Raw genomic sequence first — 57671 nt, 5'->3', positions numbered from 1 at the left:
CGCCATCCTTTTTTCCAATAAGTGCGCAGATATACAAACTGACTGGATACCCATCTCTTACGCTGATTCTGGAATGCAGCCGGGCTTTCTACCTTTTCATCATATACCCTGGCATCTTCGAGGTAATAAATGCTATGTCCTTTTTCGACTACCAGCAATTGCAAAACCTTATCAAAACCACCAGTTGCTTCTATTTCTTTCAAAATTCCTTTTATCAGTGGAAAATGAAACGCCATGCCTGAACCGATCACAGAGGAAGAAAGACCTACTGCATTTGCTCCCTTCCGGTAAAGATGGTTGGCAATAATTTCATTGGCAGCATCCAGCACAGCAAACGGTGTATCCATGTTTTTGGCTACCCGTCTTGCCTGTATCGCGTATTCCCCATTGCAGAATGCCTGATTAATCTTTCTTAAAAAATCTGCTTCCAGCACATTATCTGCATCACATATCAGGGCCATATCGTAATCATCGCCCAGTTGATTGAAAGCAGCATTCAAGGACCTTGCCTTGGTGCTTTTTTCAAAAGACACAGGGATAACAGTAACACCGCTGTCTCTCAACTGTTGTAGAGTTGCCGTTTGTAAAGAATCTGCTATAACGATCACCTCATAACGGTTAGTAGGATAATGCTGATCCTCATAACTTTTTGCGGTGGAAAGGATAATACTATCTTCTTTATAGGCAGGTACCAATATAGCGATCTTACTGAAATACTCTTCTACTTCTTCTGTAACAGGCTTCCGCTTTGAGAAGAGCCCTGCAACAGACAGGAAAAGGTTGAAGAATATGCATCCGGCTAAATAGGAAAAGAAAATAATCTCAATTATAAATAATACCATTACACGTTGTCTTTTTGTATAAGCGCACGAGGCGTATTCATCATCAGCCACATATCATACCGGAAAGAGTTGCGGTGTGCATAATCTATATCCAGATGAATTCTTTCCGCTGCGGACATTTCTTTCTTTCCACGTTTGCTGATCTGCCAAAGTCCTGTGATGCCCGCCGGTGCCAGGAACCTCTCGGTCCATTCGTCGGTAGTCAGTGCTGCTGCTTCATACAGTGGGAGTGGCCTGTTGCCTACCAGCGACATATCACCCTTCAGTACATTAAACAGCTGGGGAATTTCATCCAGGCTGCTATTTCTCAGGAAACTGCCCAGACGGGTAACCCGGGGATCATTGGATACCTTATAAAACACAGCACCCTTTTCATCTCCATCATACTGATTCAGATGTTTCAACTGATCAAGCTGTTTATCTGCGTTTGCCACCATGGTGCGGAATTTATAGAACTTAAAGACCCGGTAGTTTTTACCGGCTCTTGGCGACGAATAAAAAATATTGCCCTTGGATTCCAGTTTTATCAGTGCTGCAATAATCAGCATAACGGGGCTTAACAGCAGCAGTGCAGTGGAAGCCGCCATAATATCAAAAAGACGTTTAGCTGCTACACTCCACCATTTATGACTATACCAGGGTGTGATTTTAGTTATAACCGGGAGTTTGGCAGCATAAGGATTCATCCTTTTAAACTTACTGACAAACTCGATTTTACTTCCCAGGTTATTGAAATTTTCCTTTGTAACGATATCATCTATATAAGCCTGCTTTTTAGTGAAAGCTCTGAGTGAATCAGAGACCTTATCTGTAAACAGGAAAAACGGAATTGTTTTAAGTGCCTGGTGTGTGGAAAAATATTTTTCCCACTGGGCGAAAGTAGTTTCGTAATTACTGTTAAACTGGAAAACGATCACAGCGGGGATCTTCCTATATACATTCAACATCTCGGTGATCAACTTTTCCGCATCTCCTACACTTTCTACCATAAGGCACTTTAAATGCTCCTGGCATTCGGGTACCCCCTGGTAAAACTGTCCCACAAAAAGCACAAACTTTTCAAGGGGCAATTGACGAACAATGCCTCTAAGATTTTTTCCTGCATTCGTCTCGCTTCCACTAATAACATGTTCAAAAGTAGGTGTAATTGTATTCATATATTCGGGATTATATATCAGGGTCAGGTGTCGGTATTGATCAACGGTTATACAGTTGTGTATTGACGGCTCACTATTCTTCCTACTGTACTCATCAACTCCGTAGGATCAAACGGCTTCTGAGCAAAAGCATGCACATTATTAAATCTGGCGGAAAGCTCTGATAGATTAGCTTCCATATATCCGGAGAGTACTATTACAGGAATGTCCTGATACAAACCGCTTCCGGAAAGGTGTTCCAATAACTCCCATCCATCTATGTTAGGCATTTGCAGATCAGTAACAATACAGTCGGCGGTATTTCCTTTTGATAACCATGCCAACGCGCTGAATCCATCAGCCGCAGATACTACTGCATATTCTTTACCAAGCATCGCTTCCAATAAAAATCTTATTGGTGCACTATCGTCTATTACTAAAACTGTTTTTTTCATGACCTTAAATTTCAAAACTACTTTTTAAAATTTCAATGCCACATATATGCAGCAATGAGTTTACTTCTTTTTTTGGCTTTGGATGGATAAGGTCAGGTTATTACACTTCATGTAGTTTTTCAGGGGACGATAGCGAGAATTCTATTTTACTGCTAATGGTTAAATCGAAGTATATATTTGCTTCGATGGGTGTAAAATTATAGGTTTCCTTTTATCATTGATAGCTTTTTTGGTAAACGACTGCTTTTTTCAGGTAAAAGAGGGAAAATTTACTGTAAACGAATTTTAATGACCCAAAAAAGGGGGAATTATGGTAGAAAATAAGAACCTCTCAATACCGAGCCTTTGTCTATGGTGTTGGTTGTCAATTTGCCAGGGGTAATTCTTATTTCATCCGGCAAATTCAAACGTTCACTAACAAAAAAGCAACTTTCGCCTAAAAAAGTACCATTAACATTCAAAATACAACTAATTTAGCGGCGTAAACCGGATATGCCATATGGCTTAACAAGCACGCAGGGATTGTGTGCCTCATACCCAACATGGACCCGTGTTTTCTTTTTACCGAATCCTTTCTTGACCAGATCCTTCGACAAAACCAGCTGACAAGCCGGTTTAATTAACTTTTACCAGTAAATTTTCACCGTTTCTCTGAAAGCAACACATATCGGAAGATATTAAGGCAGTTGAAACTTGGTACTGTTAATCAATGGTTTCCAAGTGGAGATGAACCCGAAGCTCATTTTAGATATATATAAAGGTCCGGTCTAACCGGATTTTTTAAAACAACATGATTGATAAAAAATAATAATTGGTATGGATGTAATATATTTTATTAAAGCTTTATTGAAGAAGAAATGGTGGATTATGATCAGCACTGCGCTTGCGTTGGTGGCTGCATTCGTATTCACCATGGGCAGACCAAGGCTTTATGTCTCCAATGCACAGATGTCGACAGGCTTTACGATGAAAGACCAGATTACCCTACGTGATGAAAATGTAGGTATATATGAAGCTGATGTAAAGTTTGAGAATGTGATTCAAACCATGGGTTCTCCTTTAGTAGTCGGCTTGTTATCATATAGCCTGTTGATACATGACCTTACCAGCGATAAGCCATTTGCTACACTTTCAGAAAAAGACCTCAAGTCACCGGAATATCTTCAGTTCAACAAAGAAGAGGGGTTGCGGATCTGTCGGGAGAAACTGGACTCAATACATATGCTGACCTCCTATCAACCAGAAGAACGTAAAGTGCTGGAATATATGAAGCTCTGCAAGTATGACTATGAATCTATCCGCAAAACACTCAATATTGGCCGTCTTTCAAGGACCGATTATATTGATGTTTCCTTCAGCTCTCCCAACCCGGAACAATCAGCTTTTGTAGTAAATACGCTCTACAGTGAGTTTATTCGATATTACAGGAGCCTCCGTTCAGAGCGTACCGTGGAAAACGTGGAAACCTTTGAAGAGCTGGTAAACAAGAAGAAAATGGAGTTGGATGCAAAGGTAGAAGCCCTGCGAATGTATAAATCATCAAAAGGGTTGCTGAATGTAGAAGCTGCCAGCGGAAATGAGCTATCTCTTATTAGCCAGCTGGAAAAAGCGTTACTTGATGAACAGGCCAGTAGAAATACACTCAGTTCTTCTTTACAGAATATTAATGCACAGATAGCCATGGCAAGCCAGGGCAAAACTGCCTATAACAATAATAATGATATAGTCGGTTTACGGAAACAGATCAATGAACTAAACGACGAATATCTGCGTACCGGAAGCAACGACAATGTACTGGCAGATAAAATAAAGGGGCTCAGGAAGCAACTACAGACATCCATTTCCAGTTCAGCAGTCACCTCGGGTACAGTCATCAGTAAAGATGAACTGATCCAGAAAAAGGGGGCCATGGAATCCGACCTCTCCGCTTCTGCCCAGAATATCGCTAATCTGGAACAAAAAATCAGGTTACTGAAAGGCTCAGTTGGGTCTTATGCCAACCAGGAAGCTACTGTAAGTACATTGCAACAAGAAATGCAATTAGCACAGGATGAATATAACAAACTAAAGGAGAAGCTTAATTCTGCTATTGATAACCGTACAGCTCCCATGGATAATTTCCGCCAGACATTAAAGGGCCAGCCCGCATTTAAACCGGAAACTTCCAAACGGGTAATTATCATGGGTATGGCTGGCATGACCGTTTTCCTATTATCTACCCTTAGTATTCTATTTATGGAGTTCTTTGACTCTTCCATAAAATCACCCTCCCTCTTTGAAAAAAATGTCAATCTTAAACTGATTAGTACCATTAATCATGCTGACTTGAAAAGATACAGCATTCTGGAGGTACTACAAAGAAGGGTGGAGAAAGCGAATGCTCTCAGAAAACGGCAGAACAGTTTTCGTGAACTATTACGTAAATTACGTTTTGAAATAGAAAACAGTGGAAAATCAATATTTCTTTTCACCAGCACTGAACCCCAGCAAGGAAAAACCACATTGGTACAAGCTGTTGCCTATAGTCTCAGTTTAAGTAATAAGAGAGTATTGGTAATCGATACAAACTTCTGTAATAATGATCTGACAGTGCAGCTGGAAGCCAAACCAACACTCGAAACATTTTCTATGTTGCCAGAAGATTTCAGCATAGATAAAGTAAGGGAGCTGGTGACGACCTATTCTATTGATAACATTGAAGTAATGGGTTGTAAGGGTGGAGATTACACTCCCACAGAAATTTTGCCCAAAAACCATCTACTTAACTATCTCCCTCAACTTAAAGCATATTACGATTTCATTCTGCTGGAAGGTGCACCTTTAAATGATTATACCGATAGTAAAGAACTGGAACATTATGTTGAAAGCGTTATAGCTGTGTTCTCATCCAGATCATCCGTAAAACAAAACGACAAAGAGTCAATACAATTCCTCCAGGATTTAAATGACAAGTTCCTGGGAGCAGTACTTAATAATATCAATGATGATTATTTGGAACTTTAATGTTACCAACCCTAAAAAGGAATACAACGATGGCATTCTCAGCAGCATTAAAATATCTTTTTTCATTCCGTCCTCAAACCTCCAGACGTTATGCCTGGGTGGACTATGCAAAAGGAATCGCTATAATATTTGTTACTTATCGTCATGTTATTTACGGGCTGCTTTATAGTGGAGCGAAGGTAAATACCATGCTAATGGATGCCAATGAAATTATGTACGGTTTCCGCATGCCACTTTTTTTCTTTTTATCCGGACTTTTCTTTGCTTCCAGTCTTCAAAAACGGGGCGGGCGAAACTTCTTAACATCAAAGGTCAATACGCTATTATATCCATATATTTTATGGTGTCTCATACAGCTAACTTTACAAATCATTTTCTCAAAATATACCAATTCCAAACCAAGTATCAATGATTACGTGGATATAATAATACATCCACGCAGCATGTTACAGCTCTGGTATCTTTTTGCATTGTTTAATGTATCCGTATTTTATCTTTTTACCACCCGGATACTGAAGCTCACCCCTCCAGTACAGATATTACTGGGGCTCGTATTACTGGGGTTAAAACCCTATGCAGGCGACATCAGTACCATTTCGGATGTGATGATCTACTACATCTATTTTGCATTAGGCCACTTCGCAACACCTTATTTTTTCAGGGACAGTGTGCAAAAACAGCTTACGTCTCCCATTAAAGTTATTTTGCTGGTGCCTGTCTTTATACTAGTACAATATTATTGTATGGAACATGTAAATATGAGCCTCTATCTGTATTCGCTGCTTAATCTCCTGGGAGGTATCTTGGTTATTATGATTTCTTTCATACTGGCCAAGTATAACAGGCTTAGTTTCCTGCAAACTATTGGCCATTATTCACTATACATATACCTCCTGCATTTAGGAATCATTTTCTCTTTACGGATTATTATAATAAAAACAGGCTTCTTCACGAATATCACAGTGATAGCACTTTCTCTGGTAGCGATAGGTATCTTCCTTTCTATTTTATTATATAGGTTATGCTTATTGCTGAATCTCCGGTTCCTTTTTATAGGTCCGTTCAAAGAAAGGAAAGTATCTGACCTACCAAAAGATAACCGACAAGTTAGTGTACCATGAAAAAAAAAGAAGAAAAAAAAATAATCAACGAACAGTTGCATCAGACGTTAATAATAATGTTTGCCGGATTGGTCATTCTGATGTTATTGGTAAAAACGGTATTCCTTTAATAACAGCTAAAATTACATGCAAATTACCAAAAGAAATATGGTCAGGCTATTAGCCATACTATTGTGGATATTACTTATACCTTGTATTGCCTATATAGCATCAATCGATGTCAAAATAGGTGCGGGTATGGCAGTCGGTATTATTGGGATAGCTGCCTGCATTCTTTGTGTCATTAATTATAAATTAGGTTATTATATTTTCATAAGCATCACACTTATTTTACCGCTGCTAGAGCGGATAGCCGGCACAGAGCTAAGTGTGGGAGTTGCTATGGATGGATTGTTGCTAAGTTCCTTATTAGGCTGCGCCATAAGCAAGGGTGACCCCAGTACCAAAAAAGTAAAATTCATGAAAGACCCACTCCTGGTTTCTTTCTATCTGTATTTTGCTTTACTGCTGATACAAATGGTTAACCCCGAAGGCGCTAATATGGCAGGCTGGTTTATATTCATAAGGGTATTTTTCAGGAACATGTTGTTCGTTTACCTGGGCCTACATGTATTTAACAATCTGCAGGATGTCCGTAACTTCTTCAAGTTCTGGATAGTTATCTGCACGCTGGCTGCTATATACGCCTGCATACAACAATGGCATGGACTATTGCCTTACGAGCTGTCCTTTATGGCTAAGTATCCGAAAAAATTCAATACTACTATCATTCTGTCTGGTATACGTATATTTTCTTTCATGTCTGATGCAGCGTCATTTGGTATCATCATGGCCTGTAACATAGTCATCTGTATGATTCTGCTTACAGCAAAAATTAACGTACTCAGTTTATGGAAGAAGATATCGCTTATTTTCATTATCATCTTCCATACACTGGCACTGGGCTATTCAGGTACGCGCACAGGATATGTGATGCTTCCGGCAGGGTTGCTGATATTCTTTATGGCCAACCTGCAAAAGCGAAACACTATATTAATTGCCATTGCATTTGGATTCTGTTCACTTGTCATTTTATTCGGCCCTTTTCATAGTAACCCAACTATTGTAAGAGTAAGAACGGCCTTTCTGGGCAAGCAGGATGCGTCCATGGATGTGAGGGATAATAACCGGCATCATATACAACCGTATATATATGAGCATCCTATTGGAGGCGGGCTGATGACAACGGGAGGTAATGCACTCATATTTCATCCCGGACATCCGCTTTCTAACTTTCAGACTGATAATGGTTATCTGCGGGCAGTACTGGAAACAGGTTGGTTAGGCATGTTACTGGTGGCAGCCAATTACTTTTATCTTATTCAAATCGCCGTTGTCAATTATTTCAAATTAAAAAATGAAATTGACAAACTGCTTATGATCGGCATAGCCGCTGCTGTATTTGAGATGGCCCTGGCGCAGTATGCACAGGATGCGGCTACTCTTGTTGAATCATCAATTATGTTAAATGCATTTGCTTCTATTGCGATTAAAATAAAATACTTATACGCTTTAAACACTCAATCATGAAAACAATTCTCTCTGTATTATTTGCCTTGTGGATTAGCATGGCGGCACAAGCGCAGGTGCATAAAGCAGATACTGCTGTACTGTTAACCTTACCCGCAGACCAGGCTACAGTAGCCCGGTTTAAACAAAGACTCGTTGAACTGGCTTTGCAGAATCCTGATGTGGAACAATATGCTATCCGCAAACAAATCAACAAGTACGAAACGAATAGCATTACTGCCGGATGGCTGAACCATTTTTCGGCTGCAGGGAATCTGAATGAATTCACCCTTAAAAACAGCAGTGGGAGCGGAAATGGCAACAACCTATATTATCCCCGCTATAATTTTGGGGTGAACCTGCCTCTCGGTAATCTCATTAAAATACCAAATGATATCAAACGCAGTAAAGCAGAGGGGAAGCTACTGGACATACAAAAGAAATCAGAGGCACAGAGCCTTACCGCCAAAGTGCTGGAATTTTATGAGGAATATGCAGCCAATAAAAAACTGTTTGAACTGCATATGCCATTAATGGAAGATGCATTGATCAGCTATAACCAGGCAGAAGAAAAATTCCGTGCAGGCGATCCCGCTGTCTCTCTTGAAATCTACAAAGAGTCTTACCGCCTGTATAATGCAGAAATGGTTAAAAAAGTACAACTGGAAAAAGAACTGCGTCAATCCAAATTACAACTGGAAGGGCTTGTTGGTATGACACTGGAACAAGTAATGCTCCAGTTGTAATTTTCATTCTCAAAGTTTAACCACATTTGTTATGTATTGGAAAGTGCTTACACTGATTAGTTTTTTACTAACAGGTATGGTCGCACAAGGTCAATATGACCCTATGCGCAGAATAGACGTAAAAATTAGTCCGTGGCAAACCAGGCAGGCGCTTATTTTCACACCGGAAGAAAATATTCCAGGTAAAAAATATCCTTTGCTGATCTGCTTTCATGGAAGAAGTATTGCCGGAAAAGACCCTGTTAAAATATTCAGGGAAGGTGTGACCAGGCAGTTAAAAGAAGGACAAAAAATAGAAGCTATCAATAAGAAAGATGGCAAACTATATAAATTCATTGTTTTGGCACCTCTTTCAGAAAGCTGGTCTTTTGTACCGCAGGATATTGGTCCTATGCTGGATGATGTGATCAAAAATTATCCGGTTGATACTTCGCGCATTTACCTTACTGGCTATAGTGCAGGTGGGTGGTCAGTAGAATCGGCGAAAACACATGAGCCAGCATTAGCCTCCCGTATAGCCGGCTGTATTACTATGTCAGCCGCCAGGGTAGACCCTCCTTATCTGAAGCGGTATAAACTGGTGGCAGATGCCAATATCCATACCTGGTACTTTGCAGGTGCCAGTGATGAATACTTCCTGAATAATGCAAAAGAAGCGATTGACAGCACAAACAAATATAAAAGCGGTCTGACAAAATTGACGGTTTATCCCGGTGCACATTGCTGCTGGCATTCATTTTACAACCCACATTACAGGGAAAATGGTATGAATATTTACGAATGGCTATTGCAATTTCAAAGTGCTAATTCCATTAAAAGAAAATTAAAATAACATCAACCACTGCCGATGAACAGGAGAAAAGCAATTATCAATATATTCCTTTATGGCGGGGCGGGTGCTGCCATTGCCGGCGGTGTGGGCTATCACCATTTCTATAAAGCACCCGATCTAAGCAAACTGGAGCAATACCGGGTATTGATCACAGAGCTGGCCGAAATAATAATTCCAGAAACAGATACACCCGGTGCCCGCTCCACAGGAGTGGGTGATTTTATTATCACGATGATCAGGGATTGTACTTCTCGGAAAGCACAGAACAGATTTATGTATGGCCTGCAAGATGTGGAGTCATATACCAGCTCCAGATACGGAAAACCCTTCGCCGCCTGCGATCAAGCAACAAAAATAAATGTAGTGGCACACTTTGAAAAACAGGGAAGATCATATCCGGGGATAATGGGAAAGGTTTCCGGCAGACTTATAGGCGATTCATTTTTTATGACCTTAAAGAAATACACTATTATAGGCTTTTGTACTTCAATGCAAGGAGCTACGAAAGCAATGGCATATGACTATGTACCTGGTAAGTTTCAGGGTTGTATACCCTTACAGCCAGGACAGAAATGCTGGGCCACAGATTAAGATAAAATAAAGGCTATTGCACCTAGAATCATTACCTGTAGTCCCTTAAATAATTATGACAACTATATATATATTATTTTATATCAGTTTTTTCATTTTATTCTACAACTATGCAGGATATGGTTTGCTGCTTTTTGTATTAATAAAAATAAAGCGGCTGTTTGCAGGGAAGAACCCGCAGACCGGAATTTTTGAGCCAGCGGTGACGCTGATAATTGCCGCATATAATGAAGAGGATTTCATAGCTGAGAAAATAGCCAATACACTCGCATTGGATTACCCTGCAGGTAAGCTACAGTTGTTATTTATCACAGATGGCTCTACTGATCGTACTCCGGATATTATTGCACAATATCCCAGTATCCAGCTATTACATCAACCAGGGCGTAATGGTAAAACAGCTGCGCTGAACAGAGCGATGCAACAGGTAACCACCCCCGTAGTGATTTTTTGTGATGCCAATACCCTGTTGAATAAAGAAGCTATAAGAAATATAGTAAAACATTATGCAGATGAAAATACCGGTGGAGTGGCAGGAGAGAAAAAAGTGATCAGTGAAGATATATCAGGAGCAGCAGCAACGGAAGGTATCTATTGGAAATATGAATCTTTCCTTAAAAAACTGGATGCAGAGCTTTATACCGTAGTAGGCGCAGCAGGTGAGCTTTTTTCCATTCGAACCGCATTATTCCAGCCGGTAGAAGAAAAAGTTATTCTAGATGATTTTGTTATTTCACTACGCATTAATATTTCCGGCTTCAGAATTGCCTATGCTCCCGATGCCTATGCGATGGAAGCACCCTCCTACTCTATTGAAGAAGAACATAAACGTAAGGTACGCATCAGCGCAGGGGGCTTTCAGGCGATACTGATGCTCAAATCACTGTTAAATTTTTTTAGATATCCCGTAGTTTCTTTTCAATATATATCACATAGGGTGTTGAGATGGACACTCAGCCCCTTAAGCCTACCAGTATTGCTCATCAGCAACATTATACTTGTACTTGGTGGAGCTGGGATTTTCTTTTACCTGTCCCTGTCAGTGCAGCTGTTTTTCTATCTGGGAGCCCTTATTGGTTATCAGCAGGCTAAACAACATATAAAATCAAAGCTTTTTTATATTCCTTTTTACTTCTTGTTCATGAACTTGGCAGTATACCAGGGTTTTTTCCGGTTCCTGGCAAAAAATCAGTCTCCTGCCTGGGATAAAGCTAAACGTAATATAGCATAGCCATTTATAATAAATTCATGATGACATTACCTCAGCACAAAAGGATTAACGGATTGGATGCCTTACGGGCTATTGCCATGTTACTAGGTATCATACTACATGCTTCCATAGCATACAAAATGTATCCTAATCCTACCTGGCCATCTGACAACCAGTTTCATACGTTGTTTTTTGATGGTACTTATATGTTGCTGCATTCGTTCCGGATGCAATTATTCTATATAGTAGCCGGCTTTTTTGCCCGAATGCTATATTTGAAAATAGGTGAAACGGCTTTCATAAAACATCGCTTCAAAAGGATTGTCCTTCCTTTTACTGGCAGCCTCATTTTTATCTTACCACTATCAATTGCCCCTTTCCTTTATTACAAATATTTCATCGCTGACAAGTTACCACCTGCAGAAGCCTGGGCAGCTTTCCGTGTACAATTTTTCCATTGGAACGGTATGGCGCATTTATGGTTCCTGTATTACCTACTGCTCTTTTACATGGCAATGCTGCTGGTGAAACGCACAAGACTCATACAATATATCCCTTCTTTTATAAAGAGATTCAGCATCAATTTCGGGTCGCTGGGGCAGCTGCTTATTTTCACAGTAATACTCGGCGGCATACAGGTTATTTTCTTCCGGGAAGCAATTGTGGAAGTATCTACCGGTATCTTGCCAAAGATTTCCCATTTTATCTACTATGGTTTTTTCTTTGTTATTGGATACCTGTTACACCGTAATAACGGACAATTGAATGAAATAGCCCGGCATACCTGGTTATATTTACTTACAGGACTATTACTCAGTGTTATATTATTCGTTTTTTTAATCGTTTACAAAGAGCAGGCTTCAGTTTATACCTCCTATGTTTTATGGATTATAAAACTTGGACTGGCCATGCAAACCCTGTTTTTGGCATTTGGTACCATGGGGTTCTTCCTGAAATATTTAAACGGGGAAAATCCCGCTTTAAAATATATTGCTGATGCATCTTACTGGCTTTATCTGGTACACCTGTCACTGGTTGCCAGTTTACAAGTCTTTTTCCTGTATACCAACGTTCCTGGTTGGTCACGCTTCTGGTTAGTGTTGCTGATCACCGGTAGTATTGCCATGGCAACTTACAATTGGTTTATCAGGCATACTTTCATCGGGGACATTTTACACGGGCCCAGAAAACGTTCCAACAAAAATACCCTGGCGAAAGGCTAGTTATATATTTTTTTTACAATATAATATAATATATAATACTATTTTAAGTCTCAGTTTTATTGCATTAAATGGTTTAAATGGTCATTTCATCCGCTATTTCTTACATTTCACCAAATTGTATGAAAAATGATTTGAATTGTTTTTACCTTGCATCCGGGTTCGAGATTCATCTTTAAAAGATGGTGAAACAAGATCTGGCCAACCAAACCTTTTCTTGTAAGTATTTTTTTCCATTCCTATCTAAAGACCGTTTGCGGTTGCTTTTTCCTGAAAAAAGCGTGCCCCAAAGCACAATTTTACTTATTGTTAATGATAAATGTATTGCTTCTGAGCAGGCAATAAGTTTACTATTTATTATTAAATAATAAACCGAATACTTGATTAAATAATTCACCGAATACTTGCATCTATATTAAAATTTCGACTGCGCTAATACTTCACATATGAAAAAACTTTACCACCTACTATTTTTCATTCTCCTATTCGGGATGAAATTTGCTACTGCACAAACCGTATTAGATCCCAACGATCCTATTGTTGTTTACAATCCGGCCTCTCCCCCAACTCAACCAGCCTGGGGCAGCATTGGAAAATGGGTGAAAACAAACCGTGTAGGATGGGTAAGTACTTCCTACAAATGCTATATCTACAAAGGTTTGGCATTCCGGTTAAAGTTTCCCAAAAACTACAACCCTGCTGATACAAAGAAGTATCCGCTGATCATGTTCTTTCATGGTTTGGGAGAACTAGGAACTATTTACGATAATGAGTATCAGCTCCTACATGGTGGGGAAATCCATAAAAACAAAGTGGATGACGGAAGTTTCGATGGCTTCCTCTTTTATCCTCAAAGCCAATCCGGCTATTTTGGCGCTGCCCAATATGATATTATAACTGAACTGATCAATAATTTCTTTGTTCCACAGATCAATGTGGATCCATTCCGCATTATGGTAGAAGGACTTTCTGCAGGTGGTACCTCCACTTGGGAGTTCACCCTGCGGGCGCCTAAACTCATTGCTGGTTTTACCCCCATCAGTGCAGCTAACGGCTCATTAAAAAACAGTCTCGATATCTTTAAATATACACCCCTCTGGCAGTTCCAGGGTGCAATAGATCCAAATCCGACTGCCAACATTGCACAGGATCTGTATGCTAGCGCGCAGGCTGTTGGTGGTAATATGAAACTGACAGTATATGCAGGCCAGGGTCATGGCGTGTGGGATCTCGCCTGGAATGAGGCAGATTACTTCCCTTTCATGAGCCGGGCAAATAAAGCGAATCCTTGGCCTCTCTTTGGCAGAACAGAGTTCTGTACAGGAGATCTAATTAACGTAACGCTTGGACTCACCGCCGGTTTCGACGGTTATGAATGGCGTAAAGATGGCGCACTCATTTCCGGTGCCACTTCCAACACCCTTACGGTAACTAGCTTAGGTACTTATGATGCCCGGGTAAAAAGTGGTAGCCTCTGGAGCCAGTGGTCACCCATACCAGTACAGATCAAAATAAAAGCACCTACAGTAAGTCCCAATATCCAGATTTCTGGGTTGATGAGTAAAGTGATCCCCGCTCCGGATGGGAAAGACAGCGTAGTATTACAGGTACCAACAGGCTACACTTCCTATGTATGGAAAAATGCAGCAGATACCAGTATTACACTCGGCACTCAGAATACTTTGGCTGTTCGTCAGGCTGGTAATTATGTAATAAAAGTAACAGAGTTGTATGGCTGCTCTAGCAGCTTTTCTGCGCCGTTTACTGTCATTCCTGCCAATGGAAGTCAGGCACCTGCCCCCGCAAATAGCCTCGTAGCAAGCGGTACTTCCAAAACGGGTGTTACCTTAAATTGGAACAAGAATGTGAGCCAGACCTATAGTGAAACAGGTTTTGAAGTGTACCGTGCTGCCACAGCCGGTGGGCCGTATACGTTAATAGCCCTGGTAAATGCAAATGTGCTCACCTATGAAGACCATGGTCTGAATCCCAATACCCAATATTTTTATATTGTACGCGCTGTCAACAATAGCGGTGCAGCGGCTGTAAGCAATGAAGCCAATGCTACCACACAATATGACAGCACCCCTCCTATTGCTCCTGGAAATGTAACAGCGACAGGCACTACCCGTACTTCTGTAACCCTTTCCTGGGTTGCATCTACAGATGATGTTGCAGTAGATAAATACGACATATATATTAACGGTGTTAAATCCTATACTATCAATGGAGATCAAACCTCCTTTACGGCATATGGTCTAACAAACAGGCAGATTTATACCTTTATTATAAAAGCCAGGGATGCAGCCGGCAATGTTTCACCTGCCAGCAACCAGGCCAGTGCAGCTGCCATCTCTAAAGGTCTGAACTATAAATATTATTTAGGTGCTTTCAATACCTTGCCTGATTTCACAACACTGACACCAGACAAAACGGGTACTACCCCAACCGTTGATCTTTCTGTAAGAACACAGGAAACCAACTATGCCATTCTCTGGCAGGGGTATATCAACATACCCGTTACAGGTAATTATACATTCGAAACCTATTCAGATGATGGCAGTAAGCTATACATTGGCAACTATAGCCCAACAGCTACTGCACTGGTGAATAATGACGGCTTACACGGAACACAATACAGAGAAGGAACAATCAATCTTACCAAAGGTTCTTATCCGATCAGCATCAGTTTCTTCCAGCAAGGTGGTGGGCAAACAATGCAAATATTTTGGAAAAATACGGCCAACGGTGTTACCACCCGGCAGGAAATCCCTGCATCCTTCTTTGCAGATACACTTACGTTGCCAGCCGTTCCCGTAGCACCTTCTAATACCAAAGCCACTGCTGTATCTTACAATAAGATAAATCTTACATGGAACGATAACAGCAATAATGAAACTGGTTTTGAAATATACCGTGCAGCTGCACAAGCGGGTCCTTACAATATTGTAGCCACTACTGCAGCAAATGCTACAACTTACGCTGATAGTCTGCTGACGGCGCAAACAACTTACTACTACCAAGTAAAAGCCATCAATAAATATGGTAACTCTGGTGTAAGCCTTAGCGATATCAGTGGATTACGCTACGATTATTATGAAGCTTCTTATACCACATTACCTGATTTCAATACGCTTACACCGGTAAAAAGTGGTATTACACCCAATGTGAATCTGGACATCCGTCAACGTGATGTAAATTATGCGTTGAAGTTCTCCGGATACATTAACATTCCAACCACAGGTCAATATACCTTCTATACTTCCTCCGATGATGGCAGTAAACTGTATATTGATGGATTTGACAATGCACATACAATCGTTAATAATAACTTCCTGCAAGGTACCACCGAAAGATCCGGTGTTGTTACCCTCACTGCAGGACGTCATCAGATTTATGTGACCTACTTCCAGCAAGGTGGTGGACAGGCATTGACAGCAAGTTATCAACGCACCCCGGCTATTCCCAAACAGAATATACCAGCCAGTGCTTTTGAAAATGTGAACGTTAAAGCTACCACACTGGCATTACCACCATTACCAGCTGCACCAACTGTACTTACTGGTACTGCGGTTACTTCACGGGTTAATCTGAAATGGAATGATAATTCCAATAATGAAACCGGCTTTGAAATATACCGCTCAATGAGCAATAATACCAGTTACCTCTTACTGACCACCAAAACATCAAGTGACAGTACTACTGCTGTATATTCCGATACTTCCATTATAGCCAATACCAGCTATTACTACAAAGTAAGAGCGAAGAACGGAACAGGAACATCTGCATACAGCAATGAACTGAGTATTATTACAGTCAATACAGTTCCTGTACTCCAGAACCTATCTGATAAAGGCATGCGTTATGGTACGCAATTGGTGATACCTGTAATTGCTACAGATCCGGATAACGAAACCCTGACTCTGACTGCTATCAATCTCCCCGCATTTGGTGTATTGGCAGACAATGGCAATGGTACCGGCAGCCTTACTTTCAACCCTACTCTCGCAGATCAGGGAATATACAGCAATATACAGGTGAAAGTAACTGACCAGCATGGCGGCATAGCAACTAAATCATTTACCTTAACAATAAATGACAACTATCCACCGGTTTTAAATCCGATATCAAATGTTACTACCAGCACAGGTAGTGCATCACAGGTAAATCTTACCGCAACAGATAATAATCTTACTGATGTATTGACCTGGTCTAACACGGGATTACCAGCTTTCGCTACCTTCACAGCAACCGGTAATAATGCGCAGATCCAGTTGAATCCTGGCTATTCTGATGGCGGGCTTTATCCTGTAACAGTTACCATAAATGACGGTAAAGGTGGTGTTGATGTCAAATCGTTTACCATCTCAGTTACAGCTACCAATCCAGGCAAAGTAGTATTCATCAACTTCAATGATGGTACGAATGCAGCAACTGGCTACTGGAATAACGTAAACAAACCTCCTGTTCAGAATGATGTATATGCTAACCTGAAAGACTCTACAAATACTGCTACCAGTATCTCAATGAAGGTGATTACACCATGGCAGAATCAGAATAATGGTACCAATAATTCAGGCGCTACCACCAACAACAATACAGGCATCTATCCAGATAAGGTAATAATATCAGCATGGTGGAGCGGAGCAGGTGCAAAACAAACCTTACAATTATCAGGTTTAACACTTGGCCCTAATTTCACTTATAACATCACGTTCTTTGGTAGTCGTGGCGGAGTAAGCGATAACCGCACCACGCTATATTCTATCAACGGAACAAGTGTTTCGCTGAACGCAGCCAACAACACCACTAATACAGTTACGATCAAAAATATAGTACCGGATAGTACTGGCGCTGTATTACTGGATATTATCAACGGTACAGGATCATCCTTTGCTTATCTGAATGCGATGATTATTGAAGCCGCATATGATGATCACGCAGCACCGGCAGCACCCAAAAACATAGCTGCACAATTAATAACCGGAGCTGTAAAAGTAAACTGGTCTGATGCAGCATATAATGAAACGGGCTACGAAGTACATCGGGCTACAGATCCGGCAGGACCATTTACACTGCTGAATCCTGCTCCGACCAATGCTAACGCAACCACATACAACGATAGCACCGTTCATGGCAGCACGAGGTATTATTACAAAGTAAGAGCAATCAACAGTTATGGTTCTTCTGCTTTCAGTGATACTGCCAGTGTACAAACCGCCAACATTCCGCCAGTACTTGCTCCTATCAGCAATATAACTGCAAAAACAGGCGACACCACCAATGTTACCGTAAGTGCTACCGGCGATGTAGGAACTATCATTACGCTTTCTGCAACGGGATTACCATCCTTCGCAACGTTTACTGATAATGGCAACGGCAATGGTGTCCTGTCTGTTAAACCTACCAGCAGCAATGTGGGTGTTTATAATAATGTAAGTATTACTGCAACAGATAACAAAGGAGGAACAGCAATACGGACCTTCTCAATCACTGTTACAACTAAATCACTGGCTAGTATATACGTGAACTTCAATGAAGTGAACCCGGTAGGTGCGCCATGGAACAGTTTCAATACCTTCCCACAAGCAGGCAAATCCATCAGCAATATAAAGAATGGGGATGGTGTTGCTACAGGTATAACTCTTACACTGGTTGATGCCATTGAAGGCGCCAACGCAGTAGGTGCAACAACTGGTAACAATAGCGGTGTCTTCCCGGATAGTGTTATGCAAACCGCTTATTTTGAATCTTCAGCAAATACCAAACGTATAAGAATAACCGGTTTACCAGCAGGAAATAAGTACAACCTGATATTCTTTGCCAGTCGTGGAAGCGTTGCTGACAACAGAAACACAGATTATACAGTAGGTGCGCAAACAGTAACATTGAATGCAGCCTCCAATACAAGCAATACTGTTCAGATCAACGGTCTATCTCCTGATGCAACCGGTATGATAGAGTTTAGCTTCAAACGTGGCACAGGCTCATCATATGGATATATCGGCGCACTGGTAATACAGTCCTATGCAGATAATGGTTTGCCACTGGCACCATCTAATCTGAAAGCACTGGGTAAATCACGCAACAGTATAGCACTCAACTGGCAGGATAATGCAACAACCGGAACAGCTATGCAGGTATGGAGATCAGCAACAGTAGATGGCGCTTATTCATTAATCACTACTCTCCCTGCTCATACTACCAGCTACTTGGATAACGGCCTCTCAGAAAATACCGGTTATTTCTATAAAGTAAGAGTCGTAGATAATACACTGTTTTCTGATTACAGTAATGTAGCCAGTGGATATACTTACGCCTACTCCGTATATGTGAATATCAATCGTGATAACCCGGCAGGTTCACCATGGAACAATACCAACGCAGCTCCGATGGAAGGTGCCCGTTTCAGTAACCTGTTAACAGAACAGGGTGACAACTCAGGCCTCGCTTTAAGTGTTGTTAAAAACTTCAGTGGCGATAATCCGTTTGGTGTGATTACCGGTAATAACTCCGGCATCTATCCAGACAACGTTTTAAGAAGTTCCTGGTGGATCGATGGTAATGGCCTGGCAACGATGAGAGTAGAAGGGCTCAATCAATCACAGGCATATACATTTACTTTCCTGGGAAGCAGGGACGGTGCCGGTGACCGCACAACGATATATACTGTCAACGGTCAAAGTGTATCTTTAAACAGTTCAAATAACAGTACTCAAACTGTTCAGTTGGATAATATCAGACCGGATCAGGATGGCTACGTACTCATTAGCATGACTACAGGTCCGCAGGCGCAATACGGTTACATAAACTCTCTGGTGATCAGCAGTTATGGTGTTGACCCAGGCACAAGTGGCGGTAACACATTGTTGCAGAGAATTTCGGGTGGAGCTCTTAATATGTCTGGCAACACACTGGTTCCGGTTAATACACAGTTGATGATAAAAGAACCGGTTATCAATGCTTACCCAAATCCATTCCAATCATTCGTGTATTTATCATTGGACGAAACACCTAAGAATGCGAAGATGATTGTCAAACTGTTTGATACACAAGGTCGGCTGTTATTTGCAAAGGTTTTGGGTAACACTGGCGGAGGTGCTTCTAATGAAAGACTGGACTTCGGTCCGAACTTAATCAAGGGCGTATACTTCCTTCAGATAATGGCAAATGATAAAATGGTTAAAACAATCAAACTGATCAGGAATTAAATATCATACACATAAAATATGCATGTCTGAAAACTCCGGTTATAATAACCGGAGTTTTCAGATTTTATAGATACTTTTGTTTAACTCAAAGATGCATTTCACCCGTGAACCTGAACTTAAAAGCTACTTCTCAAAATACATATGATGCCATTGTAATAGGCTCGGGAATCAGTGGAGGCTGGGCTGCCAAAGAACTGTGTGAAAAAGGTTTAAAGACCTTGTTGTTAGAAAGGGGCAGAAATGTAGAACACGTAAAAGACTATCCCACAGCGATGAAAAATCCATGGGAATTTGAACACCGACTCAACAACCCTGAAAGAGATAAAGCGGAGGATCCTATTCAAAGTGCCGCTTATGATGAAAGCAGCAAACACTTTTTTGTTCGCGATAAGGAACATCCTTACATCCAGGAAACTCCTTTCAGCTGGATTCGTGGTTACCAGGTAGGTGGAAGGTCCCTGACATGGGGCAGACAGTGTTACCGCCTCAGTGACCTGGATTTCGAAGCCAATAAAAAAGATGGACATGGAGTAGACTGGCCTATCCGGTATGCAGATCTGGCGCCATGGTACGACTATGTAGAGAGTTTTGCCGGCATCAGTGGACAGGCAGAAGGACTCCCTCATTTGCCCGACGGACAATTTCTTCCCCCATTTGAAATGAACTGTCTGGAACTTACCTTTAGGGAAGCTGTAAGCCGCGAATATAAAGACCGCCTGGTTACTATTGCCCGTGTGGCGAACCTTACCCGCGGCTGGAAAGAAAGAGGCCCCTGTCAGGCCCGTAACCTTTGCCATCGTGGATGCCCTTACAGTGGTTATTTCAGCACAAACAGTGCTACACTCCCCGCAGCAATGTCCACGGGTAATCTGACCCTACGCCCTTTCAGTACTGTAACTGAAGTGATGTATAATAAAGAAACTAAGAAAGCTACCGGAGTACGTATTATTGATACGGAAACAATGGAGTCAATGGAATTTTATGCAAAGATCATTTTCCTGAATGCATCAACTATTGCTTCCGCCGCTATCCTGCTCAATTCTGTATCGGATGCCTTTCCAAACGGTTTAGGCAATTCCAGTGATCTTGTTGGCCGCAATCTGATGGATCATCATTTCAAAGTGGGCGGTATGGGTGAGTATCCCGCCTTACAGGATAAATATTATACCGGCCGCAGACCTGCCGGTATTTATATTCCCCGCTTCCGGAATCTCAATGCTGCAACCCAAAGAAATGACTATATAAGAGGATTTGGCTACCAGGGATATGCTGAACGCGAAGCCTGGATGGATAATTTCAAACTGGACGGCTATGGTGATACGTTTAAAAAGGAGCTGACAGCCCCAGGTAAATGGGTGATGTGGTTGGGGGGCTGGGGTGAAGTACTCCCTTATGAAGACAACAGGATCACGCTGGACAAAACCCATAAAGACAAATGGGGGCAACCGCTGGTAAAAGTAAATTTTAAAATAAAGGATAACGAAAATGCCATGCGCAAGGACATGCGTAACAGTGCCATGGAAATGCTGGAAAAAAGTGGTTTTGTAAATGTAGCCGGCTTCGACTACAATTATATCGGAGGCGAATGTGTTCATGAAATGGGTACCGCAAGAATGGGCCATGATCCCACAACATCGGTATTAAATAACTGGAACCAATTGCATGAAGTAAGTAATGTCTTTATTACAGACGGCAGCGCAATGACCTCCTCTGCTACACAAAACCCTTCGCTTACCTACATGGCGCTAACAGCCAGGGCCTGCAATTATGCGGTGCAGCAGTTGAAACAAAATAACTTATAAAAAAAGCAGGTCCACCCGGACCTGCTTTTTTCTTTATAGATAACTACATTACTGCACAATTATTTCTTCCTATAACCACTATTACCCAAAGCAGAACCGGATAAAGGCTGATAAAAATTATTCCCATCTACGCCGGCGGCTGATACTGTAGCAAAGGTAGTATTGGCTTTATCACCTGTTCCCAGAGTAGCGGATCCGCCATTTTCAGTATAAATGTATGCATTTGGCGCTATAACACCTCCACTCATACGAGGCTGAATAAATGCGTTACCACTAACAATCAGCGGGGCAGTCATTCCCTTTTCACCGTTAATACGTAAAGATGCACCACCAGTTCTCACAATGGTATTATTGAGTACCTGCACCACTGCTTTATTAGCACCTCTCAGGCTTACACCATCATTACCACCACTCTCGTTATCTCTAAAAAGATTGTTGCTGATAATATGTGTAGCTCCATTTTCACCGGAGCCGTAGAACTGCAACAACTCTCCCCATCCGTCATGCACATAATTGTCGTGCGTATTTGTGTTGGTAGTACGCCCACCAATCAGTATACCACCATTATGCGAAGTGTTATGTTGCTGTCCCCAGTTAGTAACACTATTATTATATATTTCCAGCTGGTCAATAGCTGCAGTCTGTATGCCATCTGCTCCTCCATTAGACACATCATTGTTATAGATTTTAACATTGTGCCATTTGATTGGCTGCACATAATTGCCACTGGCTGCAAATCCGGAAGGATCTCCGTAGTAGGAAGTATTCGCATTCAGATCCCAATAAGTTGCAGTGTGGCCTATATACATGGCTTCATTGTTGGTACCGCTGATAGACACATCATGAATCAACAGATTATCCATAGTAGAGTTAGGATAATGCGTACTCGGATCTCCTTTTACAGGATCTGTTTTAGCCCAAATACCAGTACCACCATTGCGGATAGTAATATTCTGTATTTCAAAGTTATCTGTATGTTTACTTAATACGAGGTCAAAATAGGCATCTCTGGCCGGCTGTGTTGAGCAATCAAGAATGAAGTTTGCTTTGGATGATTCTCCTCCAACCTTAATGTAGTGACAGTTATCAAACTTTAGTGCTTCCGCCCAGGAACCACCGTTCCAACCAGGATTACCGATTTTGGTAACCACTCCATTGGTGTTGGTAATAATAATCGGATTACCCGCAGTTCCGCTAAGGTTCATAACAGCTACTGCTAAAAAATTACCTTTCAGATAAAGCACATCACCTCCCTTGTAAGTGGACTTTGATCCATCAATTATCAATCTTCCTTCCGCATCAGGAACAAGGGTATACGCGGTACCCTTAACAGGCGCCGTTGGTGTTTCTTTGTCTGGAACAGACGGAGACGGTTTGATTTGTTCTAATACATCTTTGGTGCAGCTTGCGGCAAAAAAAACGACTGCTGACGTTACCGCCAGAAAACGTAAGGAAATGCAATTCTTCATGGTTTTTCTAAAGTTATATGGTTTAAATTCAATGCTTACAAACACTAAAAAGTACTCATAAGATATTATCGGATATGGACACGACATGGTTTCTGTTTGCGAATATCTAAAAATTAAAATAGAAAACAACATTGTAACAACCCATTGTTTTCCTTTTTCAAAGTGTCTTTTCTGATTATAACCTGGCAGCTGAAAACAGAACGTGCTGATTAGCAGATTTAAATGAGATTAACGAAAGCTCTTTGCCTTATTGGCTCTGAAACACAAGCAGATCGCCCATATGCTAAATAAATATACTGCATTAAATTTCATAATACATAACTTTTTTCATGTTTTTTTTAAAAAAATTTAAAAAAAAATTCGGTTGATAATTCTTACTAAGATAACCTTTGGATATTAAAAAGCCGGCTCAAAAATATGAGCCGGCTTTTTAAATATGATGCAGGGTAGTTTATAACCCGAATACTGCTTTCACTTTGTCTACGTAATCCAGTTTTTCCCAGGTAAACAATTCCACTTCTACACTTTTCTCGTGTTTCTTTCCTTTGTTAAATACCTTGGTAACGATTTTCGGTTCACGACCCATGTGGCCATAAGCGGCGGTATCACTATAAATAGGATTGCGCAGTTTCAGTCTTTGCTCAATAGCGTAAGGACGCAGATCAAAGATCTCTTCTATTTTCTTCGCAATCTCACCATCATTCAGTTTTACTTTGGATGTACCATAAGTATTTACATAAATACCACATGGTTTTGCCACACCGATAGCATAAGATACCTGTACCAGTATTTCATCGCAAACACCAGCAGCTACCAGGTTTTTAGCGATATGACGGGTTGCGTAAGCCGCAGAGCGGTCTACTTTGGAAGGATCTTTACCAGAGAATGCACCACCACCGTGTGCACCTTTACCACCGTAGGTATCCACAATGATTTTACGGCCGGTTAAGCCGGTATCACCATGAGGACCACCAATTACAAACTTGCCGGTTGGATTGATATGGTGATTGATGTCATATCCATTAAACAATTCCTGTAATTCCGGTTTCAGCTGTGCTTTCACACGCGGGATCAGGATCTTGATCATATCATCCTTGATCTTCGCCAGCATCTTTTCATCCTCGTCAAAATCATCATGCTGGGTAGAGATAACGATAGTATCGATTCTTACCGGTTTATTATCATCAGAATATTCAATAGTAACCTGGGATTTAGCATCTGGACGCAGGTACTTGATTTCATTATTCTCCCGGCGGAGTACTGCCAGCTCCAGCAACAGTTTATGCGCCAGGTCCAGTGCCAGCGGCATATAGTTGTCTGTTTCACGGGTAGCATAACCAAACATCATACCCTGGTCACCTGCACCCTGTTCTTCAGGAGACTTGCGGTCAACACCCTGGTTGATATCAGGAGATTGTTCGTGAATAGCGGAAAGGATACCGCAGGAATTAGCTTCAAACATGTATTCGCTCTTGGTATATCCAATCTTGCGGATCACCTCACGGGCAATTTCCTGCACATCCAGGTAAGCATCCGACTTCACCTCCCCTGCCAGTACAACCTGACCGGTAGTTACCAACGTTTCACAAGCTACTTTAGATTTTGCATCATATGCCAGAAAATGATCTATCAGGGCGTCAGAGATCTGATCTGCAACTTTATCGGGATGTCCTTCTGAAACAGATTCAGATGTAAATAAGTAAGGCATAAAAGTCTTGAATTAGCAGTTTTATGGTTTGGTATAAATAATTCTCAGTTTCATATTGTACTGTGAGAGATTTCCTCCTCCCACTTTAACACGGTTTACATCCATGATAAAGGGAGAGTAACCCTGCAGCCTGAAGCCATTGTTGGTTTCTACCTTTTTCAGGAGCATCTGCAGATAGCGGCCAACATTGAAAGTGTACTGTGCAACCTGCACACCTCCGAAATTAGTGACAACCTTTTTGGTACCTCCAAAGTATTCGGCGCCGCCTGAAGTATAATCAATGGGGAGTTTGGTGGAGTCTCCGGTAACATACTGACTCAAAGTTAAGCTTCCTGGCTCAGTAAAAATATTATTCATATCGGTTGGCCCGGTAGTAATTTGTGTGATCACCAGCTCAGCTCTGTTAATAACCGAATTAGGGAACGATTCCAGACCCGGAATCGTCAGTTTGGTATATAGCCCCGGATTGGTTTGCAGGAACAGGATACTATCGCCCAATGGGTTACTGGTGTTGATATACCTGGCAGCTTCGGAACCGTTGTAGTTACGCACAAAATAATTGGAGTGCGCACTGGCATACTGGTTGAATGCAAAAGTCGCACGCAGGGAATCATCCGTGCTATTCTTGTAAAACACGGTGAGCTTGGTGTTGGTATTGTTCAGATCCAGGTAAAACATGTTCCTGTTAGTACCCAGCATCGTATCCGGTACAATGGCAAAACCTTTCAGGTAGGCACGGAAAGTAGAATCATTGGTAAAAGAACCGTCTGATTTCTGTTGCAGCAGTTCGTTACCAAAAAGACTGCTCAGTTTGATCCGCAGCTGCGCGGTTTCCATGGTACCATAAACATTTACAGAATCGCGTACTGCCAGCGGTGTTACCGTAGCGGTACCCAGTAAGTCTGACTGGTTATACAGTAAAGGTTTGTTATATGCATAGTTGGAATCGATTCTGAAAGCAGGATCTGACATGCGGTATACCCGGAACGTCTGGGGTGTGGTAGAATCACCGCTATATCCGAGGTAGCTGAGTGACAGTACCACGGAATCCAGTGTCTGACCGGTTCCTGCAAAAGTAAAGGCGCCGCTGGGTAAGCTCACCTGTGTGTATACGAAAGCATGTGTTTTACCAACAACAGGATCCGTTGTGATAGAGCCGAGTATTTTTTTGTAGTAGGTATACCCGTTTACTACAGATGAATCATATTGCAGGATATTATGTGCAATGATGTTATTGATAGTAGTATCCTTTGCATTAACAAAATCCCCCGGGGGTATCAGTCCTGTACCAAGAATGGTAGACTCATTACAACCGGATGATCCATACAGCAGGGTAAAAAAAGCGGCTACAAAGCTAAGGTTCCTGAAATTAATCTTCACGCGATATGTTGTTAGTTATTTATGAAGTTGGCGAAAATTCTCTGAAGTAATTATTTGCCCAGCAATTGATTATACAACGCCAGGTAATCACCAAGATCATCATTTTCTTTCTTGTAAGGTAAGATGATCTTGCCTTTTTCGGCCTTTAACTCATCTACTACTTTTTTCTCCACCTTGTCTCCTGCCAGTATTACCGCATCCGCGTATTTACCGGCTCCCCTGTTGAGGGCTGTATTGGTACCTTCCTTGTAAAGTTCAATATCTTTTTCCTTGATCTGGTTGCTGATAGTGGCTTTTTTAACAAAAGAAGCACCCAGCTTTTCCTTGAAGGAATTGGGAGATAAAGAATATACAATCTTTGAATTGGCAAAAACCGGTTCTTTTTTATAGGCGGTTTTCAGATACATGGGGATCAAAGAAGTCATCCATCCGCTGCAATGAATGATGTCCGGAGGCCATCCAAATTTTTTCACCGTCTCCAGGGCTCCCTTACAGAAGAATACCGCGCGGGCTGCATTATCGTCGAAAAACTCTTCGTTTTCGTCGGCAAAAACAGTTTTACGCTTGAAATAATCCTCATTATCCAGGAAATACACCTGCAAACGGGCATTCGGAAGAGAGGCCACCTTGATGATAAGCGGATAGTCATCCCCGTCTATCACAATGTTGATACCCGACAGTCTTACCACCTCATGCAAGCGGTGTCTTCTCTCATTAATAATTCCAAATCTAGGCATGATCACTCTCACTTCCAGGCCCGCCTCATTGGACTTAATTGCCATTTTATTGACCATCGCCGCGTAATCACTCAATTCCAGATACGGCGACATCTCCTGGGCAATAAAAAGAATTCTTTTCTTTGTGGACATTTAACGCTGATTATTAATGCAGTAATTTTTAATTTGGCTTGCAAAATTACGGATTTTTTACGGAATATTGGCCAATCTGTCAGTTTTAACATCCTTTTAAGCAATGTTTTATGTATCTATTTAAGCGCAGCAGTGACCTGAAGAAGCACCTGGATCTGGTAAGAAAAAGCAACAAAAGCATTGGTTTTGTGCCCACTATGGGAGCATTGCACAATGGTCATCTGTCACTTATTCAGGCTGCAAAAAAAGAAAATGATGTGGTTGTTTGCAGCATCTTCGTAAATCCTACGCAATTCAATGATCCGAAAGATTTTGAAAAATATCCCATTACAATTGAAGAGGATATTAAAAAACTAAACGATGCATCAACAGATATTCTTTTCCTGCCATCTGTTGAGGAAATGTATCCTGAAGGTTTGACTATTGGTAAAAACTATGATTTCGGCAACCTGGAAACCATCCTCGAAGGTAAATTCCGACAAGGCCACTTCCAGGGGGTAGGCCGGATAGTTCACAAATTACTTGATATTGTTCAGCCTCACAAGCTTTTCATGGGACAAAAGGATCTACAACAATGTTTAATAATACGTAAGCTCCTTATAATTATAAATTCTACGGTAAAATTAGTTATATGTCCCACCGAAAGAGAATCCTCCGGACTTGCCATGAGCAGCCGTAATGAACGCCTTTCCCCCATCGCCCGCAAAAAAGCAGTGGCCATTTACCAGGCGCTGGAGAAACTGAAACACGACTTTGGCAAAGGACTCTATTTCCTGGAAGGCGCACACGAAGCCTTCGAAAACCTCAAAAAACAAGGTTTTGAGCCCGAATACGTGGACATCCTCACGCTGGAGGGGGACAACCTCCACCATATAGACCAGCCGCCCGGCAACCATACAGTGGTAGCCGCTATTGCTGCCTGGCTCGATGGCGTAAGACTGATTGATAACATGGTATTGCAGGGATCGCTATAATCCGCAGACAGTGGCAGCAGGATTTACATGACCCGAAATCTTCCTACCACTGCCTTCTTACCTCACTTTGCACGTTAAATTATTTTTTTTCCCTAGCTTTGCGGACGCTCTTTTCCAGCAAATAGCCAGAAACAATTATGCAAATTGAAATATTAAAGTGTAAGATCCACCGCGCGGTAGTTACGGAAGCCAACCTTCAATACGTTGGAAGCATTACGATTGATGAAGATCTGATGAATGCCGCTGGTCTGATTGAGTACGAAAAAGTACAGGTAGTAAACGTTAATAACGGAGAAAGACTGGAAACCTATGTCATCAGAGGCAAAGCAGGTTCCGGTGTAATCTGTATGAATGGTCCCGCCGCCCGTCTCGTTGCCCCCGGCGACGTGGTGATCATTATGTCCTATGCCACCATGGATTTTGAAGAAGCTAAGAAATATACGCCTGTTGCCATATTTCCGAAAGAAGGAAATAAACTGTAAGCCCATATTACCATTCTAACGCCCTAAAAACAACTTTGGAGTATGCCCAAAATGCTTAAAAACGTCATTAAGTTTATTTGCTTTTTCGGCATAGGAGTCCTGCTGATATGGCTGTTTACCCGCAATATCACGCCTGAACTCTGGGGACAGATCAACGATGCTTTGCACAGGGCCAACTACTGGCTGGTAATTCCCGCCATCGTTCTTGGTATAGCCAGTCACTGGCTGCGCGCCGTTCGCTGGAAACAACTCATGAAACCTTTGGGCTACCACCCCTCTACTTTAAATACCTTTTTTGCCGTTATGGTCGGCTATCTTGTCAACCTGGGCGTACCCCGCCTCGGCGAAGTAACCCGCTGCGGCATACTGGCGCGGTATGAAAAGGTACCTGCTGATAAACTGGTAGGCACCATGATCGCCGAACGGGCTGTAGACCTCCTTTGCCTGGTACTGCTCCTGTTCATTACCGTATTTTCCCAGTTCGATATCCTCGGCGCCTATGTCAATAACGCCATTCTCACACCTATCCAGCACAAAATAGCACAAGCCAACATCACACAACTGCTGATCATAGTAGCAATAGGCATATTGGTCATTCTCCTTTTGTTATGGCTGCTGCGCCTCTTTGCCCGGTCCAAAGTAGCCATCACCATCAAGGCGCTCGCCAGGGGTGTAATAGAAGGCATTTTGTCTATCGGCAAAATGAAAAATAAAGGCTGGTTCATTGTGCAGTCCATGCTCATCTGGATCTGCTACCTGTCACAGGTATATATGGGCTTCTTCTGCCTCGCAGAAACCAGCCACCTGGGTATCAGTGCCGCATTGGCTGTACTGATGATCGGTAGTGTAGGCATGATCGTTATGCCTGGCGGTATCGGCGCTTATCAGCCACTGGTAGAGAAAACACTGGAACTATATCATATTCCTTACGCCATCGGTTTTGCCTTCGGCTGGATCATATGGCTGGCACAAACCCTGCTCGTGATCTTCCTTGGCTTCCTCAGCCTGATAGCTCTCCCCATTTATAACAAGCAACGAAAAGTGCAACCCTGATGCGGAGGTGACACCTGATCATTCTCCCCTCATTTTTCTTAACTTTAATTTAATACGGCCGGTTAACCTAAATCCGTTATCATCGTAGTTTGTATGATGTGAATTTTCGAATGTAAATAAGTTTGTATGCGTTTGCCGATTGGAGAGAATCTTGATATTATGACAGTAACAGCAACAGTTCCGCAGAAAAAGATAAGCAGCAAAAAAGTCCCCGCCGGGAAGAAAAAAATGATTGCCAGGGATATCAGCTGGCTTTCATTTAATGCAAGAGTACTACAGGAAGCAGCAGATACCTCTGTTCCGCTGCGGGAACGCATCCGTTTTCTGGCCATTTTTTCCAATAACCTCGACGAGTTTTTCCGGGTAAGGGTAGCCACCCTCAAACGCATGATGTCCTTTGGCAAATCCGCTAAAATGCATCTCGAAGAAAATCCGGGAAAAATACTGGATGAGATCCAGGTCAATGTAATAGACCAGCAGCGCGAGTTTGACCGCATCTGGAAAGATATCTTCAACGAACTGGAAGCCCAGCACATCTTCCTGCGCACAGAAAAACAACTGAACCGGGAACAACAGAAATTTGTACTCAACTACTTTAACGAAGAAGTACGGACGAATATCATCCCGCTGATGATTGAAAGCATCCAGCACTTCCCCATTCTCCGCGACAGATCCATTTACCTGGCGGTGGTACTGGCACGACAGGATAATTCAGTGCGACAGAAATTCGCCCTCATTGAAATCCCGACCAACGTACTCCCCCGGTTTATTATCATGCCTTCCAAAGAAGGACAACACGATATTATTTTACTGGAAGATCTCGTTCGCTTTTGTTTGCCAAGCATCTTCTACTATTTCGGATACGATAAGTTCTCCTCGCACATTATCAAAGTAACACGCGATGCAGAACTGGATATAGACAATGATATTTCCGACAGCCTGATCCACCAGATCGAAAAAGGGTTGAAAGACCGCCGCAAAGGCAAGGCTGTAAGGTTTGTATATGATAAAGATATAGACCCGCTCCTGCTCGAATACCTCATGCGCCGGCAAGGACTATCCGGTAAGGATAACCTGATCCCTGGCTCAAGGATTCACAACTTCAAGGATTTCATGGATTTCCCGGAATCCATTTTTCCGCCGCATATACACCGCAAAACATTTATCCATCCGCTGTTCCTGAATGCACCCAGTGTGATGCATGTTATCCAACAACAGGATGTGATGCTGCATTTCCCTTATCATTCCTTTGATACCATCATTGATCTGCTAAGGGAAGCCGCCATAGATCCGAATGTATCCTCTATCAAAATAACTGCGTACAGACTTGCCCGTAACTCCAAAATCGTGAACGCATTAGTGAATGCCGCGCGTAATGGCAAGCAGGTAACGGTTGTACTGGAACTACGCGCCCGCTTTGATGAAGCAGCCAATCTCGACTGGAAATCACGACTGGAAGACGAAGGCGTAAAAGTATTGTTGGGTATTCCCAATACGAAAATTCATGCAAAGCTATGCGTGATCAAAAAAAGGATCGGCACCAAAACACTGCAATGCGGCTTTGTAAGCACCGGTAACCTCAACGAAAAAACGGCCAGAGTATACGGCGATCATTGTCTGCTTACCACCAACCGGGCCATCATAGCGGATATCAACCGCGTCTTTGCCTACCTGCAAAGTGCGCGGCATGATGCCGGTATCCTCATCGGATGCAAAACAATACCGGTAAGCCCGCTGAATATGCGTGATACCTTTATCCGCCTGATAGACCGGGAAATCAAAAATGCCAAAAACAAAAAGAAGGCTGTTATCATCCTGAAGATGAACTCCCTCTCCGACCCGCTGCTGATTGCCAAACTCTATGAAGCCGCTAAAGTAGGTGTAGATGTAAAAATGGTTATCCGGGGTATCTGTTGCGCCTATACGGAAAATAAAAAGTGGAAGAAAAATATCACAGCCGTCAGTATTGTAGACGAATACCTGGAACATGCCAGGGTATTCATTTTCCATCATGGCGGCCAGGAAAAGGTATATATCGCCTCCTGCGACTGGATGGTGCGTAACCTCGACCACCGCGTGGAAGCAGCGGCACTTATAACGGACCCGGCTATACGTCGGGAACTGATCGACATCATGCACATTCAGCTGAGCGGCAATGTAAAAACCCGCATACTGGACAACGAACAAAAAAACGAATACAAAAAAGTAGGCGATAAAAAGATCAGAACACAGATGGAGATCTATAAATATTTACATGAGAAGCAGTACCAATAAGAGGTAAGGATTTAATTATTTTATTATTTGGAGATTTTGCTTCAGATGGAAAACAAAATAACTAAATCTCTAAATAATTAAATTCCTAAATGTTTTACTTTTGCTCTTTTCACCAAACATACCTCCCGGATGAAGTTAGCTGCTATTGATATAGGTTCGAATGCTGCAAGACTGCTCATATCTGAAGCATCTCCCAACAGCATTGGTGAAATGGACTTTACCAAGGTAAACCTGGTGAGAGTACCGTTGCGACTGGGTTTCGATGTATTCACCAATAACAGTATTTCCGAAAAAAAAGCGGAGCATCTTATTAATACCATCAAGGCATATAAGTTACTGCTCGATGTATACGAAGTAAAATACCTGAAAGCCTGCGCCACCTCCGCCATGCGCGATGCTGCAAATGGTAACCAGCTATTGCAGGAGGTTAGAACACAAACCGGTGTTGACATCAAAATCATTTCCGGCCAGGAAGAAGCATCTTATATTTACGAAAATCATGTGGCGGAGCACATGGATAAAACCAAGTCCTACCTCTATATCGATGTAGGCGGCGGCAGCACGGAACTAACGCTTTTCAGCGGTACCCGGCTGATCTTTAAAGAATCTTTCAACATCGGTACTATCCGGCTGTTGCAGCAACAGGTACCGGATACCGCCTGGCAACAGATGAAAGATTTCCTGAAAGTACAGTTAAAAAATATCGGACCCGTTATTGCCATCGGGTCAGGTGGTAACATCAATAAAATATTCTCGCTCTCCAAACGGAAAGAAGGCAAACCTTTATCACTGGAGCTGTTGAAAGACTATTACAAAGAATTCAGCAATTTCAGTGTAGGAGAACGCATTCACCTGTACAACCTGCGGGAAGACCGCGCAGATGTGATTGTTCCGGCCCTGCAGATCTATGTAAATGTAATGCGTTGGGCAGATGCCGCCGAAATATATGTGCCGAAGATCGGGCTGGCAGATGGACTGATCCAGGCCCTTTACCGGGAGATTGCACTTCCCACAATTGCTGACCAATAACCACACATAAAAAAAGTTTCCTTTTTACTTTTTATATACTAACCTTTGCGACTGGCTGATGGCCCATAGCTGTTGGCTATGATGTCAGGCCACCTGTTAAACATTAAAAGCTAACTGCTTATGTCTGTGAATAAAGAAATAAAGCGTATTACCACGCATATTTTGCAGAAGATGAAGGTAGATGGAGAGAAAATCTCCATGCTCACTGCGTATGATTATTCCATGGCCAGGATCTTTGATGACGCAGGGATAGACATCCTGCTGGTAGGCGACTCCGCATCCAATGTGATGGCCGGTCATGAAACGACCCTCCCCATTACCCTGGATCAGATGATCTACCATGCTGCCTCGGTGGTGAGAGCCATCAAACGCTGCTTTGTAGTGGTAGACCTGCCTTTCGGCTCTTATCAGGGCAATTCCAAAGAGGCTTTGAGTTCCGCCATACGCATCATGAAGGAAACCGGTGCACATGGCATTAAGATCGAAGGTGGCGAAGAAATCATCGAATCGGTAAAACGTATCATCTCTGCCGGTGTACCCGTTATGGGCCACCTGGGCCTTACCCCGCAGTCTATTTATAAATTCGGCACCTATGCCGTTCGTGCTACGGAAGAAACAGAAGCCAACAAACTGATTGAGGACGCCAAACTACTACAGGAAGCTGGCTGTTTTGCCATCGTACTGGAAAAGATACCGGCAGTACTGGCCAGGAAAGTGGCAGAAACAGTGGAAATACCCATCATCGGTATTGGCGCCGGTAAATATGTAGATGGACAGGTACTCGTGATGCATGATATGCTGGGCATCAACAAAGAATTTAAGCCGCGTTTCCTCCGCCGCTACCTGGACCTTTACAGTCAGATCTATGGCGCTACACAGTCATATATCAATGATGTGAAAGCGAAAGATTTCCCGAATGAAAATGAACAATACTGATCCAACTCATAAATAAAAAAACTTACAGGGTGGTGCTTCGCCACCCTTTTTTTAATATCTTTATACCTATCTTATAAACCAATACATCCCAATACTATTCCCTTCCAATCAATGTGATCAAATGAAATTCAGGCCGGTTATCAATTATAACAGCAACCAACACATAACGCAATTGGATGCTATACGCGGATGGGCCATACTACTTGTGCTCCTATACCATTTTTATGCCGACCACATCAGTTTTCTGGGAATAGGCTGGGCCGGCGTGGATCTATTCTTTGTACTGTCTGGATTCCTTATAACAGGTATCCTACTGGATACAAAAGGGAAACCAGCTTTCTTTAAAAACTTCTATGTCAAACGGGTACTCCGGATATTTCCGGTCTATTTTTTTGTATTGGCTATTATGTTATATGTTATACCTGCCATTTCCATCACCGCTATACCCGATCTCCCCTACTATTTAAAGCATCAGCCCTGGTTCTGGACATATTTTCAAAACTGGCTTTTTACTTTTCAGGGCTACCCCACAGACAGGGTACTCAGGTATACTTGGTCATTATGCATTGAAGAACAATTTTACATGTTTTGGCCTTTTCTCATTTACAGACTCAACACCAAAAATATTATCAGAGTATTACTCATCTTTATTATCACAGCCAACCTATTGCGGCTTATTCAAATTGACGGATGGAATGATAATTACAAATATGTAAATACTTTTGCAAGACTCGATACTATTTCAATAGGTGCACTGATCGCGGTTTTGATACGTACCAGGAAAGACATCCTGGAAAAGTATACTCCTTTTGTAATGGTCCTGTCTGTAACAATGTTAGTGGTTATCATTGGCTACAAGAAGAGCTTATACTTCGGAAACCTGTATGCCGCTTTCACTTTCCTCGCATTGCTCTTTGGCTCAATTATTATATGGAGCCTCTCTTCAAATATTCCGCGCGGATTAAGCATCGCTGTAAATAACAGGACGATGATATTTCTGGGAAAATATTCATATGGAATTTACTTATATCATGTGCCCATACATTTCTGGGTGACGACCGGGTTGCTGGATTACCTGAGTAATACGGGATCATTAAACATTTATACTACACTGTTGATAAAAACAGCCATCCTGCTTATAACCATAGGCATCAGTGTTTTGAGTTTCAAGTACTTTGAAACCCCCTTTCTAAAACTGAAAAAGAAGTTTACTGTCAGAAAGTGAGGATTGACAGCACTGAAGCTGAATAAAAAAAGGACATTTATTGAAAGGGAAAACAGAAGATAGCCTACCTTTCACTCCACAGTAGCTTTCAATTAAATGTCATAAAAAATACAGGATGTTAAACGATATATTAGATGGCCTCATGAGCCGCTACCAGCAGCGGGTACCGGATGTAGCAGCTGTTATTACAGCCATGATCCGGGATGGCCTTATTAAAAATGCAGCAGATATTGAAAATGATCATATCGCTTTCAGAACAATGGGCGTACCTCATTTAGGTGTACAGTCGCTGGAGAAAATTTTTCTCCACTACGGCTATACGAAAATGGATCATTATCATTTTGCGGCCAAAAAGCTGGATGCCTGGTGGTATGCGCCCCCTGCACCACAATATCCCCGCATTTTTATCAGCGAATTACGGGTCAGTGACCTCAGTAAACAGGCGCAGGACATCATTTACAGCTATACCGGCGACGTAAAAGCAGATCCCGTAACCACGCTTAACCTGGACGACAGCCAGGCTGTAGACACCTTTTTACACGGCGGTCTTTGGCGCACGCCTACCCTGGCTGATTTCAAGGTACTGGCTGCTGAAAGCGAATATGCTGCCTGGGTGATCTATAACCGCTATTACCTCAACCATTTTACGGTAAGCGTTCACAATCTGCCGGCAGGATACAATACGGTAGCAGGTTTCAACACCTTCCTGGAGAAAAACGGATTTATACTCAATGATGCCGGCGGCAAAATAAAAACAAGTCCGGATGGCAACCTGTTGCAAAGTGCTACCGTTGCCAGGATGATAGACGCCGTATTTGCCGGTGGTGAAACATATCAGATTGCAGGCTCCTATGTAGAGTTTGCAGAAAGAAAGGTATTGCCTCAGTTTGCCCACCTGCCAGCCAGCCAGATAGAGCGCCGGCACAGGCGGGAAGGCTTTGAAGCCGGTAATGCTGATAAGATCTTCGAAAGTACATACACCGCCCAAACAAAAAAAAGTTCCTAATTTCGTATCCATAATACACCAAATAATGGCAGAAGATCTTTTAAAAGCATTCGGTATCCATGCACAGCAAAGCGGTGTAAGCACCGGCAAACACTGGCTGGCAGCCGGCGGACCAGCTATCGTTTCTGTTTCTCCGGTAGATAACAAAACGATTGCCACCGTGAAAAGCGCCACCCATGACGACTATGACCTGGTAGTGACAGTAGCGCAGGAAGCTTTCCGGGAATGGCGCAACTGGCCCGCTCCCCGCAGAGGTGATGTGGTGCGGCAGATAGGCGAAGCACTTCGTAAAAATAAAGAACACCTGGGTAGACTCGTTTCCTATGAAATGGGGAAAAGCCTCCAGGAAGGATATGGTGAAGTACAGGAAATGATCGATATCTGCGATTTTGCAGTGGGACTTTCCCGGCAGTTGCACGGATTAACCATGCATTCAGAACGCCCCGGCCACCGTATGTATGAACAATGGCATCCACTGGGGATTACCGGTATCATTTCAGCATTTAATTTCCCCGTTGCCGTTTGGAGCTGGAATGCTATGCTGGCATGGGTTTGCGGTAATGTATGCATATGGAAGCCCTCAGAAAAAACACCGGTGACCGCATTGGCTTGTCAACGTATAGTCGAGACCGTATTTACAGCCAATAATGTACCCGAAGGTGTTTCATGTCTGCTTACCGGCCACCGCGAAGCGGGTGAATGGATGGCCAATGACCACCGGATTCCGCTCGTATCCGCCACCGGCTCCACCCGGATGGGCAAGAGCGTAGGCGCCGCAGTGGGCGCACGTTTGGGACGTTCCCTGCTGGAACTGGGTGGCAACAACGCCATCATTATTTCACAGGATGCAGACCTCGACATGTCGCTGATAGGCGCCGTTTTCGGCGCAGTAGGTACAGCAGGCCAGCGATGTACTTCTACCCGCAGACTCATCATCCATGAAAGTGTATATTATGCCTTCACAACAAGACTCATAAAGGCCTATGCTCAACTACGCATCGGTGACCCACTGGATGAAAACAACCACGTAGGCCCACTGATCGATAAAGATGCGGTAAAGGCTTATCTCCATTCCATAGCACAGATCCGGGAACAGGGAGGCACTTTCCTCGTAGAAGGCGGCGTACTCGAAGGTCCGGGGTTTGAATCAGGTTGCTACGTAAAGCCCTGCATTGCAGCGATAGACAATGTATCTGATATTGTGCAACATGAAACCTTTGCACCCATTCTCTACGTAATGAAGTACCAGACACTCACGGAAGCCATTGCCATGCAGAATGATGTACCACAGGGATTATCCTCCGCCATCATGACGCTCAACCTCCGCGAGGCAGAACAGTTCCTTTCTCAGACAGGTTCCGACTGCGGTATTGCAAACGTCAACATCGGTACTTCCGGTGCTGAAATAGGCGGCGCTTTTGGTGGTGAAAAAGAAACAGGCGGCGGCAGGGAAAGCGGCTCAGATGCCTGGAGAGCTTATATGCGCAGACAAACAAATACCATCAACTACACCGATAAGTTGCCACTGGCACAGGGAATAAAGTTTGACCTGTAAATGTTATTAAACGATTATCGGTTAGCTTGAATAAGCTAACCGATAACCCTGGAAAATATATTGCTATAAAAATATTCTTTGGGACTCTTGCAGCTCCGAGGCTTCAGCCCCGGAGCTTTTAATTTTCTTGTCAGGCGTGCCACCCGATCAGATTTTAAAAGCGGTTGATAAAATATGCTATAAAAAAAGTCTTATAGCTGCAGGAAAAAAAATCCTGTGTTCATCTCTACATACATCGACAATCATGGTTTTAAAAAATAGTAGCGAGGTTAGAGAACCCCGCTTTTCGTTAAACGGAAACCATGCTTATGAGAAAAATATTTAATAGCGGGAAGCCATCAAATACTCTTCCGGATATAAATATTAGACTTTTTTTTGAATATTCATATTCAACTTTTGTGCTACAGTAGCATTGTTTCCATTGACTTTTACAACCATAAACCGTCCACATCCTTTATCATAAAGGGTTTTCACCTCTTTACCCTTTACACCAAGGTGGCGGGCCATAGCAGGAATATTTTCCGGATCCCCGCAAATAACAATGGTTTTGCCCTTATTTTTCTTAATCATGTCTTTTAGCACACTTTCCACCAGCTCCGGATCGTTGGTTATCCGGTAATAATCCAGGCTACATTGCTTGGTACGGGAAAGCGGTGTTACTGTTTGTACGGCACTGTTTACATAGGTGGTGTAAATAGCGGCAATATCCTCGCTCTGCAGGGAAGCGGCCAACTGGTCGGCCTGTTCCAATCCTGCTGTACTTAATCCCGGATCAGCGGATGGGGAATTTTCCACTTCAGCAGGATTTACAAAAATAATGGTGGTTACATCGGGTCCATTCGCAAATGTTTGGGTACCGGCAGCCATCATAACGGCTAAAAAAGCGGTTTTCAACATAACATTAATTTTACGAGATGAGGTAATAGAAATTGTTGGGAAAAGAGTTTCCCGGAGTCAGATCTGGCAGATGAGGAGGTATGAGGTAAAAGAAGGAACAATGTAAAACTACCGCATCCTGTAACATGCAGGAAGTACATTATGACAGATGGTTACAAGGGCTGTCAGGCAAGCGTATCAGGATAAGAACGGCCATATCAGTTGAAATCTTCCCAGTTAACCAATATATAGAGCGTTTATCATTAATAATTTAGTGTTATACCTCTTTTTATATACCTTTAACCTTATCATGATATTCAAATAGTAATTCATATTATACCGGGAAAATTATCGAACATGAAATTGTTTAGTCGAGAGCTTGCAGTCTTGGCAGGGTGTGTTGCATTGATGACTGCGTTTACTACAAAATCCGTTGCACAAAGTAGACCCCCATTGCCGAAGAACTGGCATTTATTGAGCTATGATACGGATAGCGTTTACGGTACGGCCACAGAAAAGGCTTACAAGGAATTACTCAAAGGGAAGAAAAGTACACCTGTTATTGTAGCGGTGATTGATTCCGGTATTGATACCACCCATGAGGACCTTAAAGCAGTTTTATGGACCAACCCCCGTGAAATTCCCGGTAATGGCAAAGATGATGACGGCAACGGTTATATCGATGATGTGCATGGCTGGAATTTCCTGGGTGGCAAAGATGGCAGCAGTGTAAAAGAAGATTCTGAAGAAGCTGCCCGCGAATACTATCGGATCAAAAATCAATATGGTAATCCGGATTCAGCACTGAACAAGGATTCCAAAGAATATGCCTACTGGCAAAAGTTGCAGCAGAAAATAGAGAAGCCAAACACGGAGTACAAAATGCAGTACAAGACCATGGCTAAACTCCAGGAAAATGTAAACAAATGCGAATCCATCCTCAGAACCTATCTCGGTAAAGAAGATTTCACGGTACCACAGCTGGACAGTATTCAGACAACCAACCAGGATGTATTGCTGGCACGCAATTTCATGACCCGTTTGCTGAAAAGCGCAGGTGACGAACCTGCCACATTCAGCGATTTCAAAATGGAGTTCGATGCATACATGGATGACCTGAAACGCAAGGCTGAAAGTACAACAGTTCCGCCCAACGAAAACAGGGAGAAAATTATTGGCGACAACCTCGAAGATATCAATGATAATAAATACGGGAACAATGATCTGATGGGCAACTTCGGCTTCCATGGTACCCACGTAAGTGGTATCATCGGCGCTGTGAGAAACAACGGGGTAGGCATTGACGGCATTGCCGACAATGTGCGCATCATGGCAGTAAAAGTAGTACCGGATGGTGATGAAAGAGATAAAGATGTAGCCCTGGGTATCCGGTATGCAGTAGACAACGGTGCACAGATCATCAATATGAGCTTTGGTAAACCATTTTCCCCGCATAAAGACTGGGTAGATGACGCGGTGAGATATGCAGAAAAGAAAGGCGTATTACTCATACACGCTGCCGGCAATGATGGCAGCGACAATGACTCCGTAGCCAACTATCCGAATCCGGTTTATGCCGACAGCACAGTAGCTACCAACTTCATTACGGTAGGTGCTACCAGCACCGGAAGAGGTAACGACAAGGTGGCTGGTTTTTCTAACTATGGTAAAAAAAGTGTAGACCTTTTTGCACCGGGTGTACAGATCTATTCTACCATACCTGGTGGTAACAAATATGGCAGCGCCAGCGGTACAAGTATGGCAGCCCCTGTGGTAGCCGGCGTGGCCGCACTGGTACTCTCCTACTACCCTGAACTGAGTGCCGCCCAACTGAAATACGTATTGGAAAAAAGCGCCTCACCACTTCCAGACAGCACTACGTCTGTAAAGAAACCGGGTACGCAGGATGAGCAGGTAGAATTTGCTGACCTGTCAATTACTGGTGGTATGGTAAATGCCTATGATGCGCTGAAACTGGCTGCTACCCTCAAAGGAGAAAACGTGAAGAAGAAGCAGCATAAAACGAAGATGAAAGCAGTAAGAAAGAATTAATTGATTTACGAATTTTTTGATTTTGAGATTTGGAATGCAGCGAAACAGATAAGCATTTGTAGTAATCTCCGCTGCATTCCAAATCTCAAAATCCGTAAATCAAAAAACCCGTAAATCGTAAATATCTATTTCATTTTACGAGCCGCAAACTAACCGGGTATCTGTAAGCAATACCATCATTTGCTTTCATGGCGGCCATAATACAGAAGATTATATTTATCAGCCACAGTACCCCGTGGAGATCATGCCAGCCCCAGGTAAAAGAGAAGATCTCTCCCCTTGTATGTCTCCAGAAATTAGCCATCGACCACAATCCCATACTGATATTGTTAATGATGTTCACGATCACGGAAACGATGCTGATTGTGATCTGAAAATTGATCGCTTCCTTACCCTGACTATCTACAAACTTTGATTCGTTACGTTTAATAATCCACAGGATGAGTACCGCAATGATATTGCCTGCTGTGGGCAATACAATCATACCTAAAATACCCCCCAGGTGTACAAAGGCAGCCCAGGTACGTTCTTCTTTCTGAGTCATAAAAAGTGGTTAAATACAAGCGAGAAGTTAGTTGCTTATTTTGTAATATCAAAGGGGTGAAAGTAAAAAAACTACAAACCTGTAAGCCGGATTCTGTTCACTGGCAATGCCAGTGCTGCTACCATTTATCTGCGATGACGCTCACACGTCACCTGTATCTGCCTACCCTCGGTCATCGGGCGAGCAGCCCTCAAGCGACCGTATACATGGCATTTCAGCACACAAGGTTTACCCGCACAAACAGTTACCTGCCTGTACCGTGGGCGCTTACCCCACATTTTCACCCTTACCCCGTCAGAAACGTGGCGGTCATTTTCTGTGGCACTGGCTGTCCCCGGCAAGCCGGGGCCCACCCGTTAGGTGGTGTGTTGCTCTTTGCTGTCCGGACTTTCCTTCCTCTCGAACAAGTCGAAAAGACGATAGCACGGTTTGTAGTTGGAGCGCAAAGATAGGGGAAATATTTACGGATTTTTTGATTTACGAATTTAGGGATTTGAAATGCAGCGAAAATTATTTAATAATAATATATCAATCTTCGTTGCATTTCAAATCCCTAAATTCGTAAATCAAAAAATCGTAAATCATTTAAATGTTATTTCCGTTGCCCCATACCCATACCTGCCGTGGTATTGGTTTACGTAGGTGGCTACTTCGGGGGTTTGTTTGAGGACCTGATGAATTTCATCACGCAGTTTGCCTTTACCTACCCCATGGATAACAATCAGGTTATGCTGATGATGTGAGATGGCCAGTTCGAGGTAACGCTGGAATGCATTGAGCTGGATAGCCAGGATGGCGATGTTGCTCAGCCCTTTCCAGTTCTTTTCCAGTGCTTCAATATGCAGGTCCACTTCCTGTTTGGGTTCCAGTGAAGTTTCCGGTTGCAGTTGTATTTTGCTCAAAAGGCTCGCAAAATTGCCCGATCCCAGCGAAGTAATGGCTGATGCAGCCTTCTTCTTGGCCGGTTCTGCCGGTGCAGGCGGTTCCGGTTCTTTATCGGGAAATTTGTCGAAAAGCGGGTAAGTAATGGTGGCTTCTTCCTTGGCGCGCAACTGCTCCAGCTGTACAAACATCTGCCGGGGCTTAATTTTCCACGTTTTCTTTACAGACGTAGCCAGTTTGGCTTGCGGCTCTTTCAGGAAAAAAGTAAACTCAAATCTCGGGTTATCGTTCAGGGATTCAAAAATCAGGTCTGCCAGGTAAAAGTGATTATAAGGCTGAATTTCATTCTTTATTTCCAGGTCCAGCTGGTTGTTCAACCAGATCTGAAAATAGAAGCGCATGGCATGCGGCGTGTCGTTAAACAGGTTAAACTTCATCAGCTTCACCGTTTCATCGTAGCCATCCATCTGGTAAACTGGTAGTACGGAAAGGAACATGCCTTTATCCGTCTTAAATACTTCGTATTTACGTCTGTCTACTTTGATTTCATCTCCGGGGATCAGGCGGGGCTCTTCTTTCACCAGCTTTTGTTGGGTAAACCGGTGGAAATATGGGAAATCTATCTGGTCAAGATACACCGGAAAGGAAGTGCCTTTCACTTCTATCATCACCATATTATCATTCACAAAGTCTACTACGGTACCCTCTTCTTTCGAACTCAACAGTAGTATCCTGTCGCCTATTTGATATTTCATAATTGCATTCTTCTGTCTGCAAAAATAGAAATTTGAGGTGGATTTAAATGGAAGAGATTATAAGATACTGATAATTAACGGGAGATGTAGCTCTCCCGTGCCATTAAAATGGTAATATTCACAGGTAAATAAAAGAGAGAGACTCACTGATATGCCTATACTAAAAGTCTACATATTTCCTGCTGCGTGTTTTTTCGGGGTGCCTGCGCATATACTCATCAACGGAGATGCGGCCGCTTCCTTCTATTACAAAAAAGATCAGCAAAAAGAGTACGAGGATAGACAAGCCCATAAATGGATAGGCTGTAAACAACCCTGTGGGGGAATGCACAAAAAATACAGCTCCCGCCAGAACAGGAATGTTCACTGCGGCGGAAAATCTCGTCAACAACCCCAGCGCAATAAAGAACCCTCCTACGATGTGTGCAAATACAATGTAATGCCCGATAAAAATTGACAGGGTAGCAAGTGCCGGATTTTTATTAATCTCGGTGATAAGTGAATTCCTGTCCATTACAAACTGGACCCCAACCCACATCAGAAATACTCCCAGCAGAATGCGTACACCACTCAGCCATTTGGGATGATGCGCATCACCCCAGCTTTCAACCCGTTGTAGCATGTTCATAATATATGATTTTTAAGATCAAAGAACTACCTATTAAGTTACGAAAAAAGGACCAGGATTAAAAGATTAACTTGATTTTCCGGATGGGTATTTTGTTGTTTGATTATTTAACAAAACACCCATCCGGAAAATCAAGTTAATCTTTCAATCTTGGTCTTAGTTTGCTGTTACTATAACTGTACAGGAAATAAATAGACAGCCCTATTACAAGCCAGATGGAAAAAACGATCCAGTTCTTCAGGGCTATTTCCGTCATCAGGTAGAAGCAGCTGAGGAGCCCCAGAACAGGTATGAGCGAGAGTTTACGTGTCGCTGAAAAGAAGGAGATAATGATTGTCACTACGGCAAAGAGGAAGAAAGGAATATTATGTTTCCATACTTCCCAGCCTCCATCAAAGGAAAGCTTCTGCATGATTTCATGATTGAATAAGATAAACAGTCCCACTACCAGAGGAGGTATGATAAACTGTCCGTTGATATAAGGCAGATGGAAACGTTTCTCTGTTGTTTTTTCCTCTTTGGGCAACAGCAGTACGCCGCCACATACAAGGATAAACGCAAACAGCGTCCCTATGCTGGTAAGATCCGTTACAATGGTCAGGTTCAGGAATAAGGCAGGAATGCCTACCAAAAAGCCGGTAACAATAGTAGCATAAGAAGGTGTTTTAAACCGGGGATGTATTTTACTGAAGCGTTTTGGCAACAGCCCATCGCGGCTCATGCTCATCCAGATACGGGGCTGCCCGATCTGGAATACCAGCAATACACTGGTAGTGGCTACTACCGCACTCACAGAGATCAGGTAGCTGATCCAGGGAAGATGTACCTGGTCAAATACAAATGCCAGGGGATCATCTACCTTCAATTTGGAAAACGGTACCATACCCGTGAGTACAAAAGAAATGAGGATATACAGGACCGTACAGATAATCAGTGAATAGATCATGCCTTTGGGCAGATCACGTTGCGGATTGGCGCATTCTTCGGCCGTAGTACTGATAGCATCAAAACCAATGTAGGCAAAGAACACCGCAGACACCCCTTTCAGTACGCCCGAAAAACCATTAGGCATGAAAGGATGCCAGTTCTCCGGGTTAACATAAAAGAAGCCAACAGCAATCACAAAAAGGATCACCACTATTTTCAGCGCGACCATGAAGTTTGCACTACGCTTACTCTCCCGGATGCCTACATAGGCCAGGTAAGTAACCAATACCACTACGATAAAAGCAGGCAGGTTCAGAATAACAGGCAGACTGCCGATATGCGGTGCAGCTGCGATAATATCAGGTGTAGCACTGTCATAATTGCTGGCCAGCCAGGATGGTAAAGAAAGCCCTATCCCTCTCAGCAGGTTATTAAAATACCCGCTCCAGGAGATCGCCACCGCAATATTCCCGATAGCATACTCCAGGATCAGCGCCCAGCCAATTACCCAGGCTGCCAGTTCTCCGAATGTAACATAGGAATACGTATAGGCGCTACCGGATACCGGTACACGGGAAGCAAATTCTGCATAACACAGGGCGGAAAAGCCACAGGTCACTGCTGTAATAAGGAAAAGCAATGATACCCCTGGTCCTCCATGAAAGGAAGCCTCTCCGATAGTGGAAAAAATGCCGGCGCCTATAACCGCTGCAATACCCATTGCTGTAAGGTCCTTCACTTTAAGTACCTTGTTCATGCCACCGGCATCATGCCCGTCTGTCAACCCATCTTGGGCATCTTTCAAAATTGTGGTAAGTGATTTTTTCCGAAACAGCGAATTAGACATTGGCTAGGAATTACAATTAAAAAGACCAGGATTAAAGGATCAGGCTATTGCTGACGGTTTAACAAGTAATCAGCCAGTTCCATCAGTGATTTCTTACGGGCTGATAATACAGCGATATTATCCAGGTGCTCAAAAGCCTTCTGTTGAAACCGTTCCTTCTCTTTCTCTGCCCATTCATCCACTTTACAGCTGCGGAACAGTTCCAGTACTTTTTCTACTTTATCAGCGGGAGAAGTTTCCATGAGCTGTTTCAATGCTGCGTGTTGCGCCGGATTACACAGTTCAAGGGCTTTCAGGAGCAGGAAGGTTTTCTTGTTTACCAGGATATCCCCGCCCTGTTGCTTACCAAATTTCTCCGGGTCGCCAAAAGCATCCAGGTAGTCATCCTGGATCTGGAAGGCAATACCGATATTCTTTCCAAACGCATAAATATGTTCCTGGTTGCCTTCACTGCCGCCGCCGATAATGGCGCCCAACTGCAGGCTCGCTGCCAACAGTACGGAGGTTTTCAGCCCAATCATATGCACGTAGTCATTGTACAGCACTTCTTCCGGCTGCATGCCTTCGAAATCCATATCCAGCTGCTGTCCTTCGCATACTTCAATGGCCGCTTTATTAAAAACGGAAATCACTTTTTGTTTGTAGCGTCCCTGTATCTTATTGAGCCGCTCATACACATTGATCAACATCACATCCCCGGCCAGGATAGCCGCGGAGTCACCATATACCATGTGAACGGTGGGCTTGCCGCGGCGAAGTGGAGCCTTGTCCATGATATCATCATGAATAAGAGTGAAGTTGTGGAAAAGCTCCACAGCATTGCCCACCTGGAACGCATCCGGATGCAGCGTGTCAAACAATTCATTTCCCATCAGGCATAATACCGGACGTATACGCTTACCACCAATATCCAGAATATGGGATGCTGCATTATACAAACGGCCAGGCTGTTCCGGAAAATGTTGTTGATCAAATTGTTGGCTAAACTGTGCTATTAATTCTTTAAATGAATGCATCTCAGGTGGATGTTGTTTTATTATTTATTCTTTTTTCTTCGTCTTCTTTTTTGCGGTGGTAGTTGGTTTAGCTGCTGCCGCTTTCTTTTTTGGCGCTGCTTTTTTTGCAGACGTTTCCTGTTTAGCTGCTGCTTTCTTCGCAGGCGCTTTTACAGGTGCTACCTCTTTGGCGGCCGCTTTCTTGGCCGGTGCCTTTGCAGGTGCTTTTTCTTTAGCCGCTACTTTCTTGGCAGGTGCTTTTACAGGTGCTACCTCTTTAGCTGCTGCTTTCCTGGCAGGTGCTTTTACAGGTGCTTCTTCTTTAACCACTACTTTTTTCTTAGCAGGTACTTTTACAGGCGCCTCTTCTTTAGCCACTACTTTTTTCTTAGCAGGTGCTTCCTCTTTAGCCGCTGCTTTCTTAGCTGGTGCCTCGGTTTCTTTTGGCGCCGCTACTGCTTTTTCCACCACAGTTTTCCTGGTCTTGGTTTTCTGTGCAGGTGGAGGTGTGATATCCACCATATGGGTTTCTGCTGCCACCTGGTCTACTACCGGTTCAGGAGCCGGCTCAGGTGGTAATATAACCACATGCGGCCTTGGCGTAGCTGGCTTTTTATCGCGTTCCCATGGTTTCTGCTGATAGTCACCATGCTTTTGTTTTTTCTTCTTCCTGTCGTCCCGGCGGTCATCTCTTCTGTCATCCCGGCGTTTGGGCTGGGCTGCTCTCCTGTCGCCTTCCTGGCTGGAAAATTCATCTTCCAGGTCATAATCCAGCTGCCGTTTAACGAGGTTGGCGGCTACCACACGGATACTCACCTTTTCGCCTATACGGAATTTTCTTCCGCTGGCATGCCCTACCAGGGCGTATTCCGCCTCATTGAAAGTAAACTCTTCTTTTTTATTCAGGTTATGAATACTCACAAGCCCTTCACATTTGGTATCTACGGTTTCTACCCAGAAGCCAAAATGCGCTACGCCACTGATCACCCCATCGAAGGTTTCACCAATGAATTGCTGCATGTATTCCACCTGTTTGTATTTGTTGGCTGCTCTTTCCGCCTCCATGGCCTTCCGTTCCATTTCTGAATCGTGCTTGCATTTTTTCTCCATCTGTTTGTCAGGATGGATATCACCTGCCAGGCATTCGGCCAGCACACGGTGTACCAGTATATCGGGGTAACGGCGGATAGGCGATGTAAAATGGCAATAGTCTTCAAACCCGAGTCCGTAGTGCCCTACGTTCTCCACGGTATAAACCGCTTTCGCCATGGTACGGATACCCAGCGTTTCCAGCACATGCTGTTCCGGTTTGCCTTTCACCATTTGCAACATTTTATTGAAAGAGCGTGCAATGGTTTCCGGTGACGTCATATCGAATTTGTATCCAAACTTGCCGGCGAAAGAGGTAAACACAGTCAGTTTTTCGGTGTCCGGTGTGTCATGCACCCTGTATGGAAAAGGTACAGGTTGTTTGTTGACACGAAGCTTGGAAACGTACGCTGCGATTGTCTTATTGGCCAGCAACATAAACTCTTCGATCAGCTGATGCGCTTCTTTGCTTTCTTTGATCACAATGCCAATGGGCTTGCCTTTTTCATCCAGTTTGAAGCGTACTTCCTGTGATGAAAAATTGATAGCGCCATGTGCAAAGCGGTCTTTGCGCAGGGTCTGCGCTATTTTGTTCAGCAATAAAATATCTGCTTCGTAAGGGCCTTCTTTTTTCTCGATGATCTCCTGTACTTCTTCATAGGAAAACCGATGCTTGGAATGGATCACGGTGCGACCAATCCAGTGTTGTTTTACTTCTCCCTTTTCATTCATCTGGAAAATCGCGGAAAAGGTAAGTTTATCTTCATGCGGGCGGAGTGAGCAGAGTTCATTCGAGATCTTTTCCGGCAGCATGGGCAATACACGATCCGGCAGGTAAACGGAGGTCGCTCTTTTGTCGGCTTCCTTATCCAGTTCCGTGCCAGGCACCACATAGTGGCTCACATCCGCGATGTGTACCCCTATTTCGTACAGCCCGTTTTTCAGCTGACGAATAGAGATGGCATCATCAAAATCTTTGGCATCCACCGGATCGATGGTGAGTGTGAGGAGGCTGCGGCAATCTTTACGTTTACGTATCTCCGTCTCCGTTATGTCCTCTTTCAGGAAGGCCAGTTCAGCTATCACTTCATTGGGGAAACTGAGGGGGAATCCTGCTTCGATGAGGATTTCCTTCATAGCGAGGTCGTTGGTATCGCTGGCGTCCAGCACTTCTATTACTTCTCCCACCGGTTTGCGCGACTTCTCGCCCCAGGCTACTATTTTCACCACGGCTTTATCGCCGGTTTTCCCATCTTTCAGGGAGTTGGCCGGAATATAAATATCGGGCATGAACATGCCTTTTTCCGTGATGAGGAAACCGAAGCCCTTGTTAATCTGCAGGGTGCCGGTAAATTCTGTTTTATTTCGTTTAAGGATATCCGTTATAATACCTTCCATACGGCCCTGGTTGTGGGCCTGCTTAATCACATCTACCAGTACTTCATCTTTATCCAGCGCGGTATGCAGGTTCTTCTGCTTTACCATGATGTCTTTTGTAAGACCGGGCACAATGATAAAGGCCATTCCGGACCTTGTCAACTCCACCACACCCCGGAAGGTTTTCTTCTGGCTGCTGCCGCTGCTCTTCTCGCCGGTATTTCTTTTATCTTTTTTCTTTTTACTCATGTCTGATTGTAAGTATTATTGACCCTGTATGGGCTGGTGTTTTGCCACGTAGTCAAAAATAAAGTTATTAAATGAATCTGCTTCTCCGAAGAGAAAGGAAATTTCCACAGGCATAACAGCCAATTGCAGGTTTTGTTCTGCCAGTGTTTTTTTAAGGAGATGCAATCTGACGGCATCTTTCTCGGTAGTAATGACAATTTTATCCGTTCCAGGCAAATCGCTCAGTTCCTTTTTAATCTTTGCTATGTCCTTTTCCGAATAGTAATAATGATCGGGGAAAGAGAGCAGGAAGACCTGTTCAAAACTATTCTTCAATGCTTCCAGCAATGGTTCCGGCCGGGCAATACCACAGGCCAGCAAAACAGTGGCTGACGCTGGTGCTATTACAGGCTGTTGGGTAATCATGTCATACAATGCACCGTATTGCAAGGTAGTGAAAAAGAGCTGCTGATGAGGCAAAGGGTTAATTTCTTTTTCAAGCGCCTGTTTTGCGGCCACACTCATATCAGGCGGGCATTTGGATACGATGATACAATTGGCCCGCTCATACCCTTTCCTGCCCTCACGGAGACGGCCAAACGGCACCACATGATCGCGGGTAAAAAGGCGCTTGTAATCAGTGATCAGGATGTTCATACCCGGCTTAATGGAACGGTGCTGAAAGGCATCGTCCAACAGCACCACTTCGGTATCCGGCTCGTCACCCAGCAACTGGGGAATGGCCAGCATACGTTCTTCACCCACACAAACCTTAATGTCGGGAAATTTGTCGTGAAACTGCATCGGCTCATCACCGATATCTGCTGCGGTACTGTTTTCATCGGCCAGGATATAGCCTTTGGTTCTACGGTTATACCCCCGGCTGAGGGTAGCAACCTTGTAATGATCTTTCAGCAGGCGGATCAGGTATTCCACATGCGGGGTTTTGCCGGTACCGCCTACAGACAGGTTGCCGGCGGCGATAGTAGGGATGTCAAATTCTACTGCTGTCAGCACGCCTTTATCATAAAACCTGTTGCGTACCCACATGATAAGGCCGTACAGGAGGGAAAAGGGATATAAGAGTAAGTTCAGGTATTTCAGCACGCTGTTTTATTTAAAATGATAAATATGTTCCGGAGTGACTACCGTTTGCAACGGTACATCCCAGGGATCAGTATCGGTAATCTTTTCCACCGGGTTAAACAGGGAAAGTCCGACAGTGTGTACATCCGGGCGGCATTGTTGCAGGAAGCGGTCATACATTCCTTTGCCATAGCCTACCCGTTGCCCTTCCCGGTCAAAGGCCAGCAAAGGTACAAATACAAGGTCTATATCTTCCGGCTGTATTGGTTCCCCGCTCACGGGTTCAGGAATACCGAACTTATTTTTTACCAGGATGGTGTTGGTATGCCAGGCGTAGTGGTACATCTCGCCGGTGTTGAGATCAGCTTTTGAAAGCACCCATTGGAGTGCCGGCGCCTGTATCCGCAACCAGTTTACCAGTGGCCAGGTATCCACTTCTTTTTTTTCAGAGATAGGTAGGAAGATGTGTGCCTGCCGGATGCCGGTATAATCCAGTTGCCGGCAATTGGCCACCAGCTGCTCATTCAGGCTCATAGCCGTATCAACGTCCATGTTGAGCCGTAATGTCAGGAAATGTTTGCGTATCTCTTTTTTAGTGGTCATGCAGTAAAGCGTTGAGCGGCGCGGCCAGTACCGATGCCTGTTGACGTATAAACTCTTTATCCACCTGCACTGCCTGCGGTATCCGGCCTATCTTCGGAAATCCGCTCCATCTCACCACATCATCTTCATTGCTATGTTCATCTCCCCCAAAAATCCAGCCTATAACGGAAACGCCTGTATGTTTCAGCACCTTTGCTGTAAGCATGGCATGATTAATACTACCCAGGTAGTTCTGCGCCACAATGATCACCCCTGCCTGTAATTGCCCGATGAGATCCAGCGTAAAAATTTCTTCATTCAGTGGCACCATCAACCCACCGGCGCCTTCCATCACCAGGGCGCGGCCCGCAGGCCGTAGCCGGTTGGCCTCCTGCACTATAAAATCGGTATCGATCGTAATTTTTTCCAGTCGCGCCGCCAGGTGCGGAGACGCGGGCTCGTGTAAGCAATAGGCTTCCTGATGACAAACAGTAACCGTATTGGATAAAAGGCGCCGGACCGTATCGGTATCTGTTCCTTCTGCCAACCCGGTTTGCACTGGCTTCCAGTAATCTGCCTGCAACGCTTCCGTGACGCAGGCCGATACAATGGTTTTACCAACACCGGTACCAATACCGGTTATAAATATTTTGTTGTTCATGAAAAGCAAATATAACTACAGATGAAAGAATTCCTAATTCGTAATTCGTAATTCTTTCTTTCCTTACTAGTTCGTAATTTACAGGTTAGACAACCTCGATATTATTATGAAAATTGCTAATAACATACTCGAAACGATTGGAAATACACCGATGATAAAGTTAAACCGTGTAACGGCTTCCCTGCCATGCACCGTATTAGCCAAGGTAGAATTTTTTAACCCCGGCAACTCTATCAAAGACAGGATGGCTATTAAAATGGTGGAAGTAGCAGAAAAAAATGGCCTGCTGAAACCCGGCGGTACCATCATAGAAGGCACTTCCGGCAACACTGGTATGGGACTGGCACTGGCAGCCGTGATCAAAGGATACAAATGTATTTTCACTACCACCGACAAACAATCCAAAGAAAAAGTAGATATTTTAAAAGCAGTAGGCGCAGAAGTGATCGTATGCCCTACCAACGTGGAGCCCGAAGATCCCCGCTCCTATTACTCTGTATCTAAAAGGCTGTCTACCGAAATACCGAATTCATTTTATGTAAATCAATACGACAACCTCGCCAACCGCGACGCACACTATGAACAAACCGGCCCTGAAATATGGGAGCAGACAGACGGAAAGATTACGCATCTCGTAGTGGCCACCGGCACCGGCGGCACTATCAGCGGCACCGGCAAATACCTGAAAGAAAAAAATCCCGCTATAAAAGTATGGGCAATAGATAGCTATGGCTCCCTGCTGAAAAAATATTTCGAAACCGGCGAACTGGATATGAATGAGGTGTATCCTTACATAACAGAAGGCATCGGGGAAGATTTTGTACCACAGAACTACGATATGGACGTCATAGACGCCTTCGTAAAAGTAACTGATAAAGACGGTGCAGTAATGGCCCGCCGGATCACCAAAGAAGAAGGCATCTTTGTAGGATACTCCGCCGGATCAGCCGTATCAGGACTTATACAGCTGAAAGACCAGCTCAAACCCAATGACCTGGTAGTGGTGATTTTTCACGATCACGGCAGCCGGTATGTAGGAAAAGTATACAACGACCAATGGATGATGGAACGCGGATTCCTGGATGTAAAAACTGTTAAGGATGTAGTGAGCGCCCGCCGCAAGCTGCCACTGGTAACAGTAGGTGCCGATGAAAAAGTGAGCGAAGCCATCGCAAAAATGAAGAAATATGATATTGAACATATTCCTGTTCAGGAAGGCAACGACATCATAGGCGCCATTTCTGAAAACGGTTTATTCAACAAACTCATAGATGATGCAAACCTGAAAGATGCGCTTGTACGCCAGGTGATGCATGCGCCGTTTCCACAGGTAAGCCAGGATACGCCGATAGAAAAATTATCAGCCTATATCAACAGGGAAAATGGTGCGGTCATCACAAAAGATGATAGCGGCGATCACCACATCGTGACGAAGTATGATATTATACAGGCATTGGGAAGATAATAACCATTTGATTATTTTTTTATTTTGATGTTTTTTCTACACTAAATATCAAAATAAAAAAATAGCCAGATAAATAAATAATTCCGGTGGTATTTACTGATCAACTACACAGAAAGATAACGTTAGCAAACCCGCCAGGGAAGATCGTTTCCCTGGTGCCATCGCAAACAGAACTACTATATACACTGGGCCTGGAAAAGGAAGTAACGGGGATCACTAAATTCTGCGTACATCCGTCCACGTGGTTTAAAAATAAAACGCGGGTAGGTGGCACCAAAAATGTACAGCTGGATACGATACGACAGCTTGCCCCGGACCTGATCATTGCCAATAAAGAAGAAAACCTGGCCACAGATGTACAGGCCCTCATGGAAGAATTTCCGGTATGGGTAAGTGATATACAATCGCTGGAAGATGCTTATGAAATGATAGCCGGTGTTGGCGCCATTACCGGCCGGGAAGTGCAGGCAACCACACTTATCACGGATATTAAATCGGGCTTTGCACAGCTCAGGCCCCTACCGGCGCCTGTTCCCACCGCCTATTTCATATGGCGCAATCCCTGGATGGTAGCGGGTGGCGACACCTTCATCCATGAAATGATGCGGATGTGTGGATTACAAAATGTATTCGGAAACCTGCAACGTTATCCCGAAGTAGATGCTGCACAACTGGCTGGCAGCGGATGTAAACTGGTACTACTTTCCTCAGAACCTTATCCTTTCCGGGAGAAACATATGGCAGCATTACAGGAACTCCTGCCCGATGCACGCATCCTGCTTGCAGACGGTGAAATGTTTTCCTGGTACGGCAGCCGGTTACGCGAAGCGCCCGCCTACTTCAATCAATTACTCCAACAAGCCTGATCCATTTTGTTAACGGGCAGGCAACCACCCTCTTTCCTTTTGCGTAAAAAGAGCAACGCTCATTTTATTCATCTAAAAACTTTTTATGGAAAGAAGGGACTTTGTATCTAATATTGGTCTTACGCTGGCATTGGCCTGTACAGCGGGTTTGGCAGCCTGTAGTAAAGGCGGCGGTGGATACGGCGGTTCTACGCCACCACCACCCGGCAACACTGCAAAATTAACCCTTAACCTGACCAGTGATCTGCCTAACATCGGTGATTTCAGGATTTCCAATGGTGTGATTATTATCCGCACAGGTACCGGCAAAACTGCGGGTGATTTTACGGCTTTATCCAGCACCTGTACCCATCAGGGATGTACGGTAGCTACTTACAACAAAAGCACAAAACTGATTGAATGTAACGCACCTTGCGGCCATGGTAGCAGGTATGCCCTCAGTGGTGCCGTAAATACCGGACCAGCACCGAATCCGCTGGCTGCCTATAAAATTGCTATAACCGGAGAAGTACTCACCGTTAGCTAGTGTTTTTTCAGGAAGTCCAGTACCCATCTGGCAAAATCCGGGGAGCGGACTACACTATTATGATTACCGGCTACTGTGCCATGCATCCCGCGCGGCATCATTGCTGCCAGGGAACCGCCGGTGTCGTTATCTTCATCTTTATCACCACCAATCACCAATACCGGCTGGGTTACTGCGGCCAGTTCAGCGGGTGAAGTAGCGGGTTGCCCCAGTTGCATCCAGGCAAGAGCCTGCTGGTCTAACCCGGCGGCCTGCACATTTTTCACCATGGCTGCCAGTTCCGGTACATTTTTTCCGGAAAGGGCTTCATAGAACTGTTGCCGGCGTGGCCAGGCCGGGTTGGTAAAGGCGGTACCCATACCTCCCATCACCCCGCAGGTAACCCGTTTGTCTAATACCAGCAAACGGGCTGTGATGATCGATCCGCGGGAATAGCCCACTACTTTATAAGATGGGAGTTGCAGATAAGTAGCTAATCCCATGATATCCCTGGCTTCTGCATCGTTGAGGTAGCCGGTGCTGTCTTTCGGATGACCGGAAGTCCCGTTGCCACGCATATCCGGCATAATTACCTGGAATCCATGCAACAGCAGGGAGTCCAGCAGCGGCGTTTTTTCCCAGGAGCTGGCATTCACAATAAAACCGTGTAGCAGGATGACGGGGATGCCGGTACCTTTCACCGTATAGTGAATGCGGGTGCCGTCAAAAGAGGTATACCAGGTCAGGGAGTCAGCGGCAGACCGGGAAGATGTGGCAGCACTGTGGGTTTGCAGGCAAAATACAAAGCTGGCGGCAAGCAGAAGTTTTTTCATAACGGGTGTTAAAAAAGCAAAATACATTTTTCTGTTTGCACTTTTCCGGTGAACATGATTACATTTCGCTATAAATCTTGTTATTTACTCCTTATATTTGCTTTCCTAAAAAAATCAAATACATTTTAGAGTATGGGAAAATACAGAGCTGGCGTATTATTCGGCGAAGAGCTGGATGCGCTGTATAACGATGCCAAAGACAACGGATTTGCTATGCCTGCCGTGAATGTTGTGGGAACTAACACCGTTAATGCGGTACTGGAAACGGCTGCCAAAGTAAATTCACCGGTAATTATACAGTTTTCCAATGGCGGCGCCCAGTTTTATGCGGGTAAAGGCATGCCTAACGACAAGCTGCAGGCTAACATCGCAGGCGGTGTTTCCGGTGCAAAACATGTACATGAAGTAGCTAAATATTATGGCGTTCCGGTAGTACTCCATACAGATCATGCTGCTAAAAAATGGTTACCATGGATCGATGGGCTGCTGAATGCAGGTGAAGAGTTTTTCAAATTACACGGTCAGCCGCTGTATAGCTCTCATATGCTGGATCTTTCCGAAGAGCCTATCCAGGAAAACATCGAAATCTCCCATAAATATTTTGAGAGAATGAATAAACTGGGCATGTCCATCGAAATTGAGCTGGGCGTGACTGGTGGTGAAGAAGATGGTGTAGATAATTCCGGTATCGACAACTCCAAATTATACACCCAGCCTGAAGAAGTAGCTTACGCTTACGAAACCTTATCTAAAGTAGGTACCCGCTTTACCGTGGCAGCTGCTTTTGGTAACGTACACGGCGTATATAGCCCGGGTAATGTGGAACTGCGTCCGGTGATCCTGCACAACAGCCAGGAATTCATCCAGGAAAAGTACAAGACTGCTGCTAAACCGGTATTTTATGTATTCCATGGTGGTAGCGGTTCTCCCAAGCATCAGATTACAGAAGCACTGGGTTATGGCGTTATCAAAATGAACCTGGATACAGATATGCAGTGGGCATTCTGGGAAGGAATCCACGACTTCTACGAAGCGAAAAAAGACTATTTACAGGCTCAGCTTGGTAACCCTGAAGGTGCCGACAAGCCAAACAAAAAATATTATGATCCGCGTGTATGGCTGCGCAAAGGCGAAGAAACCTTTGTAAAGCGCCTGGAAGAAGCCTTCCATGACCTGAATTGTATCAACAGGAACGCATAATAACCTTCTTTTTACCTGCGGGCAATGCCTGTCAGCAACTTTTTCAGCGGAAATAAAAGTGATCTATGATAAATAAATCGCTTTTGTTTCCGCTTTATTATTAAAAGCTAACAGCAAACTAATACATTTTAGTTTTATTCATTAATTCGTATCTTGCACCACTATTTTCTAATCTAATAGCAAAATATGTCAAGCTGGTTTAAGCGAATTAAACAAGGCATCTCCACCACCACCAGTGAAAAGAAGGAAGCACCGGATGGATTGTGGCATAAGTGTCCCAACTGTAAAAAAACCATCACTGTTAAGGATCTGAAGGAGCATTTCTATGTTTGCGATAAATGTAATTATCATAACCGCATCAACTCCGCAGAGTATTTCGAGATTATATTTGACAACAAACAGTTCGAGGAACTGTTCCCGAATATTTACCCAACCGATTTCCTGGGCTTCAAAGACCTGAAACCGTATGCGGACAGGCTCAAAGATGCGCAGAAAAAGTCAGGGCTGAAAGATGCCATGACCGTAGGTTCCGGCAAAGTGCTGGGACATGACCTCGTGGTAGCCTGCATGGACTTCAACTTCATTGGCGGTTCTATGGGCTCTGTAGTAGGTGAAAAGATAGCCCGGTCTATCGACTACTGCATCATCCATAAAAAGCCATTGATGATTATCTCCAAATCAGGAGGGGCCCGTATGATGGAAAGTGCATTTTCTCTCATGCAGATGGCTAAAACGGCTGCAAAGCTGACACAGCTTGCAAATGCGCGCCTGCCCTACATTTCCCTGATGACTGATCCCACCACCGGAGGCGTAACGGCTTCCTACGCCATGCTGGGCGATCTCAACATCGCTGAACCTGGCGCACTGATCGGCTTTGCCGGTCCGAGGATCATTAAAGAAACGATTAAAAAAGACCTCCCTGCCGGCTTCCAGAGCGCAGAGTTCCTGTTGGAACACGGCTTCCTGGATTTCATCATGGACAGAAAAGAATTAAAAAACAAACTGGCAGAGTTGCTGAGTTTGTTTAAAAACTAGATAAACATTTTGAGATTTTTTGATTTACGAATGTAGGAATTTGAAATGCAGCGGAGATTTGATGGTGAGGTTTGATTGATAATCTCCGCTGCATTTCAAATTCCTACATTCGTAAATCAAAAAATCCCAAAATATCTCCATAAAATGGCCGAATTAAAGAACAGATCAGCATATTTTGAATACGCAATAGAAGAAAAATTTATTGCCGGAATGGTATTGACAGGAACAGAGATTAAGTCAATCCGTGCCAGCAGGGTAAGTTTTAATGATTCATTCTGCTATTTTTCCAAAGGGGAATTGTTTGTTAAAAGTTTACATATCGCCGAATACTCCCATGGCACCAGTGCTAACCACGACCCCTTACGCGAACGTAAACTGCTGCTGACAAAACGTGAGCTGAGAAAGCTGGAAAACAAAATGAAGGAAAGAGGTTATACCATCGTGCCTCTTCGCATGTTTATTACCGAAAAAAGCCTGGCCAAAATAGAAATTGGTATCGGTAAAGGTAAAAAACTGCATGACAAACGTGAATCAATCAAACAACGTGAATCAGACAGGGAG

Annotated in this window: 44 protein-coding genes and 1 other RNA gene (2 of these 45 cut by a window edge); 26 read left to right on the top strand and 19 right to left on the bottom strand. The window is 43.6% G+C overall.

The genetic code is table 11. The features are described from left to right. The 3 genes in view from ABQ275_RS08920 to ABQ275_RS08910 are tightly spaced (at most 47 nt apart) and all read right to left on the bottom strand, a layout consistent with a single transcriptional unit that may run on beyond the window. Nucleotides 1-842, bottom strand: the 5' portion of a protein-coding gene (locus tag ABQ275_RS08920) for a glycosyltransferase family 2 protein (RefSeq protein ID WP_349317940.1). It extends 370 nt beyond the left edge of the window; 842 of the gene's 1212 nt are visible here — the first part of the coding sequence; the start codon lies at nt 840-842; its stop codon lies beyond the left edge, outside the window. After that, a complete protein-coding gene (locus ABQ275_RS08915) occupies nt 842-1999 on the bottom strand; it encodes a sugar transferase (RefSeq protein ID WP_349317939.1) in 1158 nt (385 codons plus the stop codon). Before ABQ275_RS08915 ends, ABQ275_RS08920 begins: the two co-directional genes overlap by 1 nt. A 47-nt stretch (nt 2000-2046) precedes the next feature. Then, complete coding sequence (locus ABQ275_RS08910) at nt 2047-2433, bottom strand: response regulator (protein WP_349317938.1); 387 nt, start codon at nt 2431-2433, stop codon at nt 2047-2049. An 816-nt stretch (nt 2434-3249) separates the two neighbouring features. Here ABQ275_RS08910 and ABQ275_RS08905 point away from each other — a divergent pair. From ABQ275_RS08905 to ABQ275_RS08860, 10 genes are all read left to right on the top strand, one after another. Next, entirely contained in the window at nt 3250-5436 is a 2187-nt protein-coding gene (locus ABQ275_RS08905; protein WP_349317937.1) for a hypothetical protein, read from the top strand. A gap of 29 nt (nt 5437-5465) precedes the next feature. Further along, nucleotides 5466-6557: an acyltransferase gene (locus ABQ275_RS08900; RefSeq protein ID WP_349317936.1), complete on the top strand. Its 1092-nt coding sequence runs from the start codon at nt 5466-5468 to the stop codon at nt 6555-6557. A gap of 459 nt (nt 6558-7016) precedes the next feature. Further along, entirely contained in the window at nt 7017-8126 is a 1110-nt protein-coding gene (locus tag ABQ275_RS08895; protein WP_349317935.1) for an O-antigen ligase family protein, read from the top strand. Beyond that, nucleotides 8123-8851: a TolC family protein gene (locus ABQ275_RS08890; protein WP_349317934.1), complete on the top strand. Its 729-nt coding sequence runs from the start codon at nt 8123-8125 to the stop codon at nt 8849-8851. Before ABQ275_RS08895 ends, ABQ275_RS08890 begins: the two co-directional genes overlap by 4 nt. A gap of 31 nt (nt 8852-8882) precedes the next feature. Further along, a complete protein-coding gene (locus ABQ275_RS08885; protein WP_349317933.1) occupies nt 8883-9683 on the top strand; it encodes a hypothetical protein in 801 nt (266 codons plus the stop codon). Between the two features lie 15 nt (nt 9684-9698). Next, on the top strand, nt 9699-10274 hold the full coding sequence (locus ABQ275_RS08880) for a gluconate 2-dehydrogenase subunit 3 family protein (RefSeq protein WP_349317932.1): 576 nt from the start codon (nt 9699-9701) through the stop codon (nt 10272-10274). A gap of 55 nt (nt 10275-10329) precedes the next feature. After that, entirely contained in the window at nt 10330-11505 is a 1176-nt protein-coding gene (locus tag ABQ275_RS08875) for a glycosyltransferase family 2 protein (RefSeq protein WP_349317931.1), read from the top strand. Between the two features lie 17 nt (nt 11506-11522). Then, nucleotides 11523-12707 (top strand): acyltransferase family protein, encoded by a 1185-nt coding sequence (locus ABQ275_RS08870; RefSeq protein WP_349317930.1) that lies wholly within the window; start codon nt 11523-11525, stop codon nt 12705-12707. Between the two features lie 443 nt (nt 12708-13150). Continuing rightward, entirely contained in the window at nt 13151-19915 is a 6765-nt protein-coding gene (locus ABQ275_RS08865; RefSeq protein ID WP_349317929.1) for a fibronectin type III domain-containing protein, read from the top strand. Nucleotides 19916-20019: 104 nt separating this feature from the next. Next, nucleotides 20020-21717, top strand: a complete 1698-nt coding sequence (locus ABQ275_RS08860; RefSeq protein ID WP_349317928.1) for a GMC family oxidoreductase — start codon at nt 20020-20022, stop codon at nt 21715-21717. 59 nt (nt 21718-21776) lie between these two features. On the opposite strand, the gene ABQ275_RS08855 is transcribed toward ABQ275_RS08860, so the two are convergent. The 4 genes from ABQ275_RS08855 to ABQ275_RS08840 all read right to left on the bottom strand — a co-directional run bounded on the left by ABQ275_RS08855 (nt 21777) and on the right by ABQ275_RS08840 (nt 27143). Further along, nucleotides 21777-23186, bottom strand: a complete 1410-nt coding sequence (locus ABQ275_RS08855; protein WP_349317927.1) for a right-handed parallel beta-helix repeat-containing protein — start codon at nt 23184-23186, stop codon at nt 21777-21779. Between the two features lie 451 nt (nt 23187-23637). Beyond that, nucleotides 23638-24894, bottom strand: a complete 1257-nt coding sequence (gene metK / locus ABQ275_RS08850) for a methionine adenosyltransferase (protein WP_349317926.1) — start codon at nt 24892-24894, stop codon at nt 23638-23640. Nucleotides 24895-24915: 21 nt separating this feature from the next. Next, nucleotides 24916-26274 carry a DUF4270 family protein gene (locus tag ABQ275_RS08845; protein ID WP_349317925.1) on the bottom strand — a complete coding sequence of 453 codons (1359 nt, stop codon included), beginning with the start codon at nt 26272-26274 and terminating at the stop codon, nt 24916-24918. Nucleotides 26275-26324: 50 nt separating this feature from the next. Beyond that, a complete protein-coding gene (locus ABQ275_RS08840; protein ID WP_349317924.1) occupies nt 26325-27143 on the bottom strand; it encodes a glycogen/starch synthase in 819 nt (272 codons plus the stop codon). 110 nt (nt 27144-27253) lie between these two features. Here ABQ275_RS08840 and panC point away from each other — a divergent pair, with 110 nt between their 5' ends. The 9 genes from panC to ABQ275_RS08795 all read left to right on the top strand — a co-directional run bounded on the left by panC (nt 27254) and on the right by ABQ275_RS08795 (nt 37677). Beyond that, nucleotides 27254-28117: a pantoate--beta-alanine ligase gene (gene panC / locus ABQ275_RS08835; protein WP_349317923.1), complete on the top strand. Its 864-nt coding sequence runs from the start codon at nt 27254-27256 to the stop codon at nt 28115-28117. A 137-nt stretch (nt 28118-28254) separates the two neighbouring features. Beyond that, a complete protein-coding gene (panD, locus tag ABQ275_RS08830; RefSeq protein ID WP_349317922.1) occupies nt 28255-28599 on the top strand; it encodes an aspartate 1-decarboxylase in 345 nt (114 codons plus the stop codon). 42 nt (nt 28600-28641) lie between these two features. Next, nucleotides 28642-29652, top strand: coding sequence for a lysylphosphatidylglycerol synthase transmembrane domain-containing protein (locus ABQ275_RS08825; RefSeq protein ID WP_349317921.1), 1011 nt, complete (start codon nt 28642-28644; stop codon nt 29650-29652). Between the two features lie 126 nt (nt 29653-29778). Continuing rightward, a complete protein-coding gene (gene ppk1 / locus ABQ275_RS08820) occupies nt 29779-31926 on the top strand; it encodes a polyphosphate kinase 1 (RefSeq protein WP_349317920.1) in 2148 nt (715 codons plus the stop codon). Nucleotides 31927-32055: 129 nt separating this feature from the next. Then, nucleotides 32056-32955 (top strand): exopolyphosphatase, encoded by a 900-nt coding sequence (locus ABQ275_RS08815; protein WP_349317919.1) that lies wholly within the window; start codon nt 32056-32058, stop codon nt 32953-32955. A 120-nt stretch (nt 32956-33075) separates the two neighbouring features. Beyond that, the gene (gene panB / locus ABQ275_RS08810) at nt 33076-33891 is read left to right on the top strand and encodes a 3-methyl-2-oxobutanoate hydroxymethyltransferase (RefSeq protein WP_349317918.1); all 816 of its coding nucleotides are present in this window, start codon (nt 33076-33078) and stop codon (nt 33889-33891) included. Nucleotides 33892-34012: 121 nt separating this feature from the next. Continuing rightward, nucleotides 34013-35116 carry an acyltransferase gene (locus ABQ275_RS08805; RefSeq protein ID WP_349317917.1) on the top strand — a complete coding sequence of 368 codons (1104 nt, stop codon included), beginning with the start codon at nt 34013-34015 and terminating at the stop codon, nt 35114-35116. A gap of 115 nt (nt 35117-35231) precedes the next feature. Continuing rightward, nucleotides 35232-36122, top strand: coding sequence for a DUF1338 domain-containing protein (locus ABQ275_RS08800; protein ID WP_349317916.1), 891 nt, complete (start codon nt 35232-35234; stop codon nt 36120-36122). A gap of 25 nt (nt 36123-36147) precedes the next feature. Continuing rightward, nucleotides 36148-37677, top strand: a complete 1530-nt coding sequence (locus ABQ275_RS08795; protein WP_349317915.1) for an aldehyde dehydrogenase family protein — start codon at nt 36148-36150, stop codon at nt 37675-37677. Between the two features lie 363 nt (nt 37678-38040). Here the strand turns inward: ABQ275_RS08795 and ABQ275_RS08790 are convergent, their stop codons facing one another. After that, nucleotides 38041-38574 (bottom strand): histidine phosphatase family protein, encoded by a 534-nt coding sequence (locus tag ABQ275_RS08790; RefSeq protein ID WP_349317914.1) that lies wholly within the window; start codon nt 38572-38574, stop codon nt 38041-38043. Between the two features lie 432 nt (nt 38575-39006). Between ABQ275_RS08790 and ABQ275_RS08785 the strand changes: the two genes are divergently transcribed. Next, entirely contained in the window at nt 39007-40605 is a 1599-nt protein-coding gene (locus ABQ275_RS08785; protein ID WP_349317913.1) for a S8 family serine peptidase, read from the top strand. 130 nt (nt 40606-40735) lie between these two features. Here the strand turns inward: ABQ275_RS08785 and ABQ275_RS08780 are convergent, their stop codons facing one another. From ABQ275_RS08780 to bioD, 10 genes are all read right to left on the bottom strand, one after another. Next, nucleotides 40736-41149: a DUF4870 domain-containing protein gene (locus ABQ275_RS08780; RefSeq protein ID WP_349317912.1), complete on the bottom strand. Its 414-nt coding sequence runs from the start codon at nt 41147-41149 to the stop codon at nt 40736-40738. A 66-nt stretch (nt 41150-41215) separates the two neighbouring features. Beyond that, nucleotides 41216-41585: RNase P RNA component class A (gene rnpB, locus ABQ275_RS08775), an RNA gene on the bottom strand. A 145-nt stretch (nt 41586-41730) separates the two neighbouring features. Next, complete coding sequence (locus tag ABQ275_RS08770; protein WP_349317911.1) at nt 41731-42786, bottom strand: Smr/MutS family protein; 1056 nt, start codon at nt 42784-42786, stop codon at nt 41731-41733. A 160-nt stretch (nt 42787-42946) separates the two neighbouring features. After that, nucleotides 42947-43414, bottom strand: coding sequence for a DoxX family protein (locus ABQ275_RS08765; RefSeq protein WP_349317910.1), 468 nt, complete (start codon nt 43412-43414; stop codon nt 42947-42949). Nucleotides 43415-43550: 136 nt separating this feature from the next. Continuing rightward, complete coding sequence (locus ABQ275_RS08760) at nt 43551-45146, bottom strand: amino acid permease (RefSeq protein ID WP_349317909.1); 1596 nt, start codon at nt 45144-45146, stop codon at nt 43551-43553. Between the two features lie 86 nt (nt 45147-45232). Beyond that, nucleotides 45233-46204, bottom strand: coding sequence for a polyprenyl synthetase family protein (locus ABQ275_RS08755; protein WP_349317908.1), 972 nt, complete (start codon nt 46202-46204; stop codon nt 45233-45235). 24 nt (nt 46205-46228) lie between these two features. Further along, entirely contained in the window at nt 46229-48898 is a 2670-nt protein-coding gene (gene rnr / locus ABQ275_RS08750; protein WP_349317907.1) for a ribonuclease R, read from the bottom strand. Between the two features lie 15 nt (nt 48899-48913). Continuing rightward, a complete protein-coding gene (gene lpxK, locus ABQ275_RS08745) occupies nt 48914-49984 on the bottom strand; it encodes a tetraacyldisaccharide 4'-kinase (protein WP_349317906.1) in 1071 nt (356 codons plus the stop codon). A 6-nt stretch (nt 49985-49990) separates the two neighbouring features. Next, nucleotides 49991-50566 carry a 5-formyltetrahydrofolate cyclo-ligase gene (locus ABQ275_RS08740; RefSeq protein ID WP_349317905.1) on the bottom strand — a complete coding sequence of 192 codons (576 nt, stop codon included), beginning with the start codon at nt 50564-50566 and terminating at the stop codon, nt 49991-49993. Further along, entirely contained in the window at nt 50556-51206 is a 651-nt protein-coding gene (gene bioD / locus ABQ275_RS08735) for a dethiobiotin synthase (RefSeq protein WP_349317904.1), read from the bottom strand. Before bioD ends, ABQ275_RS08740 begins: the two co-directional genes overlap by 11 nt. A gap of 106 nt (nt 51207-51312) precedes the next feature. Here bioD and ABQ275_RS08730 point away from each other — a divergent pair, with 106 nt between their 5' ends. From ABQ275_RS08730 to ABQ275_RS08720, 3 genes are all read left to right on the top strand, one after another. Then, the gene (locus ABQ275_RS08730; RefSeq protein WP_349317903.1) at nt 51313-52671 is read left to right on the top strand and encodes a pyridoxal-phosphate dependent enzyme; all 1359 of its coding nucleotides are present in this window, start codon (nt 51313-51315) and stop codon (nt 52669-52671) included. A gap of 86 nt (nt 52672-52757) precedes the next feature. Next, nucleotides 52758-53537: a helical backbone metal receptor gene (locus tag ABQ275_RS08725; protein WP_349317902.1), complete on the top strand. Its 780-nt coding sequence runs from the start codon at nt 52758-52760 to the stop codon at nt 53535-53537. An 85-nt stretch (nt 53538-53622) separates the two neighbouring features. Further along, nucleotides 53623-54063 carry a Rieske 2Fe-2S domain-containing protein gene (locus ABQ275_RS08720; RefSeq protein WP_349317901.1) on the top strand — a complete coding sequence of 147 codons (441 nt, stop codon included), beginning with the start codon at nt 53623-53625 and terminating at the stop codon, nt 54061-54063. Here ABQ275_RS08720 and ABQ275_RS08715 read toward each other — a convergent pair. Further along, nucleotides 54060-54875, bottom strand: coding sequence for an alpha/beta hydrolase (locus ABQ275_RS08715; protein ID WP_349317900.1), 816 nt, complete (start codon nt 54873-54875; stop codon nt 54060-54062). The two genes, ABQ275_RS08720 and ABQ275_RS08715, sit on opposite strands and share 4 nt — an antisense overlap. 132 nt (nt 54876-55007) lie before the next feature. Here ABQ275_RS08715 and fbaA point away from each other — a divergent pair, with 132 nt between their 5' ends. The 3 genes from fbaA to smpB all read left to right on the top strand — a co-directional run. Continuing rightward, nucleotides 55008-56075 carry a class II fructose-bisphosphate aldolase gene (gene fbaA, locus ABQ275_RS08710; protein ID WP_349317899.1) on the top strand — a complete coding sequence of 356 codons (1068 nt, stop codon included), beginning with the start codon at nt 55008-55010 and terminating at the stop codon, nt 56073-56075. A gap of 186 nt (nt 56076-56261) precedes the next feature. Further along, the gene (gene accD / locus ABQ275_RS08705) at nt 56262-57110 is read left to right on the top strand and encodes an acetyl-CoA carboxylase, carboxyltransferase subunit beta (RefSeq protein WP_349317898.1); all 849 of its coding nucleotides are present in this window, start codon (nt 56262-56264) and stop codon (nt 57108-57110) included. Nucleotides 57111-57254: 144 nt separating this feature from the next. After that, a protein-coding gene (gene smpB, locus ABQ275_RS08700; RefSeq protein ID WP_349317897.1) for an SsrA-binding protein SmpB crosses the window boundary here: on the top strand, nt 57255-57671 show its 5' portion. 21 nt of this gene lie beyond the right edge of the window; the window shows 417 of its 438 coding nt (coding positions 1-417); it begins with the start codon at nt 57255-57257; its stop codon lies off the right edge, out of view.

The sequence above is a fragment of the Chitinophaga sp. MM2321 genome (assembly GCF_964033635.1).
Taxonomy (GTDB): domain Bacteria; phylum Bacteroidota; class Bacteroidia; order Chitinophagales; family Chitinophagaceae; genus Chitinophaga.
Note: the sequence above shows the minus strand (reverse complement) of the source record. Positions and strands in the feature narration are given on the sequence as shown.

Excerpts from the sequence above, each read along its gene's own strand:
- ABQ275_RS08720 (WP_349317901.1), top strand. The coding sequence starts at position 53,623 with ATGGAAAGAAGGGACTTTGTATCTAATATTGGTCTTACGCTGGCATTG.
- ABQ275_RS08875 (WP_349317931.1), top strand. The coding sequence starts at position 10,330 with ATGACAACTATATATATATTATTTTATATCAGTTTTTTCATTTTATTC.
- panB (WP_349317918.1), top strand. The coding sequence starts at position 33,076 with ATGTCTGTGAATAAAGAAATAAAGCGTATTACCACGCATATTTTGCAG.
- metK (WP_349317926.1), bottom strand. The coding sequence starts at position 24,894 with ATGCCTTACTTATTTACATCTGAATCTGTTTCAGAAGGACATCCCGAT.
- ABQ275_RS08730 (WP_349317903.1), top strand. The coding sequence starts at position 51,313 with ATGAAAATTGCTAATAACATACTCGAAACGATTGGAAATACACCGATG.
- ABQ275_RS08800 (WP_349317916.1), top strand. The coding sequence starts at position 35,232 with ATGTTAAACGATATATTAGATGGCCTCATGAGCCGCTACCAGCAGCGG.
- ABQ275_RS08905 (WP_349317937.1), top strand. The coding sequence starts at position 3,250 with ATGGATGTAATATATTTTATTAAAGCTTTATTGAAGAAGAAATGGTGG.
- panD (WP_349317922.1), top strand. The coding sequence starts at position 28,255 with ATGCAAATTGAAATATTAAAGTGTAAGATCCACCGCGCGGTAGTTACG.
- ABQ275_RS08855 (WP_349317927.1), bottom strand. The coding sequence starts at position 23,186 with ATGAAGAATTGCATTTCCTTACGTTTTCTGGCGGTAACGTCAGCAGTC.
- rnr (WP_349317907.1), bottom strand. The coding sequence starts at position 48,898 with ATGAGTAAAAAGAAAAAAGATAAAAGAAATACCGGCGAGAAGAGCAGC.
- ABQ275_RS08715 (WP_349317900.1), bottom strand. The coding sequence starts at position 54,875 with ATGAAAAAACTTCTGCTTGCCGCCAGCTTTGTATTTTGCCTGCAAACC.
- ABQ275_RS08865 (WP_349317929.1), top strand. The coding sequence starts at position 13,151 with ATGAAAAAACTTTACCACCTACTATTTTTCATTCTCCTATTCGGGATG.
- ABQ275_RS08795 (WP_349317915.1), top strand. The coding sequence starts at position 36,148 with ATGGCAGAAGATCTTTTAAAAGCATTCGGTATCCATGCACAGCAAAGC.
- ABQ275_RS08790 (WP_349317914.1), bottom strand. The coding sequence starts at position 38,574 with ATGTTGAAAACCGCTTTTTTAGCCGTTATGATGGCTGCCGGTACCCAA.
- bioD (WP_349317904.1), bottom strand. The coding sequence starts at position 51,206 with ATGAACAACAAAATATTTATAACCGGTATTGGTACCGGTGTTGGTAAA.
- ABQ275_RS08815 (WP_349317919.1), top strand. The coding sequence starts at position 32,056 with ATGAAGTTAGCTGCTATTGATATAGGTTCGAATGCTGCAAGACTGCTC.
- ABQ275_RS08765 (WP_349317910.1), bottom strand. The coding sequence starts at position 43,414 with ATGAACATGCTACAACGGGTTGAAAGCTGGGGTGATGCGCATCATCCC.
- ABQ275_RS08825 (WP_349317921.1), top strand. The coding sequence starts at position 28,642 with ATGCCCAAAATGCTTAAAAACGTCATTAAGTTTATTTGCTTTTTCGGC.
- ABQ275_RS08870 (WP_349317930.1), top strand. The coding sequence starts at position 11,523 with ATGATGACATTACCTCAGCACAAAAGGATTAACGGATTGGATGCCTTA.
- ABQ275_RS08910 (WP_349317938.1), bottom strand. The coding sequence starts at position 2,433 with ATGAAAAAAACAGTTTTAGTAATAGACGATAGTGCACCAATAAGATTT.
- ABQ275_RS08915 (WP_349317939.1), bottom strand. The coding sequence starts at position 1,999 with ATGAATACAATTACACCTACTTTTGAACATGTTATTAGTGGAAGCGAG.
- panC (WP_349317923.1), top strand. The coding sequence starts at position 27,254 with ATGTATCTATTTAAGCGCAGCAGTGACCTGAAGAAGCACCTGGATCTG.
- ABQ275_RS08740 (WP_349317905.1), bottom strand. The coding sequence starts at position 50,566 with ATGACCACTAAAAAAGAGATACGCAAACATTTCCTGACATTACGGCTC.
- ABQ275_RS08880 (WP_349317932.1), top strand. The coding sequence starts at position 9,699 with ATGAACAGGAGAAAAGCAATTATCAATATATTCCTTTATGGCGGGGCG.
- ABQ275_RS08770 (WP_349317911.1), bottom strand. The coding sequence starts at position 42,786 with ATGAAATATCAAATAGGCGACAGGATACTACTGTTGAGTTCGAAAGAA.
- ppk1 (WP_349317920.1), top strand. The coding sequence starts at position 29,779 with ATGCGTTTGCCGATTGGAGAGAATCTTGATATTATGACAGTAACAGCA.
- ABQ275_RS08890 (WP_349317934.1), top strand. The coding sequence starts at position 8,123 with ATGAAAACAATTCTCTCTGTATTATTTGCCTTGTGGATTAGCATGGCG.
- ABQ275_RS08885 (WP_349317933.1), top strand. The coding sequence starts at position 8,883 with ATGTATTGGAAAGTGCTTACACTGATTAGTTTTTTACTAACAGGTATG.
- ABQ275_RS08805 (WP_349317917.1), top strand. The coding sequence starts at position 34,013 with ATGAAATTCAGGCCGGTTATCAATTATAACAGCAACCAACACATAACG.
- ABQ275_RS08900 (WP_349317936.1), top strand. The coding sequence starts at position 5,466 with ATGGCATTCTCAGCAGCATTAAAATATCTTTTTTCATTCCGTCCTCAA.
- ABQ275_RS08755 (WP_349317908.1), bottom strand. The coding sequence starts at position 46,204 with ATGCATTCATTTAAAGAATTAATAGCACAGTTTAGCCAACAATTTGAT.
- ABQ275_RS08780 (WP_349317912.1), bottom strand. The coding sequence starts at position 41,149 with ATGACTCAGAAAGAAGAACGTACCTGGGCTGCCTTTGTACACCTGGGG.
- ABQ275_RS08895 (WP_349317935.1), top strand. The coding sequence starts at position 7,017 with ATGAAAGACCCACTCCTGGTTTCTTTCTATCTGTATTTTGCTTTACTG.
- ABQ275_RS08840 (WP_349317924.1), bottom strand. The coding sequence starts at position 27,143 with ATGTCCACAAAGAAAAGAATTCTTTTTATTGCCCAGGAGATGTCGCCG.
- accD (WP_349317898.1), top strand. The coding sequence starts at position 56,262 with ATGTCAAGCTGGTTTAAGCGAATTAAACAAGGCATCTCCACCACCACC.
- fbaA (WP_349317899.1), top strand. The coding sequence starts at position 55,008 with ATGGGAAAATACAGAGCTGGCGTATTATTCGGCGAAGAGCTGGATGCG.